Source organism: Synechococcus sp. RS9902, from assembly GCF_014279635.1.
Classification (GTDB): Bacteria; Cyanobacteriota; Cyanobacteriia; order PCC-6307; family Cyanobiaceae; genus Parasynechococcus.
On sequence record NZ_CP047949.1, the window covers coordinates 1263526 to 1319112 of the forward strand.

At 62.2% G+C, this 55587-nt stretch carries 56 protein-coding genes and 1 tRNA gene (2 of these 57 cut by a window edge); 30 read left to right on the forward strand and 27 right to left on the reverse strand.

Annotated elements, in window-relative coordinates; all coding sequences use genetic code 11:
- Positions 1-73, forward strand: partial view of a polysaccharide pyruvyl transferase CsaB gene (csaB, locus tag SynRS9902_RS06975; protein ID WP_186508466.1) — the 3' portion only. The gene continues 1010 nt to the left of window position 1, outside the view; 73 of the gene's 1083 nt are visible here — the last part of the coding sequence; its start codon lies off the left edge, out of view; the stop codon is at positions 71-73.
- On the opposite strand, the gene SynRS9902_RS06980 is transcribed toward csaB, so the two are convergent.
- The 12 genes from SynRS9902_RS06980 to SynRS9902_RS07035 form a co-directional block, all read right to left on the reverse strand.
- On the reverse strand, positions 30-1022 hold the full coding sequence (locus SynRS9902_RS06980) for an ABC transporter ATP-binding protein (RefSeq protein WP_186508468.1): 993 nt from the start codon (positions 1020-1022) through the stop codon (positions 30-32). The genes csaB and SynRS9902_RS06980 overlap by 44 nt on opposite strands.
- Positions 1019-1834 (reverse strand): carbohydrate ABC transporter permease, encoded by an 816-nt coding sequence (locus SynRS9902_RS06985; RefSeq protein ID WP_186508470.1) that lies wholly within the window; start codon positions 1832-1834, stop codon positions 1019-1021. Before SynRS9902_RS06985 ends, SynRS9902_RS06980 begins: the two co-directional genes overlap by 4 nt.
- 26 nt (positions 1835-1860) lie before the next feature.
- Positions 1861-2727, reverse strand: coding sequence for a carbohydrate ABC transporter permease (locus tag SynRS9902_RS06990; protein ID WP_186508472.1), 867 nt, complete (start codon positions 2725-2727; stop codon positions 1861-1863).
- Positions 2724-3989: an ABC transporter substrate-binding protein gene (locus SynRS9902_RS06995; RefSeq protein ID WP_186508474.1), complete on the reverse strand. Its 1266-nt coding sequence runs from the start codon at positions 3987-3989 to the stop codon at positions 2724-2726. The genes SynRS9902_RS06990 and SynRS9902_RS06995 overlap by 4 nt, the downstream gene beginning before the upstream one ends.
- The gene (gene ggpS, locus SynRS9902_RS07000; RefSeq protein WP_186508476.1) at positions 3986-5476 is read right to left on the reverse strand and encodes a glucosylglycerol-phosphate synthase; all 1491 of its coding nucleotides are present in this window, start codon (positions 5474-5476) and stop codon (positions 3986-3988) included. The genes SynRS9902_RS06995 and ggpS overlap by 4 nt, the downstream gene beginning before the upstream one ends.
- A gap of 52 nt (positions 5477-5528) precedes the next feature.
- Positions 5529-6089 carry a peroxiredoxin gene (locus tag SynRS9902_RS07005; protein WP_186508478.1) on the reverse strand — a complete coding sequence of 187 codons (561 nt, stop codon included), beginning with the start codon at positions 6087-6089 and terminating at the stop codon, positions 5529-5531.
- 12 nt (positions 6090-6101) lie between these two features.
- Positions 6102-6338: a 50S ribosomal protein L28 gene (gene rpmB, locus SynRS9902_RS07010; protein ID WP_186508480.1), complete on the reverse strand. Its 237-nt coding sequence runs from the start codon at positions 6336-6338 to the stop codon at positions 6102-6104.
- Positions 6339-6417: 79 nt separating this feature from the next.
- Positions 6418-8322 (reverse strand): molecular chaperone HtpG, encoded by a 1905-nt coding sequence (htpG, locus tag SynRS9902_RS07015; protein ID WP_186508482.1) that lies wholly within the window; start codon positions 8320-8322, stop codon positions 6418-6420.
- A 104-nt stretch (positions 8323-8426) separates the two neighbouring features.
- Positions 8427-8651, reverse strand: a complete 225-nt coding sequence (locus SynRS9902_RS07020; RefSeq protein ID WP_186508484.1) for a ferredoxin family protein — start codon at positions 8649-8651, stop codon at positions 8427-8429.
- Positions 8652-8676: 25 nt separating this feature from the next.
- Positions 8677-9855, reverse strand: a complete 1179-nt coding sequence (locus SynRS9902_RS07025) for an ATP phosphoribosyltransferase regulatory subunit (protein ID WP_186508486.1) — start codon at positions 9853-9855, stop codon at positions 8677-8679.
- Between the two features lie 22 nt (positions 9856-9877).
- Entirely contained in the window at positions 9878-10765 is an 888-nt protein-coding gene (locus SynRS9902_RS07030; RefSeq protein ID WP_186508488.1) for an inositol monophosphatase family protein, read from the reverse strand.
- 2 nt (positions 10766-10767) lie between these two features.
- The gene (locus SynRS9902_RS07035) at positions 10768-11136 is read right to left on the reverse strand and encodes a 2Fe-2S iron-sulfur cluster-binding protein (protein WP_114989241.1); all 369 of its coding nucleotides are present in this window, start codon (positions 11134-11136) and stop codon (positions 10768-10770) included.
- A gap of 53 nt (positions 11137-11189) precedes the next feature.
- Here SynRS9902_RS07035 and SynRS9902_RS07040 point away from each other — a divergent pair.
- Positions 11190-11276: transfer RNA gene (locus SynRS9902_RS07040), tRNA-Ser, on the forward strand.
- Positions 11277-11364: 88 nt separating this feature from the next.
- Here the strand turns inward: SynRS9902_RS07040 and pstB are convergent.
- Genes pstB through pstC form a run of 3 tightly spaced genes read right to left on the reverse strand, consistent with a single transcriptional unit; the run spans position 11365 to position 14073 of the window.
- Positions 11365-12186, reverse strand: a complete 822-nt coding sequence (gene pstB, locus SynRS9902_RS07045) for a phosphate ABC transporter ATP-binding protein PstB (protein ID WP_186508490.1) — start codon at positions 12184-12186, stop codon at positions 11365-11367.
- A gap of 20 nt (positions 12187-12206) precedes the next feature.
- On the reverse strand, positions 12207-13124 hold the full coding sequence (gene pstA, locus SynRS9902_RS07050) for a phosphate ABC transporter permease PstA (RefSeq protein ID WP_186508492.1): 918 nt from the start codon (positions 13122-13124) through the stop codon (positions 12207-12209).
- A gap of 1 nt (position 13125) precedes the next feature.
- Positions 13126-14073: a phosphate ABC transporter permease subunit PstC gene (pstC, locus tag SynRS9902_RS07055; RefSeq protein ID WP_115161993.1), complete on the reverse strand. Its 948-nt coding sequence runs from the start codon at positions 14071-14073 to the stop codon at positions 13126-13128.
- A 124-nt stretch (positions 14074-14197) separates the two neighbouring features.
- On the opposite strand from pstC, the gene dnaK reads away from it, so the two are divergent.
- Genes dnaK through murQ form a run of 4 tightly spaced genes read left to right on the forward strand, consistent with a single transcriptional unit; the run spans position 14198 to position 18591 of the window.
- Entirely contained in the window at positions 14198-16189 is a 1992-nt protein-coding gene (gene dnaK / locus SynRS9902_RS07060) for a molecular chaperone DnaK (protein WP_186508494.1), read from the forward strand.
- Positions 16173-17120: a DnaJ domain-containing protein gene (locus SynRS9902_RS07065; RefSeq protein ID WP_186508495.1), complete on the forward strand. Its 948-nt coding sequence runs from the start codon at positions 16173-16175 to the stop codon at positions 17118-17120. The genes dnaK and SynRS9902_RS07065 overlap by 17 nt, the downstream gene beginning before the upstream one ends.
- Positions 17121-17163: 43 nt before the next feature.
- Positions 17164-17637: a DUF3110 domain-containing protein gene (locus SynRS9902_RS07070; RefSeq protein WP_186508496.1), complete on the forward strand. Its 474-nt coding sequence runs from the start codon at positions 17164-17166 to the stop codon at positions 17635-17637.
- Between the two features lie 3 nt (positions 17638-17640).
- The gene (gene murQ, locus SynRS9902_RS07075; RefSeq protein ID WP_186508497.1) at positions 17641-18591 is read left to right on the forward strand and encodes an N-acetylmuramic acid 6-phosphate etherase; all 951 of its coding nucleotides are present in this window, start codon (positions 17641-17643) and stop codon (positions 18589-18591) included.
- On the opposite strand, the gene mtnP is transcribed toward murQ, so the two are convergent.
- Positions 18573-19523 carry an S-methyl-5'-thioadenosine phosphorylase gene (gene mtnP / locus SynRS9902_RS07080; RefSeq protein WP_370586341.1) on the reverse strand — a complete coding sequence of 317 codons (951 nt, stop codon included), beginning with the start codon at positions 19521-19523 and terminating at the stop codon, positions 18573-18575. The two genes, murQ and mtnP, sit on opposite strands and share 19 nt — an antisense overlap.
- On the opposite strand from mtnP, the gene SynRS9902_RS07085 reads away from it, so the two are divergent.
- Complete coding sequence (locus tag SynRS9902_RS07085; RefSeq protein WP_114989232.1) at positions 19522-19965, forward strand: peptidylprolyl isomerase; 444 nt, start codon at positions 19522-19524, stop codon at positions 19963-19965. The two genes, mtnP and SynRS9902_RS07085, sit on opposite strands and share 2 nt — an antisense overlap.
- Here the strand turns inward: SynRS9902_RS07085 and ribBA are convergent, their stop codons facing one another.
- Entirely contained in the window at positions 19966-21561 is a 1596-nt protein-coding gene (gene ribBA, locus SynRS9902_RS07090) for a bifunctional 3,4-dihydroxy-2-butanone-4-phosphate synthase/GTP cyclohydrolase II (protein WP_186510572.1), read from the reverse strand.
- Between the two features lie 137 nt (positions 21562-21698).
- Between ribBA and argC the strand changes: the two genes are divergently transcribed.
- Positions 21699-22772 (forward strand): N-acetyl-gamma-glutamyl-phosphate reductase, encoded by a 1074-nt coding sequence (gene argC / locus SynRS9902_RS07095; protein ID WP_186508499.1) that lies wholly within the window; start codon positions 21699-21701, stop codon positions 22770-22772.
- Here the strand turns inward: argC and purN are convergent.
- Positions 22763-23323: a phosphoribosylglycinamide formyltransferase gene (purN, locus tag SynRS9902_RS07100; RefSeq protein ID WP_222929446.1), complete on the reverse strand. Its 561-nt coding sequence runs from the start codon at positions 23321-23323 to the stop codon at positions 22763-22765. The genes argC and purN overlap by 10 nt on opposite strands.
- Positions 23324-23395: 72 nt before the next feature.
- Here purN and SynRS9902_RS07105 point away from each other — a divergent pair, with 72 nt between their 5' ends.
- From SynRS9902_RS07105 to SynRS9902_RS07120, 4 genes are read left to right on the forward strand one after another with little or no spacing between them, the layout of a single operon-like run.
- On the forward strand, positions 23396-23746 hold the full coding sequence (locus SynRS9902_RS07105) for a DUF1257 domain-containing protein (RefSeq protein ID WP_186508501.1): 351 nt from the start codon (positions 23396-23398) through the stop codon (positions 23744-23746).
- Between the two features lies 1 nt (position 23747).
- Positions 23748-25445, forward strand: coding sequence for a M61 family metallopeptidase (locus SynRS9902_RS07110; RefSeq protein ID WP_186508502.1), 1698 nt, complete (start codon positions 23748-23750; stop codon positions 25443-25445).
- Complete coding sequence (locus SynRS9902_RS07115) at positions 25427-26314, forward strand: N-acetylmuramoyl-L-alanine amidase (protein ID WP_186508504.1); 888 nt, start codon at positions 25427-25429, stop codon at positions 26312-26314. Before SynRS9902_RS07110 ends, SynRS9902_RS07115 begins: the two co-directional genes overlap by 19 nt.
- Before the next feature lie 37 nt (positions 26315-26351).
- Positions 26352-26591, forward strand: coding sequence for a TIGR03643 family protein (locus SynRS9902_RS07120; RefSeq protein WP_186508506.1), 240 nt, complete (start codon positions 26352-26354; stop codon positions 26589-26591).
- 16 nt (positions 26592-26607) lie between these two features.
- On the opposite strand, the gene SynRS9902_RS07125 is transcribed toward SynRS9902_RS07120, so the two are convergent.
- Positions 26608-26907: a hypothetical protein gene (locus tag SynRS9902_RS07125; protein WP_255446060.1), complete on the reverse strand. Its 300-nt coding sequence runs from the start codon at positions 26905-26907 to the stop codon at positions 26608-26610.
- A 157-nt stretch (positions 26908-27064) separates the two neighbouring features.
- Positions 27065-27835, reverse strand: coding sequence for a helicase DnaB (locus SynRS9902_RS07130; protein ID WP_186508508.1), 771 nt, complete (start codon positions 27833-27835; stop codon positions 27065-27067).
- Positions 27836-27950: 115 nt separating this feature from the next.
- Between SynRS9902_RS07130 and SynRS9902_RS07135 the strand changes: the two genes are divergently transcribed.
- Positions 27951-29549: a glucose-6-phosphate isomerase gene (locus tag SynRS9902_RS07135; RefSeq protein WP_186508510.1), complete on the forward strand. Its 1599-nt coding sequence runs from the start codon at positions 27951-27953 to the stop codon at positions 29547-29549.
- Positions 29550-29561: 12 nt separating this feature from the next.
- Here SynRS9902_RS07135 and leuS read toward each other — a convergent pair whose 3' ends face one another.
- Both leuS and SynRS9902_RS07145 read right to left on the reverse strand, forming a co-directional pair.
- Entirely contained in the window at positions 29562-32171 is a 2610-nt protein-coding gene (gene leuS, locus SynRS9902_RS07140; protein ID WP_186508512.1) for a leucine--tRNA ligase, read from the reverse strand.
- A 46-nt stretch (positions 32172-32217) separates the two neighbouring features.
- Positions 32218-32439 (reverse strand): hypothetical protein, encoded by a 222-nt coding sequence (locus SynRS9902_RS07145; protein WP_186508514.1) that lies wholly within the window; start codon positions 32437-32439, stop codon positions 32218-32220.
- Between the two features lie 27 nt (positions 32440-32466).
- Here SynRS9902_RS07145 and dapF point away from each other — a divergent pair, with 27 nt between their 5' ends.
- The 5 genes from dapF to dacB all read left to right on the forward strand — a co-directional run bounded on the left by dapF (position 32467) and on the right by dacB (position 37333).
- On the forward strand, positions 32467-33573 hold the full coding sequence (dapF, locus tag SynRS9902_RS07150; protein WP_186508516.1) for a diaminopimelate epimerase: 1107 nt from the start codon (positions 32467-32469) through the stop codon (positions 33571-33573).
- Positions 33560-34732, forward strand: a complete 1173-nt coding sequence (locus SynRS9902_RS07155; protein ID WP_186508518.1) for a cysteine desulfurase family protein — start codon at positions 33560-33562, stop codon at positions 34730-34732. Before dapF ends, SynRS9902_RS07155 begins: the two co-directional genes overlap by 14 nt.
- A gap of 12 nt (positions 34733-34744) precedes the next feature.
- Positions 34745-35461, forward strand: a complete 717-nt coding sequence (locus SynRS9902_RS07160; protein ID WP_186508519.1) for a DUF1995 family protein — start codon at positions 34745-34747, stop codon at positions 35459-35461.
- Positions 35462-35522: 61 nt separating this feature from the next.
- The gene (locus SynRS9902_RS07165; protein WP_186508521.1) at positions 35523-36029 is read left to right on the forward strand and encodes a DUF4330 domain-containing protein; all 507 of its coding nucleotides are present in this window, start codon (positions 35523-35525) and stop codon (positions 36027-36029) included.
- Positions 36026-37333, forward strand: coding sequence for a D-alanyl-D-alanine carboxypeptidase/D-alanyl-D-alanine-endopeptidase (dacB, locus tag SynRS9902_RS07170; protein WP_186508523.1), 1308 nt, complete (start codon positions 36026-36028; stop codon positions 37331-37333). The genes SynRS9902_RS07165 and dacB overlap by 4 nt, the downstream gene beginning before the upstream one ends.
- On the opposite strand, the gene SynRS9902_RS07175 is transcribed toward dacB, so the two are convergent.
- Positions 37278-38297, reverse strand: a complete 1020-nt coding sequence (locus tag SynRS9902_RS07175; protein WP_186508525.1) for a hypothetical protein — start codon at positions 38295-38297, stop codon at positions 37278-37280. The genes dacB and SynRS9902_RS07175 overlap by 56 nt on opposite strands.
- Before the next feature lies 1 nt (position 38298).
- Entirely contained in the window at positions 38299-38790 is a 492-nt protein-coding gene (coaD, locus tag SynRS9902_RS07180; RefSeq protein WP_114989170.1) for a pantetheine-phosphate adenylyltransferase, read from the reverse strand.
- A gap of 69 nt (positions 38791-38859) precedes the next feature.
- On the opposite strand from coaD, the gene SynRS9902_RS07185 reads away from it, so the two are divergent.
- From SynRS9902_RS07185 to SynRS9902_RS07215, 7 genes are read left to right on the forward strand one after another with little or no spacing between them, the layout of a single operon-like run.
- Positions 38860-39342, forward strand: coding sequence for a flavin reductase family protein (locus SynRS9902_RS07185; protein ID WP_115009275.1), 483 nt, complete (start codon positions 38860-38862; stop codon positions 39340-39342).
- A gap of 9 nt (positions 39343-39351) precedes the next feature.
- Positions 39352-41337, forward strand: a complete 1986-nt coding sequence (uvrC, locus tag SynRS9902_RS07190) for an excinuclease ABC subunit UvrC (RefSeq protein WP_186508527.1) — start codon at positions 39352-39354, stop codon at positions 41335-41337.
- A complete protein-coding gene (locus SynRS9902_RS07195) occupies positions 41334-41621 on the forward strand; it encodes a hypothetical protein (protein ID WP_186508529.1) in 288 nt (95 codons plus the stop codon). The genes uvrC and SynRS9902_RS07195 overlap by 4 nt, the downstream gene beginning before the upstream one ends.
- Positions 41622-41623: 2 nt before the next feature.
- On the forward strand, positions 41624-43120 hold the full coding sequence (locus SynRS9902_RS07200) for a cryptochrome/photolyase family protein (RefSeq protein WP_186508531.1): 1497 nt from the start codon (positions 41624-41626) through the stop codon (positions 43118-43120).
- Positions 43121-43155: 35 nt separating this feature from the next.
- Positions 43156-43728, forward strand: coding sequence for a protoporphyrinogen oxidase HemJ (gene hemJ / locus SynRS9902_RS07205; RefSeq protein WP_115023060.1), 573 nt, complete (start codon positions 43156-43158; stop codon positions 43726-43728).
- A 13-nt stretch (positions 43729-43741) separates the two neighbouring features.
- Complete coding sequence (locus SynRS9902_RS07210; protein WP_186508533.1) at positions 43742-44389, forward strand: PHP domain-containing protein; 648 nt, start codon at positions 43742-43744, stop codon at positions 44387-44389.
- 27 nt (positions 44390-44416) lie between these two features.
- The gene (locus SynRS9902_RS07215) at positions 44417-44971 is read left to right on the forward strand and encodes a hypothetical protein (RefSeq protein WP_186508535.1); all 555 of its coding nucleotides are present in this window, start codon (positions 44417-44419) and stop codon (positions 44969-44971) included.
- On the opposite strand, the gene cobN is transcribed toward SynRS9902_RS07215, so the two are convergent.
- Positions 44961-48689, reverse strand: coding sequence for a cobaltochelatase subunit CobN (gene cobN, locus SynRS9902_RS07220; RefSeq protein ID WP_186508537.1), 3729 nt, complete (start codon positions 48687-48689; stop codon positions 44961-44963). The genes SynRS9902_RS07215 and cobN overlap by 11 nt on opposite strands.
- A gap of 65 nt (positions 48690-48754) precedes the next feature.
- Here cobN and SynRS9902_RS07225 point away from each other — a divergent pair, with 65 nt between their 5' ends.
- The 3 genes from SynRS9902_RS07225 to SynRS9902_RS07235 all read left to right on the forward strand — a co-directional run bounded on the left by SynRS9902_RS07225 (position 48755) and on the right by SynRS9902_RS07235 (position 53679).
- Positions 48755-49669 carry a branched-chain amino acid transaminase gene (locus SynRS9902_RS07225; protein WP_114989162.1) on the forward strand — a complete coding sequence of 305 codons (915 nt, stop codon included), beginning with the start codon at positions 48755-48757 and terminating at the stop codon, positions 49667-49669.
- Between the two features lie 63 nt (positions 49670-49732).
- On the forward strand, positions 49733-53359 hold the full coding sequence (metH, locus tag SynRS9902_RS07230; RefSeq protein WP_186508538.1) for a methionine synthase: 3627 nt from the start codon (positions 49733-49735) through the stop codon (positions 53357-53359).
- 47 nt (positions 53360-53406) lie between these two features.
- A complete protein-coding gene (locus SynRS9902_RS07235; protein ID WP_186508540.1) occupies positions 53407-53679 on the forward strand; it encodes a DUF4090 family protein in 273 nt (90 codons plus the stop codon).
- A gap of 34 nt (positions 53680-53713) precedes the next feature.
- Here SynRS9902_RS07235 and SynRS9902_RS07240 read toward each other — a convergent pair whose 3' ends face one another.
- Complete coding sequence (locus SynRS9902_RS07240; RefSeq protein ID WP_006851429.1) at positions 53714-53944, reverse strand: hypothetical protein; 231 nt, start codon at positions 53942-53944, stop codon at positions 53714-53716.
- A 111-nt stretch (positions 53945-54055) separates the two neighbouring features.
- Here SynRS9902_RS07240 and SynRS9902_RS07245 point away from each other — a divergent pair, with 111 nt between their 5' ends.
- Positions 54056-54451 carry a DUF2237 family protein gene (locus SynRS9902_RS07245; RefSeq protein WP_115082290.1) on the forward strand — a complete coding sequence of 132 codons (396 nt, stop codon included), beginning with the start codon at positions 54056-54058 and terminating at the stop codon, positions 54449-54451.
- Here the strand turns inward: SynRS9902_RS07245 and SynRS9902_RS07250 are convergent.
- On the reverse strand, positions 54433-55161 hold the full coding sequence (locus SynRS9902_RS07250; RefSeq protein ID WP_186508542.1) for an SDR family NAD(P)-dependent oxidoreductase: 729 nt from the start codon (positions 55159-55161) through the stop codon (positions 54433-54435). The genes SynRS9902_RS07245 and SynRS9902_RS07250 overlap by 19 nt on opposite strands.
- A 54-nt stretch (positions 55162-55215) precedes the next feature.
- Here SynRS9902_RS07250 and SynRS9902_RS07255 point away from each other — a divergent pair, with 54 nt between their 5' ends.
- Positions 55216-55587, forward strand: the 5' end (the start) of a protein-coding gene (locus SynRS9902_RS07255) for a SpoIID/LytB domain-containing protein (RefSeq protein WP_255446061.1). The gene runs 528 nt beyond the window's last position; only the first 372 of its 900 coding nucleotides appear in the window; the start codon lies at positions 55216-55218; the stop codon falls past the right edge of the window.

The following is a 55587-nucleotide window of genomic DNA, read 5'->3' on the forward strand; positions in this document are numbered from 1 at the left end:
CCGCCAGGCGTTAGCGCACAGCGCGCTTCTCAATCGGATGGCAGCCGATCTGACGGCAGCCGACGGCCGCTGACGGCATCGAAGCGATGCTCACAAGCGCTGGGCCAACTGATATGTGGCTCAGCCTCGATCGCTGTCTCTCCGGGGCAGACCAGCCGCAGGTCGCCGCGATCGCAGCGCACCAGCAGCATCTGGTTGGCTCCGAACCATTCACGGCTGAGGATCGTGCAGGGTGAGCCCGCGGGATCGAGCCTTAGATCGTCCGGTCGGATGCCGGTGATCACTCCATCTCTGGCTGGCAGCAGATTCATCTGCGGGCGGCCGATGAACTGGGCGACGTAGGTGCTGGCCGGTTGCAAGTACAGCTCGCGGGGTGTTCCGATCTGCTCAATCCTTCCCTCGCGCATCACAGCAATGCGATCCGCCAGCGCCATCGCCTCCTGCTGGTCATGGGTGACGTAAACCACAGGCTGCTCTCCGCCGATCATCAGGCGGCGCAATTGAGGCCGCAGGTCCTCACGCAACTGGGCATCCAGATTGCTCATCGGCTCATCGAGCAGATAAACGAGGGGGTCCCGCAACAGGGCTCGGGCCAGGGCAACGCGCTGGCGCTGGCCGCCGGACAGTTGTGAGGGCCGTTGCCGGGATTCGCCGCTGAGTTGCAACACCTCCAGGACGCCTCGGATCCGCTCATCGCGGGCGGCGGCGCTGCCGCCCCGCATGCGCAGCCCCAGTTCGAGGTTGTCCCACACATTTAGATGCGGGAACAGGGCATAGCTTTGAAACACCATCCCCACTCGGCGACGCTCAGCGGGCACGTCGACCATCTCCGCACCATTGATGCGAATCGACCCTTGGTCGGGGTGATCGAGCCCGGCGATCAGACGCAGGGCCGTGCTTTTCCCACAGCCGCTGGCCCCAAGCAGAGCGACGCATTCGCCGTTGGCCACATCGAGGTCGAGCTGGTGGAGAACCTGTCGCTCGCCGAAACGCTTGTTGATGGCCCGAAGTTGCAGTGTCATCCCTTGATGGCTCCGTTGGTGAGTCCACTGACGATCTGGCGCTGAAACACCAGCACCAGCACCAGAAGAGGAATGGCACCGAGCACGGTGGCTGCCGCGTAGGTGCCGTAGGGGACGGAATAGGTGGATGATCCCGCAATTCGGGCCATCGCCACCGGCAATGTGAGCAGATCGCTGCGGCTCAGCCAGGTGAGCGCCACGGGATATTCGTTCCAGGCGAACAGGAACACCAGGATTGCCGTGCTGGCGGAGGCCGGTGCAATCAAGGGGAGCAGCACCCAGCGCAGCCGCTGCCACAACGACAGCCCCTCAAGCTTTGCTGCGTCTTCGAGGTCGTTGGGCAGGGCTTCGAAGGCCGCGGTGAGCAGCAGCAGGGCCAGAGGCATCGACAAAGCGCTGTAGGGAATGGCGATGGCGATCAGGTTGTTGCCGAGGGCAAAGGTGCGGGCCAGTTCGAGCAGTGCCAGAAACAGCAGCACATAAGGGAACAGAGCGGCGCCCACCACGGCAGTGCGGAGGATTCCTTTCAACCGCTGAGGCAGCTTTGCCAGTCCGTAGGCGGCGGGGATGGCCAGCATCAAGTTGAGCAGTGTGGTGAGGGAAGCCACCAGGCTGCTGTTGAGTAGGTAACGCCAGAAGGGTGGATCTGTGCTGAGCAGATCCCGGTAGTTGTTGAGCGTCCAACGGCTCCAGAAGCTCAATTGGTCATTGACCAGAGCATCTGCGGTGGTGAAGGAACTCAGCAGCTGCCACAGCATCGGAGCGAGGGACCAGACCAGCAGCAGAGCAATCCAGAGGGAACGTCGTGTCATCGGTCCACGTGTCATCGATCCATGTGTCATCGGTCCAGGGACCTCAACAGACCGAAGCTCCTCAGCAGCAACGTGCCCGCAAGAATCAGCGCGGTCAGCAACAGGAATCCCGCGAGCATCACCGTGGCGCTGTAGCCGAAATCGAGGAAGCGCATGCCGTTGAGGTAGGCATAGAGGGCGATGCTTTCGGTGCTGCCGGCGGGACCACCCCCAGTCAGCACCTGCACCAGATCAAACACCCCGAAAGCCTGGGCCAGGCGGAACAGGAGGCTCAGCAGGATGTAAGGGAGCAGCAGCGGCAGGGTGACCCTGCGAAGCGCCTGAAGCGACGTTCCCCCTTCCAGGCGAAAGGCGCTGTAGAGGTCGTCGGGAATGCTCTGGAGTCCCGCCAGAAGAATCAGCGTGATGAAGGGCGTTGTTTTCCAGACATCCGCAAACACGGTCACCAGCCAGGTGATCGATGGGGTGGACAGCAGATCCAGGGAATTGAGGCCAAGGCTTCGTGCCAGCACCTCGATCGGGCCGTAGGGGGTGTTGAAGATCCAGCGCCAGCCCAGGGCCATCATCGTTGTGGGCAGGGCCCAGGGCAGCAGGGTCAGGGCGCGAACGGCCCCCCTGCCGCGCCAGCGTTGATGCAGCAGCAGCGCAATGGCCAGGGCCAACAGCAACTCCAAACCCACTGAGATCAGGGCGAATCGCGCGGTTTGTCCGGCATCCAGCCAGAAGCGCTGATCGGCCGCAAGTCGCCACCAGTTGGCTCCGCCGTTGGCCACCGGTTCGAGGCCAGTGAGAACGGAATCAGCGTGGAAGCTCAGCCATGCGTAGCGAAGCATCGGCCAGCCGAACACCACCACGATCAACAGCAGAGCAGGTGCAGCCAGGAGCATCGTCATGGCGTGGCTCCCGCAGCCCGCAGCAGAGTCTGGCTCCGCTGCTGACTAGTGGTCATGGCCTCATCGGCGGACCCGGCCGCGGTGAACAAGCCGTTGAGTTCCCGCTGCACCACATCGCTCAGCTGGGCATACAGCGGGGTAGGCGGACGAACCACCGCATGGTTCAAGGCCACCAGCAGATCCGGCAGCACGGGAGAGGCCTTCAGCATCTCGGGGTCGTTGAACAGATCCGCCTGGATTGGGGTGTAGCCGTTGTTGAGAAAACGCTGCCGCTGGGCGTCTTCGCTGGTGAGGTAGCGAATCGCTTCCACCGCTGCTTCCTTGTGCTGCGATTGGCGCATCAGGCTCAGCCCCCAGCTGCCGAGGGTGGCTCCGGGGCGTTCACCCGGTTGGGCCACCATCAGGCTGATGCCGACGTTGCCCTTCACCGCGCTGTCGTCCTTTTGGAGTTCAGCCCAGGCGTAGGGCCAGTTGCGCATCAGAGCGGCATCACCGGCCTTGAAGGCCTGAAGCGACTCCGCCTCGGCGTAATTGGTCACGGCGTAGGGGCTGACGCCTTCGCTGATCAGACCGTTCAACCAGGCTGCTGCGGCCGTTGCCTCAGGCGAATCGAGCTCCATGGCGTTGGTGGTGGTGTCCATCCAGTCACCGCCGAAGCCCTCCAGCACTTCAAGGAAGTCGCAGCTCAATCCTTCGTACTGACGCCCCTGCCAGACAAAACCGTTGGTAACGGCCTGGCTTTCAACCAAGCGTGCGGCAACCTCCACCAGCGCATCGGGCGTTGCTGGTGGCTGCTCCATCAGATCCGTGCGCCAGTAGAGCAGTCCCACATCGGCCACCAGCGGCCAGCGGTAGAGATGGCCTTCGTAGTCATTGCCCAGCCGAGCACCTTGCACCAGCTGCTCCTGGTCGCCTTGACCAAACCAGGGATCCAGGGCTTCCAGCCAGCCGGCGGCGGCATATTTCGGCAACCAGGTGACATCCATCAACAGCGCGTCGAACGGCGCATCACCGAGCAGAAGACTGCTGATCGCCAGGTCTGAAATCGATTCCGTGTTCAACGGTCCGCGAATCAATTTGAGATGAATCCGGCCGCGATGCTCGCGGTTGAAGGCTTTCACCAGATCGGCACTGGCATCGGTGAAGGAGGAGGGCATGAGGATGCTCACCTCCTCCGCGCGCGAGGAGGCTGATCCCACCAGAACACCCAGGGCCATCACCAGCGCCAAGGCACCGCCTGCGAGCCAGCGGCGCAGTTTCATTGCGGGGTGGAGGGCGACAGGCCAGACATCTGTTCCTCTGCCCAGTCGCTCACCGTGTAGTTCTCCACGGCATCGGTCATGCGGCTCATGCGGTCGCGCTGCTCGTCTTCATCCATTTCCAGTGCCGATTCGATGGCCTCATCCATGCGGCGATTGGAATAGGGATTGGTGAGCACGGCGCCATCCAGCACAACCGAGGCTCCGGTGAATTCCGAGAGCACAAGAACGCCGCCACGGTTGCGTCGAGCAGCGGCGTACTCCTTGGCCACCAGATTCAGGCCATCCCGCAGCGGCGTGATCCAGCAGACATCGGCATGGCAGAACCAGGCGATCATTTCGTCGTAAGGGATCCGGCGGGTGGAAAAGCGGATGGGCACCCAATCGATCTGGCTGAAGCGGCCGTTGATGCGTCCGGCCATCTCCTCGATTGATCGTTGGGTGTCTTCGTAGATCTTCATTCCACTGGCAGCGGCCACACAGGCCAGCATCAGCACCACCTGGCCGTGCAGATCCTTGCGTCGTTCCAACAGCCGTTCAAACGCCAGCAGCAACTCTTCGTTGCCCTTGGTGTAATCCACCCGACTGGCAGAGAGGATCAGTTTTCGTCCTTTTTTGGTGTCTTGAACAATCAATTCGCCATGACTTTCAACCGACGGGCTCCAGCACAATTCCTGAATCAGATCCGGTGAGGTGCCCACCGGAGAGCTGAGCAGCTGAATGGTGCGACCGTTGTGCTCGAGGTGACTGGTGACCGTGCCTTCCGAAAGAGCGGTTCCCACCTCAATGAATTTCTTGTCCACCGGCACTTTGGCCCCACGTTTGGCCCCCACCAGGGTTGTGGCGGCACGGGCAAAGTTTTCGGTGTAGCGGGGAATATGGAAGCCAACGACATCACAACAGAGCAAACTTTCCAGGATCTGCTCACGCCAGGGAAGGATGGCGAAAACATCATTCCCCGGGAAAGGAGTGTGATGGAAAAAGGCAATCTTCAGGTCTGGACGTTCGGCTCGGATGTATCCGGGAGCCAGCCAAAGGTTGTAGTCATGCACCCACACCGTTGCACCCTCGGCGGCTTCAGCGCATGCCGCCATGGCGAAACGTTTGTTGACCTCTTCAAAGATCTTCCAGTTCGCGTTGTTGACATTGAAATAGGTTGGAAACGTATGAAGAATTGGCCAGAAGCATTCTTTGGATGTGATGTGATAAAAACTGGAGATCTGTTCATCTTCCAGGGGGATTCGGCACAGAGTGAACGGCGAAGGGTGTTCCATCTCAAACCGTTCTGTACCTTCATTCGACTGATCGTCGACCCGTCTCCAGGCAATCCAGGTGCCTTTTTCGCAGCTACGGAAGAGGTTGCGAAGGGTTGGAATAATTCCGTTAGGGCTTTTCTGATCGACCCATATTCTTTTCCCGTTCTTGTCTTTTGATTCGTCGAACGGCGTGCGGTGATAGAGGATTACAAATGAACTCTGACCCGCACCCATTTATTCGATCAACGCTTCGTTCGTTCCACCATTCAGCAAAAGCCCTCTTTTGTCAAACGTCGGCTTTGGTCTGAAAAGACACCAACGCATCCAGCACCTCGCGGGCGTGACCGTTGGGTCGAACCGCCACCCAGCGTTCACGTAGGACCCCGTCTGGATCGATCAGAAAGGTGTGGCGTAGCGAGTACGGCGCCATCCACGACCCGTAGGCCTTGCTCACGGTCCCGTCGGGATCGGACAGCAGGGGGAAGCTCAATCCCTCGCTCTCACAGAAGGATTCATGGTCGTCAACGCTGTCGGCGCTGATGCCGATCACTTCCGCACCGGCTTGAAGGAAGTCGTTGTGAAGGCTTTCGAAGCCCCGGGCTTCGATCGTGCATCCGCCGGTGAAATCCCTTGGATAGAAGTAAACCGCGAGCCAGCGGCCGCGCAGATCACGGCTGCTCCATTGCTTCCGATCGGGTTCGGACTGGCTGGATCCGGGCAGATCGAAATCAGGCACGGTTGTGCCCGTTTCCAAAACAACACCCCCGAGGGCCGAGCCCCGCGAGGGTGTGAGCGTAAGAGCTGCAAGGAAAAGGCCGGACTTGACTAGTAATTCCCGCCGATTCACCCGTTCAAGATCTCAGATCTTGGCCAGATTAATGCCCAGAGACTTGGCGTAGGCGCCCAGACCTTTCTTCTGGATGGTTTTGAGGGCGCGGGTGGTGATACGCAGCTTCACCCAGCGGTTGCCTTCCGCCCACCAGAGACGACGCTGCTGCAGGTTGGCCTGCTGCAGCTTCTTGGTGCGGATGTGGGAATGGCTCACGGCCATGCCGTTGTTGGCGCGAGTACCGGTGAGCTGACACACCCGTGACATGACGATGTCCTTCTACTGAGAGGTTGTTTGGAGCTGAAAAGTCAGTTCCAAACAACCAATTTAGCAAAAGGTCTTCGGCTCAGAGTCCTCTCTGCATCAAGGCACCCATCAATTCAGCGCTGCGGGTCTGGAAACCGGCCAGCTCATTGGGCTCCAGCCCCCCGACTCCCAGGCGCGCCATGTCATACAGATGGCGGGCCACATCCTCGGCCAGGCTTGCGGTCGGCGATGTTTCCGCCGCTCCCACCAGCACGCCACCGGCACGCAACTTCAGCATCCCCTCCATAAGGGGGTGGCGCCGGTTCACCAGCAGCACGTGATGCTCGGGAAGGCCCGGCAGGCGTTGTTCCATCAAGGCGCCCATGTCGTTCAGCCGGCGCATCTGTTCCGGCAGAAGAATCATGGCCGGCGGTGCCCCCTCGGCTTTCAGGGCCTGCACCTGAACGGTCACTTTGTCGTTGGCCAGGGCCGCTTTGATCAGATCACGCAGTCGGTCTGACTCCGTGGTGCCGTCCTGATCGGTGAGTTCGGCATCGTTGTCCTTCAGGCTTTCGTCCAGTTCCGAGTCGACGCGCTGGAAGGTGAGTTCCTCATGGCGATGTTCCAGCCAGGGGATGAACTGGGTGTCGATTACCGTCTCTAGCTTCAGCACTTCCGCGCCCTGGGAGGTCCAGAGGTTGAGCGCACCGGCCTGGGCAACGTCATCGGTGCTGTAGAGCACACGCTTGTTCTGATCCGCGTCCAGTCGGCTGCGGTACCCCTCCAGGGTGGTGAAGGCACGGCCATCGCAGGCGATCGGGTCAGCGTCGTCCCCTTCCCCTGCTGCAGCGGTGGTGGCGAACAGGATCAGTTCAGACACCTGTTCGGCGAACTTCTCGTCCTCCATGGCGCCGATCTTCACGAAGGGTGCCAGGGCATCCCAGGCCTCGGCATAACCCTTGGGATCCTCCTTTTTCAGGCTCCGCAGCCGGTCGGACACTTTCTTGGCGACGAAGTTGCCGATGGAGCGAACGCGCCGGTCGGTTTGCAGAGCACTGCGGCTCACGTTCAGGGGGATATCGGGTGAATCGATCACCCCCCGCAGGGGCAACAGGTAGCGCGGAACGACCTCCTTGATCGAATCGCTGACGAACACCTGGTTGCAGTACAGCTTGATTTCCCCCTTCTCCCAGTCGGCACGTCCGGTCTGCTTGGGGAAGAAAAGAATGCCCTGGAGGTTGTAGGGATAGTCGGTGTTGAGGTGAACCCAGAGCAGGGGATCGCCCTGGAAGGGATAGAGGTAGTGGTACAGGTCGATGTAGTCCTGATCACTCAGGTCTCTGGCACTTTTGCGCCAGGGGGCATCCATCTTGTTGATGGTTTCCCCTTCCAGCTGCACCGGTACTGCCATGAAGTCGCAGTAGGTGTTGATCAGGGTGCGGATCCGAGCCGGTTCGAGATATTCGAGCTCGTCCTCCATCAGATGAAGGATCACGTCTGTGCCGGGCTGGTCTTTCTCGGCGGCAGTGAGGCTGAAGTTCGGGGAGCCATCACAGCTCCAGCGCACGGCCTCAGCCTCGGGCCGGGCTGAACGGGTCAGCAGCTCAACCCGCTCGGCCACCATGAAGCTGGAATAGAAGCCCAGGCCGAAGTGGCCAATGATGGCGTCGTTTTCCTGCTTGTACTTCTCCAGGAAATCCTCGGCGCTGGAGAAGGCCACCTGGTTGATGTAGCGCTTCACCTCATCGGCGGTCATGCCGATGCCGTTGTCGCTGATGGTGAGCGTTTTGGCTTCGCGATCCACACTGATCCGAATGGCCCCGTCATCCCCTTCAGTGCAATCGCCGGCCATCGCCGCCATGCGGCGCTTGCTGATGGCGTCAACGCCATTGCTCACCAGCTCCCGCAGAAACACCTCATGGCCGGAATAAACGGCCTTCTTGATGATCGGGAAAATGTTTTCGGTGTGGATCTGAATCTGACCCTGTTCCTCCAGCACCGCCATTCCTTTGATGTGAAAAACCAGACATTAGAGACAGGTTTTACCCGGGCTCAACGGCTGTTTCAGGGGGTTCCCCGTACCTTCGTGCCTACGTCCCTTGGCCCAGATCAGGGCGTCTTCTGCAGGTCAGGGCGCTCTTCAGCAATGATGGCTCCCTCAACGGGACACACCTGCAGGCAGATACCGCAATCGATGCAGGTGTCGAAATTGATCCAGTAGAAGTCAGTGCCCTTCTTGTTCTTTCCTTTGCCTTGGTCGATACAGGCCACAGGGCAGGCATCAACACAATCAGCGATCCCCTCGCAAACGTCAGTGACGATGGAATGAGCCATGGAGGTCTTGTTGCACAGCGGGATCCTAAGGATCGACCCAATCCAGCTGCAGACCACCCTGGGCCTTCGCATGCTGCTCAGCCTCCTGCTTGGACGCCAGGGCTTCCAGGGCCATCACAGCGGTGCGTCCCTGCTCGTGCCAGCCGCGCTGACGCTCCATCGCGGATTCCAGATTCGAGGCCGTTGAAAAAGCAACGAGAACATCGGACTGCTGGTGCTCGGCAGCTTCCATGTCTGAAATCAGTTCGCGGATCGGATCGATCGCGAGGCTGAACCCAGCGCCAAAGGCCCGGTCATCCGTTGCGCCGCAACGGCGCACCAGATCGTCGTAGCGGCCGCCGCGGGCAATCACCACCGGTGAACTGCGGCCATCACAGACCAGCTGGAACACCAGGCCGGTGTAGAGCTCGAAATGGGGTTGGAAGGTTGGGTCGAGCTGGATCGTCACCGCCTGAGCCTGAGCTGCCGAGGCGAGATGGGCACAGAGGCGCCGCAGCTCATCGAAGACCGGCTGTTCCCCGCAGAGACTGCCGAGCTGCGTCAGCACCTGGTCGGGGGTGCCACGGCAGTCCAACAAGGAGAGCAGCCTGGTCTTCTCAGCGTCGGCCAGATCGAAGCCCTCGATGGCCAACCGGTCGAAATCGATCAATGCCGTGCGGATCTGATCACGCAAAGCACCGCTGAACGGACGGAGCACCAGATCCATCAGAGCGGTGTGACCCAGCAACAGCCTTGGTTTCTGGCTGGCCTGCAGCCCCAGGGTCTGAACGGAGGCCATCAGCAGGCTGAGCAGCTCCATCTCCGCCTCGCTGCCACTGACGCCGAACAGTTCAACGCCGCTCTGAAGGTTTTCCTCAATGCACTGACCACCCTCATCGGCGGAACGGGTGCGGAACACCGTGCCAGAGGCCCAGAGCCGCAGCGGTCTCTGGCGATCCGCAAATCGGGTGCAGGCGGCTCTGGCGATGGATGCCGTCATCTCCGGGCGCAGCCCGAGGGGGTCATCAGCCACCAGACGAACAATGTCTGAGCTGTCGATGGCACCGCCGGCCATCAGGGTGGCCAGGCGTTCCACCCGGGGTGGCGAGACCTCGTCGTAGCCCCAGAGGCGGTAGACCGACGCCAGACGTTCCGTCAGCTGTCGGTTGGTCTCCACCTGACGTGGATTCAGATCCTTTGCGCCAGCTGCAGGTTGCAGCGCCATCTCACGTCCTCTCGGCCACGCCTCAGGATCCCATGGCCGTGACCTCGGGCGCTCCGAAGGCGGCTCCAGGCAGTGGTTGCACCTGAGACAGCCCCTCGGTGATCGCCGCATGCAGGCTGGGGCCAGCGGCAACGACCCGGCCACTGGAGAGGTCGAAGGGTCGATTGCCATAGCCGGTGACGGTTCCACCGGCCAGATCCACCAACGCCACGCCAGCGGCCAGATCCCAGGGAGACAGGCCCCGTTCCCAATAGCCGTCCTGGCGGCCAGCGGCCACAAAGGCCAGGTCCACCGCAGCAGCACCGCCCCGGCGCACGCCGTGGGTGCGATGGGTGAACCAGCAGAACTCGGCGTAGTTGTTGTCGAGTCGGGTGTGCCGGTCGTAGGCGAACCCGGTGACCAGTAGGGAGTCTTCGAGCCGATCACAACTGCTCACCTGCAGTGGTCTGTCGTTGCAGAACGCTCCGACCCCCGGTGCCCCCCAGTACATCTCCTTGAGAAAGGGCACAGCGATGGCCCCGAGAATGGGCTGCTGGCCCAGGGTGAGTCCGATCGAGGTGGCAAAAAAGGGGTAGCCGTGGGCGAAGTTTGTGGTCCCATCGAGGGGGTCAACACACCACCTCAGGCCGTCCTGCTGACCGGCTGCCCCGCTTTCCTCCGCCAGCACGGCAATCTCAGGGGTTTGCTCCGCCAGCAGATCCAAGACGATGCGTTCGGCAGCAAGGTCGGCATTGGTGACCAGGTCGCCGATGCGGCCTTTGCTTTCGATGGACGCCAGGCGCCCGTAGTGGTGCATCAGTTCCTGGCCACCGGTATCGGCCGCTGATCGGGCCACGCCGACAAGACGCTCCAGATCGCTTGGGCTGAGACCGGCTTCGTGGGCGGCACGGGTGCAGATCGATTTCGGCATGTTCACTCCTCCTCGAGGGGAATGCGAGCAGTGACGCGCCCTTTGCCGAAGTGGCGACCGAACTGGAGCTCGTACACCTCATCCTCATCCTGGGTTTCAGCCTCCAGGGGCCCGATGGCGCGGGCCACGCAGAGCAGGCCGTAGCCCTTGTCCCTCAGCTCCCGCGACAGACCCATGGCTTCGCGCTGGTCGAGGTTGCCGCTCTGCACGCGAACGGCGCACTCCGTGCAGCATCCGTTTCTGCAGGAGAAAGGAAGTGGGTCACCCTGCTCTTCGAAGCTGTGAAGGATGTAGTCCCCCTCAGGGACGTCATGGGTGATGGTGCGACCCTCCTGGCGCCAGTGAATCGTGATCCTGTGGCTGGGACGCATGAAGGTCTGCTGGCAGTGCCCTGCTACATTCTCACCTGCCCCATTTAGCCGGTGGAGAGCTGGCCGAGTGGTCGAAGGCGCAGCACTGGAAATGCTGTATAGGGGCAACTCTATCGAGGGTTCGAATCCCTCGCTCTCCGCTTCTCCGGTCCTGAAGGACCGGATTTTTTTTGCCCTTCTCTAGGCCTGAAGGCCCAATTACGGCCTTGCCTGGGGCCGGCTCGGCGATCAGCCGAAACGACCGGAGACGTAGTCCTGGGTGGCCTGCTGTTGGGGGGCGTTGAAGATCTTGTCGGTCTCGTTGAATTCCACGAGGTAACCCACCTTTCCGGTTCCGCCTTCAACGGCCTCTGCGTTGTAAAAGGCGGTCATGTCGCTGACGCGAACGGCCTGCTGCATGTTGTGGGTGACGATCACGATGGTGAAGCTCTTCTTGAGCTCATGCATCGTCTCCTCGATCTTCAACGTTGAGATGGGATCAAGGGCTGAGCAGGGCTCATCCATGAGGATGACCTCTGGCTGAATCGCGATCGTGCGCGCGATGCAGAGGCGCTGCTGCTGTCCGCCGGAGAGCGAATACCCGCTTTCATTCAGCTTGTCTTTGCACTCATCCCAAACCGCCGCCTGGCGGAGGGAACGCTCAACAAGCTCATCCATGTCTCCGGTGTAGCCGTTGATGCGAGCGCCGAAGGCAATGTTTTCGTAGATGCTTTTCGGGAATGGGTTGGGTTGTTGGAACACCATTCCGATCCGGCGGCGCACTTCCACCGGATCAATCCTGGGCCCGTAGAGGTCTACACCTCCAAACAGGATGCTTCCCTTCAGTGAGCAGCCTTCGATCAGATCGTTCATCCGATTCAATGAACGAAGCACCGTGGACTTTCCACATCCGGATGGGCCAATGAAGGCTGTCACCTTGCCGCGGGGAATCTCGCAGTAGACGTTTTTGACGGCTTCGAAATTGCCGTAGCTGATCGTGACGTTCTGTAGGGAAAGGGCGACGTCTGCGTTGTGGGACTCGGTGGCTTTGGGCTGTTGAAGAGTCGTCATTGTTTTATGTAGAAGAAGGTTTATTTGGCAGCAAATCGCGCCAGCCAGCGAGAGAAGAGGTTCAGGGCCAGGATCATCACCACGAGCACAAACGATGCGGCCCACGCCAGCTCGTTATGAAATTCGTAGGGCATGATCGCGAAGTTGTAGATCATCACCGAGAGGGTCGCGATTGGAGCGAAGATCCCTTCGGGTGTGAGCAGATCCGACCAGAACGGTGAGAACAGAGCGGTGAAGATCAAGGGAGCTGTTTCCCCTGCTGCTCGGGCGATGCCCAGCACAACCCCTGTGGCTATCGGGGTTAATGCGGCAGGAAGGGTGATGCGAACAACGGTGACGAACCGGGATGCCCCCACGCCGAGGGCGCCACGCCGGAGATCGTCGGGCACCAGCTTCAGACCTTCATCGGTGGTTTTGATCACTGTGGGAAGCATCAGCACCGCCAGTGCCATGCCACCGGCCACGGCGCTGTAGGCGTTTCCGAACAGGACTCGACTGGTAACGATCGTGCCGTAGATGAAAACGCCGGCGATGATCGATGGCACCCCGGCCAGCACATTTGTGCCGAAGCGGATGAACTGAGCGAACCATCCCGAACGGGAGTATTCAGCCAGAAACACGCCGCCGCCGACGCCCACCGGAACGGCGATCAGTGCAGCGATGGCCGTCACCACCAGCGTTCCAACGATTGCATTGGCGATGCCGCCGTCTTCGAGGCCTGGCGGTGGTGGGAGTTGCGTCAGCAGGGCCAGGCTGATCTTGCTGCCCCCCTGCACGAGCACGTAGCCCAGCACCAGGATCAGGGGCAGGACAGCAATCGCGGCAAATAGGGCTGCCAGAAACGAGAGCGCCCTGCTGCTGATGTTTCTGCGTTGAAAGGGTTTGTAGCTGAGGTCAGAAGCTGACTCGGCCTTGTTGTGGGTGAGCGTCTGTGTCATGTCAGTACTTCAGGCTCAAACGCTTCACGATCCACTGGGCAAAAATATTCACGCACAGGGTGAGAACAATCAGCACGAACGCTGCGTACATCAGTGATGACACCTGGGAGCCATCCGCCTCACCAAATTGATTGGCCAGCATCGCTGCGATGGTGTTGCCAGGGGCCAGCAGCGAAACGCTGAAGTTGTTGGAATTTCCGATGATCATGGTCACGGCCATGGTTTCGCCCATGGCTCGGCCCAAGGCCAACATCACACCACCAATGATTCCGGAAATCGCTGCCGGGAGAATCACATTGATGATGGCTCCCCAGCGGGTTGTGCCCACCCCATAGGCCGCCTGGCGCAGTTGCGGCGGAACCTGGTTCAGGCAATCACGGGAGATCGCCGTGATGATCGGCAGGATCATCACCACCAGGATCAACACTGCGGGAATGGTGCCAGGACCCATCGGTGGGGTGCTGAACAGGGGGAACCAATTGAACAGCTGATAAAGAAGTTCCAGCCCAGGCCTGATGAACGGTTCCATCACAAAAATGGCCCAGAGGCCAAGCACCACCGATGGAATCGCCGCGAGCAGTTCCACCATCAGGCCGATCACGTCCCTGATCCGCTTGGGAATGATGTTTTCGGTGATGAAAATGGCTGTGCCAACACCGAGGGGCACCGCGATCATCAACGCGAGTAGTGACGTGATCAAGGTGCCGTAGATCGCGGCTCCGGCCCCGTACTGATCGTCCACGGGATTCCAGTCTGAGGTGACCAGAAATTGCCATCCGTAGCGGGCCATGGAATCCAGGCTCCCCTGGAAAACCACCACAAGGATTGAGAACAGAACGATCGCCACAACGGAGGCCATGGCGATGGCGAGATTTCTGAAACTGATGTCCACCAGCTTTTCCGCTGGTGGACGGCTTCGGAGCAAGTAACGACTGTCCGGGTCGGACATGCATCCAATGGCGCGCCCTTACAACGTATGACCCGAACCGTTTGGGGGCATTAACAACCGCTTAAGGGAGGGACTGGAGCCGGTTTGAACCTGCCGTTAGCGTGGGGATCAAGTTTTCAGGGATATGGGGCGGATCGTCGGAATCGATCTGGGGACCACCAATTCGGTTGTCGCTGTGCTGGAGGCAGGTCGTCCCCACGTGATCGCCAATGCCGAGGGCGGCCGAACCACCCCATCCGTTGTCGGATACACCAAGGATCAGGAACTGTTGGTGGGTCAGCTGGCCCGGCGCCAGCTGGTGCTCAGCCCCCGCAACACCTTCTCGAACCTGAAGCGGTTCGTCGGCCGGGACTGGGACGAACTGGAGGACAGCAGCCTCTCGGTTCCCTACACGGTGCGTGCCAACGACCAAGGGCAGGTTCGGGTTCCTTGCCCGGTCACCGAGCGGGAATACGCGCCCGAAGAACTGGTGGCCAGCATCATTCGCAAGCTTGTCGATGACGCGTCCACCTATTTGGGTGAACCAGTGGAAGCGGCGGTGGTGACCGTGCCCGCTTACTTCAACGACGCACAGCGCCAGGCCACCCGTGACGCCGGACGGCTGGCGGGAATCTCGGTGGAGCGCATTCTCAATGAGCCCACCGCAGCAGCTCTGGCATATGGCTTTGACCGCAGCGCCGTTAAACGGGTCCTGGTCTTCGACCTTGGTGGCGGCACCTTTGACGTGTCGCTGCTGCGCATCGCCAACGGCGTTTTTGACGTCAAGGCGACGAACGGCGACACGCAACTCGGCGGCAACGATTTCGATCAACGCATCGTCAACTGGCTTGCCGATGCCTTTGAAGAGGAGCACAAGATTGATCTGCGGCGCGATCGCCAGGCCCTGCAGCGGTTGACGGAAGCGGCTGAGAAGGCGAAGCAGGAACTCTCCGGTGTGCTCAGCACCCCGATTTCGCTTCCCTTCATTGCCACCGGCAGCGATGGTCCGCTGCACATCGAAACCCGCCTGGACCGCGCCACCTTCGAAGGGCTATGCCCCGATCTGCTGGATCGTCTGCTGAGTCCAGTCCAGGCGGCGCTGCGCGACTCCGGCTGGTCGGCTGACGACATCGATGACGTCGTGCTGGTGGGTGGTGCTACGCGGATGCCGATGGTTCAGCAACTGGTGCGCACCCTCGTACCGATCGATCCCTGCCAATCGGTGAATCCCGATGAGGTGGTGGCCATCGGCGCTGCGGTGCAGGCCGGAATTCTCACCGGTGAACTCAGGGATCTGCTGCTCAACGACGTCACCCCCCTGTCGCTGGGACTGGAGACCATCGGCGGATTGATGAAGGTGCTGATTCCCCGCAACACGCCAATCCCCGTGCGTCAGTCCGATGTGTTCAGCACCTCGGAAGCCAATCAGTCGTCCGTGGAAATCCATGTTTGGCAAGGGGAGCGCCAGATGGCGACGGACAACAAGTCTCTCGGTCGTTTCCGGCTCTCCGGGATTCCACCCGCCCCGCGGGGGGTGCCCCAGGTGCAGGTGGCCTTCGACATCGATGCCAATGGCCTGCTGCAGGTCAGTGCCACCGACCGCACCACCGGCCGCAAGCAGTCGGTGTCGATTCAGGGCGGCTCGAACCTCAATGAGGAAGATGTGACCGCTCTGCTGGCGGAAGCGGAGGCGAGGGCTGATGAGGACAGGCGCAAACGCAACCAGATCGAGCGCCGCAACCGGGCTCAGACATTGCTTGCCCAGGCGGAACGGCGGCTGCGGGATGCCTCGCTCGAGCTGGGGCCTTATGGCGCTGAACGGCAGCAACGGGCCGTTGAAATGGCCATGCGTGACGTGCAGGACTGCCTCGCCAATGACGACCTCCAGGAGCTTGATCTCTGCGTGAGTGGTCTCGAGGAGGCGTTGTTCGGGCTGAACCGCCGGCTGTCGGCGGAGCGTCAGGCCGATGGCAGCCCGCTTCAGGGGATCCGCAACACCCTGGGCTCCCTCAAGGATGAGCTGTTTGCCGATGACTGGGACGACGATCCCTGGGGTCCCCCCAGCCGTCCGGGTGACCGTGGCCGTGGTCTGAGCCGGCGTGACCTTGCACCTTGGGACGATGACATCTACCGCTGAGCCTGATTACTGGTCTCTGCTGGGGGTTGATTCCGACTGCACGGATCAGCAACTGAAACGGGCCTTTCGCCGGGAGGCGCGACGCTGGCACCCCGATCTCAACAGCAACGATCCCATTGCTGAAGAGCGCTTTAAGTTGGTCAATGAGGCCTATGCGGTGCTCAGCGATCCCCGCCGGCGTGAGGCCTGGCAGAGAGGGGGTGGTTCCCGTGCGGATGTTGCCGATCCCTTTGCCCAGGGCTTCCCTGATTTTGAGGATTACCTCGATGTGATCTTCGGCGGTGGAACAGGTCGTTCCTCAGTTGAGGTTGATAACGAGCCCGAATCCCCATTCCGCGGTGATGACGCCAGTGGTGATGACGCCCGCCGGGAAACCAGAGGCCATGAACCTCCGGTGTCGTCACCGCCGCCGCCGCCGCCGGTGCGTGCCGTGGAAGATCTCGAGTCGGTGGTTCATCTCACTCCCGATCAGGCTCTCCAGGGAACCGTTGTGGAGCTGACGCTCGATGACGGCACCGTGATCGAGCTGAACACGCCCCCCTTTGCTGGTGATGGCTGGCGTCTGCGGCTTGAGGGCGTTGCCCCTGGCGGCCGTGATCATTTCCTGCAGCTCCGGGTTGTGACCGACGACGGCCTGCGGATTGATGGTCTGCGGGTGCTCTACAAGCTGATGCTGTTTCCACCGGATGCAGCCCTCGGTTGCGCTGTGGATGTGCCGACCCTGGATGGCCCTGTGACGCTGCAGGTTCCTCCAGGCTCATCCAGTGGACGTTTGCTGCGGTTGCGGGGGCGCGGGCTGCAGCTGGATGACGAGCTGGGTGACCAATTGGTGGAGATCGTTGTGGTGATTCCGTCCGATCTGGGTGATGCGGAACGGGCACTCTACCGACGTCTTCAGGAACTGGCGAGCGAATCCGAGCAGGGTGGTTGACGATGGGTGAGACTCCGGTCCGGTTGATCTGACGGTTTTCCCGATGCGCGTCCACGTCCTGCTCTTTGATGCCGGTACGGATAGCGAAGGCATCCACTCGCTTGAAATCGCCGGACGAACCGTGGTTCTGCTGTTTGAGAACCCCGACGATGCTGAGCGTTATGCCGGTCTTCTGGAGGCCCAGGACTTTCCGGTTCCGACGGTGGAGGCCCTCGATCAGGAAGACGTGGATCTGTTCTGCCGTGAGGCCGGCTATGAGGCTCGGCTGATCGAGTCGGGCTTTGTGCCCAGCAATGACGAGGAGCGTCTGTTCATGGCGCCGCCCCAGAGCAACCGCGATGTGAGCAACTGGAAGGACCACGCGGCTTCGAACGACGCGGTTTCGAATGAGGCTGTTTCTGACGGCGGAGTGGCAGAGCAGCAGGGCGTTGAGCCGGCGCGCCAGGGACTGGAGACCGAACCGGCATCGAATCCTGAACTGGATGAGCTGCGTCGGCGCCTGGAGGGTCTGCTCTGAGCCATGGCCGTGTTCGACCCCGATCTGCAGCCCTCCAGCGACCGCGGCCACCTGCTCACCGAGCAGAGCAACCGGCGCAGTTCACGCCTGGATCAGCTCGACACCCTGGCGCTGGTGGAGTTGTTTGCAGACGAGGATCGTCGCCCCCAGGAAGCTGTCGCCGCGGTGGCCCCGGCGCTAGCCCAGGCGGTTGATGCCGTTGCCGAGCGCCTCCGTGCCGGAGGCCGGCTTTTCTATTTGGGTGCTGGCACCTCCGGACGGCTGGGGGTGTTGGATGCCGCGGAATGTCCGCCCACCTTCTGCAGTGATCCCCAGCAGGTGCAAGGTGTTCTCGCCGGTGGCACCGCCGCGTTGCTGCGCAGCTCGGAAGGGCTTGAGGACATTGAGGCCGCCGGACGTGCCGATCTCGAGGAGAGGGGCTTCTGCGCCAAGGATTGCCTGGTGGGCATCGCCGCAGGCGGCACTACCCCCTACGTACGCGGTGGGCTGGCGTTCGCCAAAAGCATCGGAGCCCTCGCCATCGCCATGGCCTGCGTTCCAACGGAGCAGGCGCCCCTGCCCTGCGACATCGACATCCGCCTGCTCACGGGCCCTGAGCTGCTGACGGGATCCACCCGAATGAAGGCTGGAACCGCCACAAAATTGGCCTTGAACACCCTCTCCACCGCCGTGATGGTCAAGCTGGGCAAGGTCTACGGCAACCGCATGGTGGATGTGGCTGCCAGCAACAGCAAGCTGGTGGACCGGTCCCTGCGGATCCTGCGGGATCTTGCCGGTGTGGAGCGGGAGCGGGGGCTGACGCTGCTGGAGGAGGCCGGCGGATCGGTGAAACTCGCCCTGTTGATGGCCGCTGCAGCCTTGTCGGTGGACCAGGCCAAGGCTCTTCTGCAGCAGCACAACCAACAGTTGCGGCCGGCCTTGGCCGCCTGCAGCGCTCAGCTGGCGGAAGCCTGATCGAACGGTCCCCAGTAGGGGGCGGTGAACAGATCAAGGTTGGACCGGGTCTGTTCCGGGACTTGATCTTTGGGGGTGATCAGGGCGTTGGCGAGGGCTGTGTGGGCCGGCGAGGCGGGAGGGTCCTGTTTGAGCCGCTGCATCAATCCACTCAGGATCGGTTCGGTGGCTGAGGCATTGGCCTGAAGGTTGCCGATCACCATCTCCACTGAGACAGCGTCGTGATCCTCATGCCAGCAGTCGAAGTCGGTGACCATGCTCAGGGAGGCATAGGCCAGTTCGGCTTCCCGGGCCAGACGGGCTTCGGTGTGATTGGTCATCCCGATCACTGAACAGTCCCAGGAGCGGTAGAGCTTGCTTTCGGCCCGGGTGGAGAAGGCGGGGCCCTCCATGCAGAGATAGGTGCCACCGCGGTGCAGCCGTCGACCCTCCGGCAACCCCTGTTCAGCGGCATCGGCCAACAGGGCACTCAAATGGGGGCAGAAGGGGTCCGCAAGGCTGACGTGGGCCACGCAGCCGTTGCCGAAGAAACTGGCGGGCCGGTCACGGGTGCGGTCGATGAACTGATCGGGCACGACCATGTCGCGCGGCTGCAGATCCTCCTGCAGTGACCCCACCGCCGAGAGCGAGATCAGCCAGCGCACCCCCAGGGAACGCATGGCCCAGATGTTGGCCCGGTAGGGCACTTCACTGGGAAGCAGATGGTGATGGCGGCCATGGCGGGCCAGGAAGACGGTTTCGACGCCCTCGAGCTCTCCCAGGCGCAGTTGATCGGATGGTGCCCCGAAGGGTGTGTCGACCGTGCGTTCCTCCACCTGGCGCAAGCCGGGGATCGAATAGAGGCCGCTGCCGCCGATCACACCGACGCGGGCTTGGGAGAGGTCGGGCATGGTCGGCGTCTCTTTACACTCCAATTTTGCTCGCGCCACCATGACCAAGGCCTTGATGGACACTGAAGCAGGCCTGATCGAGCTCGAGCTGTTCGAAGCCGATGCCCCGAACACCGTGGCCAACTTCGTAAAGCTGGCCAAGGATGGCTTCTACGACGGTCTGGCCTTTCACCGCGTCATCCCCGGCTTCATGGCCCAGGGGGGATGCCCCAACAGCCGTGAAGGCGCCCGCGGTATGGCCGGTACCGGCGGCCCCGGCTACCAGATCGATTGCGAGATCAACCAGCAGAAGCACCAGGCCGGCACCCTGGCCATGGCCCATGCCGGTCGCAACACCGGCGGCTCGCAGTTCTACATCTGCCATGAGGCCCAGCCTCACCTCGATGGCGTGCACACCGTGTTCGGCCACACCGGCAACATGGATGTGGTGCTGAAGCTGGCCAACGGCTCCAAGATCAACAAAGTGACGATCCAGGAAGGCTGATCAGCTCCGGGTCCAATGCAGCAGTGACGGGCCGTTTTCCAGCAGTTCGTCACTGCCCAGGTTGATCAACTCATTGAGTTGATGTTCCACCCGTTCCAGGGTCTGGGGCGGGTGCAATGCCATCCGCTCCGTGGGAACGCGCATCAGACCCACCCGCTCGGTGGCCGCCAGGGCCGCCAGGCTCTTGAGCAGGGGGGCTGCATCGGCGCCGTCGGGAATCAGTTTCCAGACGAATTGCGGTCGATCCCACAGCGCTAACAAGCGGGGTTCATGCAGGGCCTCAAGGCTGAAGCCATGGCGCTGGGCGATGGCTTCCACTTCCTGGCGAATGGTGGGCCAGCTTTCGGGGCCCACGTTCACCGCCAGGGCCAGCACCACACAGGGACTCTCGGATTCGAACAGATGCCCGAGCTTCTCCCGCTTGGCCGCCAGGTAGTCGGCGTTGTGGGCACCGGGGTCCATCACCAGCGGCACCCGCTCCTCCACCTGCAGGCCATAGCCGCCAAGGCCGGCAATCTTGCGGGGGTTGTTGGTGAGCAACCGCAGTCGATGGATGCCGAGGTCGGAGAGGATCTGTGCGCCAACTCCGTAGTTGCGCAGATCCGCCGGGAAACCAAGCCGCTCGTTGGCTTCAACGGTGTCGAGCCCGGCTTCCTGAAGGCTGTAGGCCTTCAATTTGTTGATCAGGCCGATGCCCCGCCCTTCCTGGCGCAGATAAACAACCACTCCCTCGCCTTCCGCTTCGATCTGGCGCAGGGCCGCCTCCAGCTGAGGCCGGCAGTCGCAGCGCAGTGAGCCGAAGGCATCGCCGGTGAGGCATTCGGAATGCATGCGCACTAGCACGGGTTCGCTCAGGGCATTGGGCTCACCCTTGATCAGGGCAACGTGTTCGGAGCCATCCAGTTCGTTGCGGTAGCCCACCGCCTGAAAGCTGCCGAAGCGGCTGGGCATCTGGGCCTGGGCCATGCGGCGAACGAAGCGCTCGTTCTCCAGCCGGTAGCGGATCAGGTCAGCAATGCTGATCAGCTTCAGCCCCCAGCGATCGGCGTAACTGCGCAGCTCGGGCAAGCGGGCCATGGAGCCATCGCTGTTCTGGATTTCACAGATCACTCCGGAGGGGCTGAGGCCCGCCAGCTGAGCCAGATCCACGGCGGCTTCGGTGTGACCGGCTCGTTTGAGCACGCCGCCGGGCCGGGCGCGCAGGGGAAAGATGTGCCCAGGACGGCGCAGTTCCGCTGGCCGTGTGGCTGGGTTGAGGGCCACCTGAATCGTGGCGGCGCGGTCTTCGGCGGAGATGCCGGTGGTCACCCCATGCTCGATGCCGGCATCGATGCTCACGGTGAAGGCCGTTTCGTTGGCATCGGTGTTGCGGTCCACCATCAGCGGCAGATCCAGTTCGTCCAGCCGCTGCCCCTCCATGGCCAGACAGATCAGGCCCCGTGCCTCGGTGGCCATGAAGTTGATCGCTTCCGGGGTGGCGAACTGGGCCGCGCAGATCAGATCGCCTTCGTTCTCCCGTTGTTCGTCGTCCACCACGACAACGCATTCCCCATTGCGGATCGCCGCCAGGGCGTCGCTGATGGCATCAAACGCGATCGGTTCGTTCGCGGGGTCAAGGGAACTGGGGTTCAGGAGCCTGGTCGCCGGGAGATAACTTCATTATTGATCTCTGTACGATCGACCGTTGGCTGGTTGGTTCAATGGCAGGCAGGACAACGTCGGCGGTTGAAGCGATGGCAACGGTGAAGGGCGGACGGGTTGCTGTGATCGGAGCCTCCGGCTACGGCGGCCTGCAAACCATCCGTCTGCTCCAGGGCCACCCCGGCCTGTCTGTGAGTTTTCTTGGCGGTGAACGCAGTGCTGGCCAACGCTGGAGCTCCGTCTGCTCCTTCCTGCCCCTGCCGGATGACCCAACGGTGGAATCCGCGGATCCGGATCGGATTGCGGCCTGTTCCGATTTTGCTGTTCTGAGCCTCCCCAACGGCCTGGCCTGTCAGTTGGCACCGCAACTGCTGGAGCGGGGTGTGCGAGTGGTGGACCTCTCCGCCGACTTCCGCTACCGCTCCCTAGAGCAGTGGCTGCAGGTGTACGCCAAGGAGGCCGGCTCCCTCAACCGTCAGGACGCTGAGCTCTGCAGCAGTGCCGTCTACGGCCTGCCGGAATGGAACGGCCCTGCCATCGCTGACGCGAAGCTTGTTGCCGCTCCGGGTTGCTTCCCCACCGCCAGCCTGCTGCCCCTGCTGCCGTTCCTCAAGCAGGGCCTGATCGAGACCAGCGGAATCATCATTGATGCCAAGACAGGCACCTCCGGCGGAGGGCGCGTGCCGAAGGAGGCGATGCTGCTGGCGGAGGCCTCGGAATCCATCGCGCCCTATGGCGTGATCGGCCATCGCCACACGTCTGAGATCGAGCAGATGGCGATTGAGGTGGCTGGCCAGGAGGTGCGGCTTCAGTTCACGCCGCATCTGGTTCCGATGGTGCGTGGTCTGCTGTCCATGGTGTATGCCCGCCTGCGCGACCCCGGTCTCACCGCCGAGGATTGCACCACGGTTCTGGGGGCGATCTACCGCCACCACCCCTGCGTTCAGGTTCTGCCGGTGGGCACTTATCCCGCCACCAAGTGGGCGCGCCACACCAACCGTGCCCTGCTGTCGGTTCAGGTGGACACCCGCACCGGCCAGCTGGTGCTGATGAGTGCCATCGACAACCTGATCAAGGGTCAGGCCGGGCAGGGCGTGCAGTGCCTCAACCTGATGGCGGGCCTCGCTCCGGAGACGGGGCTTCCCCTGCAGTCGTTCTATCCCTGACGCCAGGTGGGCTTCAGCTCAGCCAGTGCCCTGGGCAGGAGCAGGTGTTCCTGCTCCTGAATTCGTTGGGCGAGCCTGGCGTGGTCATCCCCATCGAGAACAGGAACAGCCGCCTGGGCCAGGATCGGACCGGCATCCAGTTCCTCGGTGACGATGTGCACCGTGCAGCCGGTGACCTTCACCCCGGCCTCTAGGGCCTGCCCGATGGCATCCAGGCCACGGAAGCTGGGCAGCAGTGAGGGGTGGATGTTGATCAGGCGATCGGAATAGCCGCTGATCAGCACTTCGGTGACGATCCGCATCCACCCCGCCATCACCACCAGTTCCACCTGGTCGGCGCGAAACAGGCGCACCAGTTCGCCGTCCAGCTCGCGCCGGTTCTTGATCAGGCGATGGTCGAGCACCGACACCGGGATGCCCAGACGCTCCGCCCGCTGCTGGGCACCACAGCCCGGATTGTTCACCACCAGCCGCTGGATCCGCGCGTTGAGATTCCCCGTCTGAATGGCCTGGGCCAGGGCCTCGAAGTTGCTGCCGCTTCCGGATGCCATCACCCCCAGCTGTAGCGGGGCCTGGTCAGCTCGATTGTTATGGCTAGGGTCTGTCAAAGCGGGGTTCGGTCCATGTCCCATCTCTCCATCCTGCCGACTGTCTTCACCGACCTCGAGCGTCTGGTTCAGGCACTTTGTGATGAGGGCTTCACGGTGGAGCGATCGACAAAATTGCAGGGATTCGCGGACGACTCCCATGCCGTGGATGTGCTCGCGTTTCAGGGCTCAGCCATGCCCCTGGGCTGGACCCAGCGGGAGGACGGAACAATCGTGATGCATGGCGACATCCAACGGAGCAGCCGCCAGCCCGGGCTTGAACAGCGCTTGCAACGGGTGACGCGCCGCTACGCCCTGCTTCACGCCATGGACGAAGTACGCCTTGGTGGCATGGGTTCCGCTGAGCTGATCCTGCAGACCAACTGACGTGTTCGAACCGGTTCAGATCCGGCTCGATCTGAGCCATCCCGAAACACAGACCATCGCGGTGTCCATCGAGTGGACACCGCAGACCCTACGCCAGACCTTCCAACTGCCGGTGTGGACACCGGGGTCGTACACGGTTCGTGATCATGCCCAGCACCTCTACAGCCTGCAGCTGTTGGCCAATGGTGAGGAGCTTCCGGTGCGTCGCATGGCGCCGCACCAGTGGCTCTGTGATCTGCCGGACCTGAGCCCGCTCACGCTCAACTATCAGCTTGAAGCCCGGGATCTCACCGTCCGCACCGGGTTGCTGGATCCTGATTTCGCATCGCTCTGTCTCGCTGCTGTGGCGATGGACATCGACGGCTGCCGCTGGTCACCACACCACGTTGCCGTCACGGCTCCGGAGCACTGGAGTGTGCATCTGCCGCTGGAGCCCAGCGCTGAGGGCTGGGTTGCTGTCGATTTCGATGCCCTCGTGGACAGCCCGCTGCATGCGGGGCCGTTTCAGGCAGAACCCTTCATGGTGGAGGGCAAGACCCATGAGCTGTTGCTGATCGGAACGCCACCGATGGGTTGGCCGCCGAACTTCATCAGCGACATCGAAAAGGTGTGCAGTGCCACCTGTCGCTTGCTGGGAACCCCTCCCCCGGCGGGGGACCGCTACCAGCTTGTGTTGCAACTGCTTGATCAGGGTTACGGCGGCCTCGAACACGACCACAGTGCTGTGCTGCAGTTCAGCTGGTCGGCTCTGGCCAAGCCCAAGGGGTACCGGCAGCTGTTGCAGCTGATCGGCCATGAATACCTGCACCAGTGGAATGTGCGGCGGCTGCGGCCCGTTGAGCTTCGCCCGTACGACTACGGGCAGGCGGTGATCACCGAAGGCCTCTGGTTTGCCGAGGGAATCACCAGTTACTTCGACCTCAGCCTGCCCCTGCTGGCGGGGTGTTCGGATCGACCGACCCTGCTCAAGGATCTTGGGGAGGAGCTGTCCAGCGTGCTGATGTCACCCGGTTGCGCGATCCAGTCGCTGGCGGCCAGTGCCCGTGAGGCGTGGATCAAGCTCTACAAAGCGACGCCAGCCTCACGGGACAGCCAGATCAGCTACTACCGCCTCGGTGCAGCGGTGGCCTTCTGCCTCGACGTGCGCCTGCGGCAGCGCGGCCACTCCATGGCCGCGATCCTGCGGGAGTTGTGGCATGGCCCCGGCTGTCAGGCCCGTGGCTACAGCCGTGATCACATCAAGGCGGCAGTGGCTCGATGGGATCGTGATCTTGCCTCGGATCTGGATCAATGGCTTGACCAGCCCGAGGCCGTTCCCCTGCTTGATTGCGTGAAGGCTCTGGGGCTGCGCATGGACCCTGTGCCGCTCAAGCATCCCGATCATGGACTCACCCTCAAGGATGCTGAGGGCGCCGCATTGATTCAGCGGGTGCGGCGTGACAGTCCCGGACAACAGGCAGGGCTTGTGGTGGGTGATGAGCTGTTGGCGATCAATGGCTACCGGGTGCGTCGCAGCAGTGACCTCGCAGTTCTGCTTGAGAAGCAGGAGTGTGTGCGCGTCACTTATTCCCGACGCAGCCTGATGAAGGAAACCCGTCTGTTTCCTGATGCGGGTGTGGACCATTGGACGTTGGATTGGGATCCTGGGTGCACAACGGAACAACGGCAGTTGCGGGATCGATGGTTCGAGATCGTTTAAGCCGTTTCTGCACCGGTGTGTGGAACTGCGTTGAGCAGCACCGGTCGCTCGTCATCAGCGGGGCTGCAGCGGGAGCGTTAGCTCTTGGACTGACCGGTTGGGTGTTGATGGATCAAGGGGAGGTCTCCCCTGTGGTGATCGAGCGTGGTCGCCAACGGGAGGACAACCCCTCCTCCTCGGTGCCGTTACCGCCGAAATCGCGCTCTTGGCGGTCGCCCCTGGCTCGTCAGTGTTCGGGTGTGGATCGTGCGTTGCGGTCGCGTTTGAACAAGCTCGATGCCAGCTCGAGCTCCTGGCGGGCCTTCGTGAAGATCGATCCCACCAATTTTGGCGAGCGTTACGACAAAGACGCCTACGGCCGTGTGATCGACGCCACGCCGAGGGTGGTGGTGCTTCATGAAACCGTTTATTCGATGAGCTCCGCTCTGAATACCTTCATGACGCCCCACCCCCGCGATGAAGATCAGGTGAGCTATCACACCTTGGTGGGCCAGGACGGACGCGTTCTGGATCTGGTGGATCCCTTGAGCCGGGCCTATGGCGCGGGTTTTTCGGCCTTTCTGGGGGAGTGGGCGATCACCAACAAGAAGCTCAAGGGTTCCGTCAACAATTTCGCTCTGCATCTGAGCTTGGAGACACCACCATCAGGCGCGAATGCCAACAGTTCCCACGTTGGCTACACCTCCAAGCAATACGACGCGCTGGCCCTGGTGTTGTCGGGTTGGATCCGTTCCTTCAATCTGCCACCAGCTGCGATCACCACCCATCGCCATGTGGATCTGGGTGGAGAACGGGGCGATCCCCGAAGTTTCGACTGGTCGAAACTTCAGACGCGGCTGGCGGCCCTCGGTGACCTCTGCGTGAGCTGATGCGTCGTTAGCGTTCACTTCCCTGTGCACAGCTTCGGTGACAAGGCTCCCCAGCGAGGATCTCGATCGGATCATTGAAATGGCCTGGGAAGACCGCACCCCTTTCGAGGCGATTGAGTTTCAATTCGGACTCTCCGAGCCGCAAGTGATCGCAGTGATGCGGCAACAGATGAAAGCGTCATCGTTCAAGCTTTGGCGCAAGCGGGTAAGCGGCCGCAAAACCAAACACGCCGCCACCAGCCGCTCCGATCGTTTCCGGGCAAGCTGCCACAAGTGAGTGGGGCTCGATCGTTTCAGCGCAGGACGCCCTGCAGGATCCCTTCAACCAAACCAGCCGGATTCATGCCCCGGGGGAAAGTCTGGGGTGCGTTGCGGTAGCTCGGGCCTGAGATCAGGCCTGCAGCCACCTGCCCCATCACGCCGTCAAAAGGGGCAGTGTCATCGGAACGCCGGACCGTAGTGGTGAAGGCCCTGACGCAGCCATAGAAATCCCTGGCGTCTTTGCACTGTGCTGCCACTTCGGCGTCCACCTGAGCGAGTGCGGTTGATGGGACAAGCAGGCCAAATGCCAGCAGGTGAAGGAGTTGTTTCATCGATCTGCCGTGCTGGATCGATGCTTCAACAGATATGGGGGTTTCCACATCCCCCAAATGGGGGAGAAGCTGAGTGGCTTATCTCCCTCAACTGAGGGATGTGGCGATGAGGAACTGGGTTACCCCGCTCACGTAGCCAAGCCCTAACCGTGGAGCCTTAAACCGTGATGTCGGGATTTGGCTGGCGACACCCGTAAATCAACCCGTGCAATTCAGGGTCCTGCATGTATCCCAACACCCGAGCTGGGTAATCCAATTTTCCGTTGTGTAAGTAGGTGAGGGTGGCGATCGCCTTGGCATCCAGGTAGGAACGGCTCGCCTGCAGCATCAAGCTCTCCGGCAGACCAAGGGCCAGCTTCAGCCGCTGAAACTTGGCCGCCAGCAAGGTGATATTCATCTCGGGGTCCAGCAATTGATTGCGGGCCCAGGTGATTTCGTCCTGCGTTGGGTTCGCCGGCAGCCGGTTCTGATGGATCAGTTCCGAGACGCTGATCTGGGCCGGTCCATGGGTCTTCACCAGACCGGAATGGGCGATGAAGGGGAGGCTCTCCCCCGGCTTGGAGTGCTGAATTTCGTCGAAAAGAACGGCGGTGATCAGCATCGGATTCACCTGATGCGCCGCTGCTTGGCGCAGGATCACCGGCTTCAGCTCGCGCAGACGATCCAGGGTTGATGCGCGCAGCGGTTTGAGCTGATCCACCCCGCTGGTGAACAGCTGGGCCAGCTGCGTCTGGGGGCCGTGCACCCCGAAGCGCCGTTGCAGCAGCTTCAGTTCTTCGGGTGAGAAATCTGTGGGCTCGAGCCTGTCTTGCACCACAACAGGCATCTGATCCCCTGGTTCAGCAACCGGGTGTGACCACTGACCAACCAGGCACAGGCTCGCTGCCGTCGCCAAGAGTGCTGTTGTCCATCGCAATGGCTCAGCCATGGGGGATGGAAATGGGGTCAGCGGAAGATGACATGAAACTAGCTGTGGTGTCCTTTCCCGTGGGCATCCCGTCAGATTCTGGATACGTTCGGCAGGACTGCACCGTCCGCCCGGCATGAGCTTTCCGGATTTCAACGCTTCCGACGCTCATATTCAGTGGCAGAGGTTCTGCGATCTCAGCTGGTATCACGATGATCTGGGCGTCTGGCTCGACATCAGCCGGATGCATGTGAACGCGACCGATCTGCAGCAGCTGCAGCCGCGAATGGACAAGGCGTTCGCAGCGATGAAGGAGTTGGAAGCCGGCGCCATCGCCAATCCCGATGAGCAGCGCCAGGTGGGGCATTACTGGCTTCGCACCCCTGAACTCGCTCCCTCATCAGAGCTTCAACAGCACATCTCCAGGGAAATCGATCTGATTGCGGCCTTTGGGCGCGATGTGATCAACGGAACGATCAAGGCCCCCAACGGCGAAGCCTTCACCGATGTGCTCTGGATCGGCATCGGCGGCAGTGGCCTGGGACCCGCCTTGATGATCAAGGCGCTCCAGAACCCGGGCGAGGGGCTTCCCTTTCATTTCTTCGACAACGTCGATCCCAATGGGATGAGCAACGTCCTGGCGGGGTTGGAGGGTCGTCTCGACCGCACCCTGGTGGTGACGGTGAGCAAGTCGGGGGGGACGCCCGAACCCCATCTCGGCTTGGAGCAGGCTCGCCATCGCCTAGAGGCCGCTGGGGGCCAGTGGGCCGGCCAGGCCGTTGCCGTGACGATGCTCGACAGCAAGCTGGATCAGCAGGCCCAGAAGGAAGCTTGGCTCAAGCGCTTCGACATGTTCGATTGGGTGGGGGGGCGCACCAGCATCACCAGTGCCGTTGGTCTGCTGCCCGGTGCCTTGATTGGCTGTGACATCCGCGATTTCCTCAGCGGCGCCTCTCAGATGGATGCCGCCACCCGCGCCGCGGATCTGCGCCGCAACCCAGCCGCCCTGATGGCCGCTTCCTGGTACGTGGCCGGTGGTGGTCGCGGTCAGCGCGACATGGTTGTTCTGCCCTACCGCGATCGTCTGGAGGTGTTCAGCCGTTACCTCCAGCAGCTGGTGATGGAATCCCTGGGCAAGCGCCTGGATCGCAACGGTGACGTGGTGCATCAGGGCATCGCTGTTTACGGCAACAAAGGCTCCACCGACCAACACGCCTACGTGCAGCAGCTGCGCGACGGTGTCGACAATTTCTTCGCCACCTTCATCGAGGTGCTCGAAGACGTGAGCGATATCCCCACGCTTGACGGGGAATGCCCCGGCGACTTCCTCGATGGTTTCCTGCAGGGCACCCGCTCAGCCCTTACCGAGGGTGGCCGCCAGAGCATGACCATCAGCATGCGCCGCTTTGATGCACGCCGTCTCGGCGCCTTGATCGCATTGTTCGAGCGTGCCGTCGGTCTCTACGGCGAATTGGTGAACATCAACGCCTACCACCAGCCCGGCGTGGAAGCCGGCAAGAAGGCAGCGGCAGCGATTCTTGACCTTCAAGGCCGTGTGGAGGCGATCCTGGCCGACGGTGTGGCCCGCTCCGCCGATGAAATTCACCTGGCCCTCGGGGATGGCACCGATGAATCGATCTTTTGGATTCTGCGTCACCTCACCGGCAACCAGCGCGGCTTCAGTGCCCAGGGCGACTGGAGCCAGCCCGCCTCGATGCGCTTCAGCAAAGGCTGATCCCGCCTGGGATCAGGGCACCAGGTTCACCAGTTTTCCGGGGACCACGATCACCCGACGGGGGGCTGCGCCCTCCAACCATTTTTCGGCCACATCACTGGCCAGGGCGAGCCGTTCCAGCTCCTCCTTGCCGGCAGAGGCCGGAACCTGCAGCTTGCCCCGCACCTTGCCCTTCACCTGGATCACCACTTCAACGCTGTCCTGCACCAGTGCTGTTGGATCCAGAACCGGCCAGCTTTGACGGTGCACGCTGCCGCTTCCCCCCAGACGGCTCCAGAACTCCTCCGCCAGATGAGGCGCGAACGGAGCCAGCAGGCGAACCAGTCCGGAAAGAGCTTCCTGCAACACAGGTGCACTCAGGGTCTCGATGCCCGTGGAGCTGATGGCATTGGAGAGCTTCATCAGCTCGGAGATGGCCGTGTTCAGTTGGACCTCGTCGCTGAGGTCCTCGCTGACGGCTTCGATGGCCAGGTGCAGCGCCCGACGTACGTCGCTGTCGGCATCGCTTAGATCGGCTGGCCGTTGCATCGGCTCGAGTGAGTCGATGCGGGCAGCACCGGCATCAACAAGGCGCCAAAGCCGTTGCAGGAAGCGGAACTGGCCCTCCACATCGGCGTCATCCCACTCCAGATCCTTCTCCGGCGGTGCTTTGAACAGGATGAACATGCGGGCTGTGTCTGCGCCGTAGCGGTCGATCACCGCCGCGGGGTCAACGCCGTTGTACTTCGACTTCGACATCTTCTCGAACAACACCTCAAGCTTGTCGCCGGTGTTGGGGTCCCGGGGGTCTTCGGGATCTGCCACGTCCGCTGGAGCGATGTACTTGCCGGTTGTCGCATTGCGGTAGGTGATTCCCTGCACCATGCCCTGGGTGAGGAGCCGTTCAAACGGTTCGTTGATGTCGACCAGGCCGCGATCCTTCAGCGCCTTGGTGAAGAAGCGGGCATAGAGCAGATGCAGGATGGCGTGTTCGATGCCGCCCACGTATTGCTTCACCGGCAACCAGCGGTTCACCGCCTCCTTGCTGAAGGGTTTTTCGGTGTTGTGGGGATCGGCGAAGCGGAGGAAATACCAGGAGGAACACATGAAGGTGTCCATGGTGTCGGTTTCCCGCTTGGCCGGCTTGCCGCAGCAGGGGCAGGCCACATTCACCCAGTCGCTTTGCTGGCTCAGGGGCGATCCGCCCTTGCCCGAGAGATCAATGCCCCGGGGAAGCTCCACCGGAAGGTCCTCGCGGGGCACCGGAACAGCACCGCAGTCATCGCAATGGATGACGGGAATCGGGCAGCCCCAGTAGCGCTGGCGTGAGATCAGCCAGTCACGCAGGCGATAGGTGACCTTGCTGCGGGCCCAACCCTGCTCATCGCCGTGGCCGGTAATTGCGCCCTTGGCTTCGCTGGAGGCGCTGCCATCGAAGCTGCCGGAGTTGATCAGTGTTCCGGCATCGGTCCAGGCCTGACCGGCCGCGATGGCTTCAGCAGCTCCTTCGGCATCGATTACCTGCTGGATTGGCAGATCATTCGACTGGGCGAAGGCGATGTCGCGCTGATCGTGGGCTGGCACGCCCATCACGGCGCCTGTGCCGTACTCAGCCAGCACGTAGTCGGCGATCCACACCGGCAGCACCGCCCCCGTCAGGGGGTTGATCACGTGACTGCCGATGGGCACCCCCCGCTTGGGCCTGTCATCACTGGTGCGTTCGATCGTGCTGAGACGAGCCACCTCCTTGCGGAAAGCTTCGACCGTGCCCTTCTGTTCTGCGCTGGTGAGGCTGTCCACCAGCTCGTTTTCCGGGGCCAGCACCACATAGCTCGCGCCAGCGAGGGTTTCGGGGCGGGTGGTGAACACGGTGATCGTTTGATCCTGTGCCCCTTCAACGCTAAAGCTGATCTCCGCCCCTTCCGAGCGGCCGATCCAGTTGGCCTGCATGGTGCGCACCCGTTCCGGCCAGCCCTTGAGGGCATCCAGGTCGTTGAGTAGCGGCTCGGCGTAGTCGGTGATGCGCAGGAACCATTGGTTCAACTGGCGTTGTTCCACCAGGGCTCCGGAGCGCCAGGAGCGGCCGTCACCATCCACCTGCTCATTGGCCAGCACGGTTTGGTCGACGGGATCCCAGTTGACGGTGGCGTTCTTGCGGTAGGCCAGCCCCCCTTCGAGCAGTTCAAGGAACAGCCATTGGGTCCAGCGGTAGTAGTCGCTGTGGCAGGTCGCCTGTTCGCGGCTCCAATCGATCGAAAGGCCAAGGCGATCCAGCTGCGCCCGCATCTGATCGATGTTGCGATCGGTCCACTCCCCGGGATCCACATTGCGCTCGATCGCCGCGTTTTCCGCGGGGAGTCCGAAGGCATCCCAGCCCATCGGATGCAGCACGGCATGGCCCCGCATGCGTTGCACCCGGGCGATCACATCGGTGATCACGTAGTTGCGCACATGGCCCATGTGCAGGCTTCCCGAGGGGTACGGGAACATCGACAGGGCAAAGAATCCGGGTTTCTCAGCACCTTCTTCTGTGGTGTCCACCCCATCGGCCTTCCAGCTCTCCTGCCAGCGCTGCTCCAGCGCGGTGGGGTCATAACGACCGGTCTGGGCACTGGCGTCGACGGCAGGGTTGGCAGCGTTCACGGAACCAGCGCTCGGCAAGGTTGCGATCGTGCCACATGCCTGGTGTTCAGCCGAGGGAGCGGATCACGCTGATCTGCCGACGGTTGATCAGCACGGGCCGGCTCGCCCCCGCTCGTTCGATGGCCAGAAATTCTGGGTCCTGCCAGATCAGACGCCCTTCGATGGGCTCCTGTCCCACCACACCAATGCTGAGGGGAAGCTGATCACGGATCCAGCTCTGCAGCAACCGAACCCCCGGAAGGCTTGGATCGAGTGGAGATGTCTCCATAGGATTCGGGGGCAATACCGGCCACGCATGCTGCAGTTCAGCAAATATCAGGGACTTGGCAACGACTTCCTGATCGTTGAAGGCCGGCAGGGACAACTGCCCGATGCCATCAGCAATCCCGATCCCGCCTGGGTGCGGCAGATCTGTGATCGGCGCTTCGGCGTTGGCGGCGATGGCCTGATCCTGGCGCTGCCTCCTCAGGCAGAGGGAGAACTGCGGATGCGGATTCTCAATGCCGATGGCAGTGAGGCCGAAATGTGTGGCAACGGCATTCGCTGTCTGGCCCGCTATCTGGCCGACACCGACGGTGACGCCCCCGGCCGCCGCTGGGACATTGAAACCCTGGCGGGAATGATTCGCCCTGAACTGATGGCCGATGGCCAGTTGCGGGTGGACATGGGCCCCCCTTTCCTCACCTCCGAAGGCATCCCCACAACCCTGATGCCTGAAGACGGCCTGCCCCAGGGGGTGCTGCTGCTGGAGGGAGAACAGCTGAAGGTGGCGGCCGTTGGCATGGGCAATCCCCATGTGGTGGTGCCCGTCGACGACCTCGCCAGCATTCCCTTTGATGCCTGGGGGGCCGCCCTGGAGGTGCATCCGGCCTTCCCGGCCAAGACCAACGTTCATTTCCTCCAGGTGCACAGCCGTGAGCGGCTGGAGATCCGGGTCTGGGAACGGGGTGCAGGCCCGACATTGGCCTGCGGCACCGGTGCCTGCGCCACCCTGGTGGCGGCGGTGTTGCTGGGCCTCGCCGACGACTGCGCCGAGGTGGTGCTTCCCGGTGGTCCGCTGATGATTGAGTGGCGCGATCGCACCGGTTCCGTGCTGATGACGGGACCCGCCGAAGCGGTGTTTGACGGGGTGCTGACGCCCGACCTGGTACCGGCAGGCTCCCCACTGGCGTCGACCAGCGAAGCCCCTGCCGCTGCATCTGCGCCGATGGCCGCAACAGACTTCGATTGCTCCAAGGATTGCGCTGAGCAGTGTCAACGCCCCGACCGCTGCCTTCGCGATGAGGCCCAGCAGAAGGTGCAGGCCTTCCTCAGCAGCACGTCCCTGGACTCGATGCTCAATCTCGCCAGTGAATCCCTGGAGCAGCGCACCAAGGCGCGGTTCGAGCGTGGAACGCCCTGAGCTCTACCTGGACGCAGCTGCCACGACACCGCCCCTGCCGGCGGTGATCGAGGTGATGCAGCAGGTGCAGCAAACGGCCTGGGCGAACCCCAGCAGTCTCCATGGGGCAGGGTTGGCAGCAGCGGAGGCCCTCGAGCGGGCCCGCTGGTGCATCGCCGAGCGCTTTGCTGTCAGTCCTGATCAGTTGATCGTCACCTCAGGGGCGACGGAATCCGTTCACCTCGCTCTGCTCGGCAGTGCCGCCGGTCTTGTCCCGGGCCGGTTGGTGATCTCCGCGGTGGAGCATCCGGCGGTGGTCGCTGCGGCTCAGCAACTGGAAGCCCTGGGCTGGAGCATTGCTGAATGGCCCGTTGATGGCCAGGGCGTACTGCGGCTCGACCAGCTCGATCGGTTGTTGTCCACTCCAACCCGATTGGTTTCTCTGATCGCAGCCCAGGGCGAGGTGGGTGCAGTGCAACCGATCAGCACGATCGCTCGGGCCTGCCGTGAGCGCGGCATCGTCATCCACAGCGATGCCACCCAGCTGGTGCCCCAGGGTTGCTTCGCCTTCGAGCGGCTTGGGGTTGATCTGCTGACCATCTCGGCTCACAAGTTCCGCGGCCCCCGGGGCGTGGGGCTGTTGATGCGTGCCCCAGGTGTGGACCTTTCACCGCTTCAGGGCGGTGGTGGCCAGGAGCACGGCCTGCGCTCCGGCACCGAACCTGTTGCGTTGGTGAGCGGCATGGCCGAGGCCCTGATGGCCCTCCCCAGCTTTGATCCCGTCAGCCAGCCCGTTCCACCAGGCAGCTCAACCCAGATCCGTTGTCAACGGGATCAACTGCTCGAACGCCTGCTTGAGCTACCCCAGCTTCAGCTCTGCGGTCCGTCACCCGATCAGCGTCTGCCCCATCACATCGCGCTGTTGGCCAAAACCGTGGATGGCCGCCCTCTTTCGGGACGCGATCTGGTGCGTCGGCTGGCGGCGGCGGGGGTGGCCTGCAGCAGTGGCAGTGCCTGCAGCAGTGGCAGCAGTGCCGACAGTGCTGTGCTCACGGCCATGGGCATTCCCGGGCCTGAACGTCAGTCGGGCCTGCGGTTGACCCTTGGTCCCTGGCTGTCGGATCAGGATCTCGACGCCGTTCCCGGCCGCTTTGCATCCGTGCTCGAGGCATTTTCCTGACATGCTTTGGCGATGACTCAATCCGACGCTTCCTGTCTCGCCCTCCCCGCGGATCTGCTCGCCGCCGAGGAGGCCATGCTGCAAGCCGCTCTGGCGGCCGTTGGATCCGGCGATGGTCAACGTTGGTCCGCAAGCCTCCGCTTTGAGGGCCTGCGCCTGCTCCCGGTGGCGGTGCGGCTGGCCCGTGCACTCATCGCTGCTGGTCAGGATCTGTTGATGGTTTGGCCCGATGCCGGTGCTGCCGCCCTGGCCCGTCGTGATGCGAAAGACCTCAAGGAGGTGATCCTTGATTTCAATCAACTCAAACGTGCGGAGAGCGACGCCCCCGACACTCGCCTGCTGCTTGCGGTGAACCCCTCCCCAGCGGATTACGAGGAGTTCCAGGCCTTGTGTGAGAACCATGCAGGAGTGGTTCTGATGCTGAACGGGCGTCTCGAAGACGCCGCCGTCGGCATCGGCAGCGTGGCCCGGGAGCGCCGAAAGGGTTTCGTGGCCAGCTGGCAGCAGGCCTACTGGCTTCAGCCCCTGGAAGGAGGAGCGTTGATGCGTTGTTTCCCCGATGACTGGCGTCTCTATCGCCAGGATCCCGATGGTTACCGACAACTGGAGGTGCTGCCTGAACGTCCGGATCCCGACACCACAGCAGCGCTTCTGGCCGGTGAAGATCCCGACAGCATCAAGCAACAGCTCTCCGGGGTCGACCGCTTCCTTGATGGTCTGCGCAATTAGCCGCCTCTGGCTTGATCCAGGCTCAGACTCTCTTTAAGGTTCGGATCCAGGCTCCCACTCGATGGTGCTCAACAGGCTTCGATCCCTTTCACCCATCGATGCTGTAGCTGGAGTCGTCGCCCTGGCAGCTCTGGCAGGCGTGGTCTGGTCCCCCAAGCTCTCGAATGCGGTCGCCAGGGCCACGGGTGCCGTGAAGCCTGTGCAAGTCAGCGTTGATGTGGTGCGGCTGTACAGCGCTGATCCCGAGCAGCTGCTGAATTCAGTGCGGGAGGAAGCAGCCCTCAACATCGTGATTCGCAACCAACCGGCCGGACGGGTGAGCCTGGTGTCGGTGGATGACGTCACCACTTCCCTGACGGCGGTGCAGCCCGATGGTTCGGTGGTGCTCGCCGATACTCCCACCACGGCTCTACCCCGCCATGCCCGGTTTGTGATGGAGGCCCAGGCTGAGATCAAACCCTCCGGTGTAGTGATCGGTGGCACCAAGCTCAAGGTTGGTGTGCCCGTTGAGCTGGAGGGTCGCCTCTACCGCTTGAACGGTGTTGTGAGCGGGGTGATGCCTCTGTGATTCGCTCTGCCCTGATCTCCCTGCTGGTGCTGGTGCCCCAGTTGCCCGTCAGGGCAGCGCCTCCACTGTTGGCACCACCTCCGGTGGTGCAGCGTCAGGGCCAGGCCATGCTCAGCGGCGGTGCACTGTGCCCGGCCCTGCAGACGGCCCTGGAATCAGCGGTGGGCACGGAAGAGCGGCTTTGGAGCGTCAGCGTTGTCGATCAACGGGGTCAGCTGCTGGCTGATCTCAACGGGGGGATCCCCCGGATTCCTGCATCGAATCAGAAACTGGTCAGCACGGCCTTTGCTCTGGATCGCCTCGGCCCCGACTTCCGTCTGAAGACGCAGCTGTTGCGTCATCCCGATGGATCACTGGAGATCGTGGGGGAGGGCGATCCCGACCTCAGCATTGCCGAGATCCAGAAATTCGCCATGGTGGCCCTCGGCCAGGGCGGCTCCAGCAGCACCTCCAGCTCCGCCTCTGCGCCGGTTCAGCTGATGGTGCGGGAGGAACCGCGTCAACTCTGGTGGCCTGCCGATTGGGATCCTGCGGATCGCTCCTACGCCTACGGCGCACCGATCACCCGCCTTGCTCTCACCAGCAACGCCCTGCACATGGCGGTGATGGATCCAGCGGCACGGCTGCAGCGGATCCTCAACTCCACCGTGCAGCAGCAGGGGGGACAAATCCGCCTGCAGATGGTTGATCAGCGGACCCGAGAGGCGGCCCTTGCGCGGAACTGGCGAGAGAGTGTTGTCCTGCACAGCGAGGATTCCGCGCCGATGCACGCCCTGCTCAGCCTGGCCAACACGGAGAGCCACAATTTCACCGCCGAGGTGCTGATGCGTGAGGCGGCGGACGTTTGGGATGTGAACCGTGCGTCCATCGCCACCACCCGCTGGTTGCAAGCCCAGGGCATCCCGATGACGGGACTTCGGCTGCGGGATGGCAGCGGACTCTCACGGGGTAACCGTCTCACCAGCCGTTCCTTGTCTGTGCTGCTGTGGCGCATGGCGCAACACCCCCTGGCGGCCTACTACCAGGCTTCGATGGCGATTGCAGGCCAGAGGGGAACGCTGCGCAACTACTTCTGGGGCACACCACTTGTGGGTCGCTTCTGGGGAAAGACCGGCACCCTCAGCGGAGTCCGATCGATCTCCGGCATTCTTGAAACCACCGATGGACCGCGTTACGTGAGCATGATTGCCAACGGGTCTTATGCACCCAACTCCGTGATGGGCCAGATCCTGCTGGCCAGCCAGCGGATCAGCCGTTGCCCCGCATGGACCGCAGCCGTGACGCTGCCCGCTGAGCCCGACTGAACGGAACGGTTTTGCTGTCGTCGCCAGCGTTGGGGCCAGGGGCCGCGGAGCGGATCGTCTGAATCTTGGAGAGCTCCTGACGGCCGGCCATGACCACCTGGGCCATTTCCTTGAGGCGAACCTCCAGCTCCCCCAGGGTCTGCTCGGCGTAACGGTTGGCCCCGTCCTGAACGCCGGCTGCTTCCTGGCGGCTGCGTTGAATTAGCGACTCACACTGCTGTTGGGTCTGCTGGCGGAACTGAAGCGCGTCGTTGTGGATTCGCTCGGCCTCATCGCGGCCTTCCTTCTGCAGACGCAGGGCTTCACGGCGAATCGTCTCCAGATCCTGCAGCGCCTGCTGTCGGTTGGCTTCGTGCTGCTCAGCGTGATGGCGCTTGAGTTCCGCTGCGTTGGCCTCGATCTGTTGGATTTGCTGCTGGGCCTGTTGGCGGCTGGCGTCGAGTCGCTCAGCGTGTTGACGCTTCAGCTCAATCGCTTCTTGATCCAGCTGCTGACGACGCTCCAGACCTTCCTGCTCCAGCTGCTGGCGGCGTGAGGCGAACTGCTGCTCCAACTGGGCGAGCTTGCTTTGCATCTCCTGTTCCAGCTTGGCCCCCTGCTCGCGCGTTTTCTGAAGCAACTGCTCACACTGCTGGCGGGCTTGCTCACGCATCTCATTCACCTGCCGTTCCGCTTCCTGGCGGATGGCAGCGTTGTTCACCAGCTGCTCGCGCTGACGCTGGGCCTGTTCAACGATCTCCTCGGCGTTCCTGCGGGCGGTGTTGATGAACTCGTCCCGGCGATCCAGAAGTTTGGCGGCCCGCTCCAGCTCCTTCGGCAATTCATCGCGGACGGCATCCAGCAGCTCGACGGCATCCGTTTCGTTGACCAGACGTCCGCCGGTGAAGGGCAGCCGGCTGCCCTCCAGCACAACTTCCTCCAGCTGGTCGAGTTGATCGAGAACGGAGAACCGGACGTCGTTCATCTCAGCTGGCATGGAAAGTTGAATTAAAGAGCCTGTTGAGGTCCTTCGCCACCTCTGGCGGAACCATGTGGTCGATCGATCCACCGAAGCGGGCCACTTCCTTCACCACCGAGCTGCTGAGGAAGCTGTGGCGGGCCGTCGTGGCCATGAACACAGTTTCCAGATCGTCTGCCAAGGAGCGGTTGGTGTGGGCGATCTGCAGTTCGTATTCGAAGTCACTCATCGCTCGCAGGCCCCTCAGGATCAGGTCGGCGCGATGGGTGACGGCACAGTTCACGGTGAGGCCATCGAAACTGATCACCTCAACGCCGGAGAGGTGGCGTGTGGCCGTGCGGATCTGTTCGATCCGCTCTTCGACACTGAACGCGGGTCGTTTGCTCGGATTGCTGAGCACCGCGACAACCACCTCTCCAAACAGGCTCACCGCCCGCTCGATCAGGTCCATATGACCATTGGTGAGAGGGTCGAAACTGCCGGGGTAGAGCGCCCGCATCGGGAATCAGCGATGGGCGGATCCTATGCAGTGGATCGCTGTTTAGATTTCAACCAACGCATCCGTGCCATGAGCCTCGACGCCGACGCCAAGAAGGTCCTGCTTCGCAAGATCCCCCACGGGCTCTTCATCTGCGGCGTACGCAACGGCGATGAGGTCAACGGTTTCACGGCCAGTTGGGTGACCCAGGGATCGTTCGAACCGCCATTGGTGGTGATGGGTGTTCGGGCTGACAGCAGCAGTCACGCCATCATCGAGGCCACCGGCAAGTTCTCGCTGAACGTGCTGCGGGCCGATCAGAAAGATCTGGCAGCCGTGTTTTTCAAGCCCCAGAAGGCGCTTGGTGGTCGCTTTGAAGCGGCCCCCTTCGAGGAAGGCGAACTTGGTCTTCCCCTGCTCACCGATGCCGTCGGTGGTGTGGAGTGCGAACTCGTGGGCTCGATCAAGCACGGTGACCACACAGTTTTTGTGGGTGAAGTGAAAACGGCGCGTCTGATCGCCGATGGCGAGGCCCTGAACCTGGCCAGCACCGGCTGGAATTACGGCGGCTGAGCTGGCTTGGTGGATGCCGCCTCCGGTGCACCGCTGCTGACGCAGCCCGAGCGTCTTGAACGCCGCCTGAAGGAGATCCCCGCTGAGCCGGGTTGCTATCTGATGCGGGACGGCGACGACCGCATTCTTTACGTCGGTAAGTCGAAGGCGTTGCGCAGCCGCGTGCGCAGCTATTTCCGCAGCCGCCATGATCTGTCGCCACGGATCCGGCTGATGACACGCCAGGTCTGTGAGATTGAGTTCATCGTCACCGACAGCGAGGCGGAGGCCCTCGTACTCGAGTCGAACCTGATCAAGAACCATCAGCCGCACTTCAACGTGCTGCTGAAGGACGACAAGAAATACCCCTACCTCTGCATCACCTGGAGTGAGGCCTACCCACGGATTTTCATCACCCGTCGCCGTCGCTTCCGCAGCCCATTGGATCGTTTTTACGGGCCCTACGTCGATGTAGGCCTGCTGCGCCGCACCCTGTTTCTGGTGAAGCGTGTGTTCCCGCTGCGGCAACGACCCCGGCCGATGTACCCCGACCGCACCTGCCTCAACTACAGCATCGGGCGCTGTCCGGGGGTCTGCCAGGAAAAAATCAGCTCGGAGGACTATCACCGCACCCTGCGCAAGGTGGCGATGGTGTTCCAGGGCCGCAGTGATGAACTGCAGCAGTTGCTTCAGGAGCAGATGGAGCGGTATGCCGAGCGGATGGACTACGAGTCGGCGGCCCGGGTCCGGGATCAACTTCAGGGGCTGGATCAGCTCACCGCCGACCAGAAGATGAGCCTGCCGGATTCCTCCGTGAGTCGGGACGTGCTGGCCCTTGCCTTCGATGAACGTTTGGCGGCCGTGCAGCTGTTTCAGATGCGCGCCGGGAAGTTGGTGGGACGTCTTGGCTACACCGCTGACGCCTCAGGTCTGGAACCAGGCCTAATCCTGCAACGGGTGATTGAAGAGCACTACAGCCAGGTGGATTCCGTTGAGGTGCCCCCCGAGCTGTTGGTGCAGCACGCACTGCCCCAGCAGACATTGATGGAGGACTGGCTCTCGGAACAGCGCGAGCGTCGGGTGCAGATTCACTGCCCGCAGCGCCAGCAGAAAGCCGACCTGATCGAACTGGTGCAGCGCAACGCGGAATTTGAGTTGCTCCGCGCCAAGCAAGGTCAGGAGAAGCAGTCGTTGGCCACGGAGGATCTGGCGCAACTGCTGGAGCTGCCCACCCCGCCGCGGCGGATCGAGGGCTACGACATCAGTCACATCCAGGGCAGTGATGCCGTGGCTTCCCAAGTTGTGTTCATCGACGGACTGCCCGCCAAACAGCATTACCGCAAGTACAAGATCCGCAGCAGCAGCATCCGCGCTGGCCACAGCGACGACTTCATGGCGATGGCGGAAATCATGCGCCGTCGTTTTCGGCGCTGGGCCCGGGCGAAGGCGGAAGGGGTGGATGTGGTTGCCTTGCGTCACAAATGTGGCAGTGCTCTGCAGACCGACGGCCTCAACGACTGGCCCGATGTGGTGATGATTGACGGTGGCAAGGGCCAGCTCTCTGCCGTGATGGAGGCCCTGCGCGAGCTTGATCTACACGAGGATCTCAACGTCTGCTCCCTCGCCAAGCAGCGCGAGGAGGTGTTTCTCCCCGGTGAAAGCCAGCCGCTGGAGAGTGAACCGGATCAGCTCGGAGTTGTGCTCCTTCGCCGCCTGCGAGACGAAGCCCATCGTTTCGCTGTCAGCTTTCATCGCCAGCAGCGTGGTGAGCGGATGAAGCGTTCACGCCTCTCGGACATCCCCGGGGTTGGGCCCAAGCGGGTCAAGGATCTTTTGGCTCACTTCCATTCGATTGATGCCATCCAGCTGGCATCGGTTGAGACCCTGTCCAAGGCCCCTGGCGTCGGCCCGGCTCTGGCCCGCGACATCCACGATTTCTTCCATCCTTCCGACGACGGAACCGACGGTGATGCCAGGGCTGCTTTAGAAGAGCAGCCTCAGGAACTCTCCGCATGATCCGTCATCTCTGCATGGCTCTGGCAGGAGTGCTTCTTCTCGCCACTCCGGTCTGGGCGTCTCCCGGGCTGTGCACCGGGCCTGTGTGTGCCGACGGCATCACCCGCAGCGCCAAGAACCACTGGCAATTGGTGTTGCGGCTCAATGATCAGCAGGGCCATCGCGAAAAAGTGGTGATGAATTGCCGTGCCGGCCAGCTGAGCCCCATGGATGGCCCCGTGGATCGCGCCTATGCCACCGCTCTGGGTCGGCGCGCCTGCCGTCTTGCTGGGGAGGACAGCTGACGGTGGATCTCAGCCTCGTTTTTCCCCATCAGCTGTTTGAGCACCATCCCGCGCTTCGGGCGGGACGGGCCGTGGCACTGGTCGAAGATCCGCTGCTGTTCGGCACTGATCCACGCTGGCCGATCAAGGTGCATCGGCAGCGCCTGCTTCTGCATCGGGCCTCGATGAATGCCTATGCCGAGATGCTTCAGGCCAAGGGCTTCACCGTGTTGCGGGTGCTGCAGGGGCAGGCGGCCAGCACCGCTGAGATCCTCGGAGATCTGCTCGATCAGGGCTACCGGTCTTTTCATCTGGCGGATCCGGTGGACGATGTTCAGAGCCAACGGATCTCCGCCTTCGCCTCCCGCCACGGCTGCGGTCTGGAGATCGTCGCCACCCCGATGCTGCTGACCCCAGAGGCCGTCATCAAGGACCATTTCGCCTCAGGCAAGAAGCCCCTCATGGGTCGCTTCTACGAGATGCAGCGCAAGCGGCTGGATCTGCTGATCGATCCTGATGGTGGTCCTGTCGGTGGCCGCTGGAGCTTCGATGCTGACAACCGCAAGAAGCTCCCGAAGGGAATCCTGGTTCCAGAGCCCCCGGCCGAACGCTCCAGCGCAGCGAACGCCATCGTTGAATCCGCCCGGACGCAACTCATTCGGGAGGGGGTGACCGGCATCGGCAGCTGGGACGGGTTCCACTACCCCGTCACCCATGGCGATGCAGCCCGTTGGCTGGATCAATTCCTCGAACAACGCTTACGCCAGTTCGGCGCTTACGAAGATGCGATCAGCACGCAGCACCAGGTGATGTGGCACAGCGTGCTCACGCCGATGCTCAACATCGGTCTGCTCACGCCACAGCAGGTGCTGGATCGAACGCTGGAGCGGGCTGAAGCCGGTGACATCCCCCTCAATTCTTTGGAGGGATTTCTGCGTCAGATCGTCGGCTGGCGGGAGTTCATGGCGGCGATGTACCGGCGCCATGGGGTGGAGATGCGCAACGGCAATTTCTGGGGCTTCGACGACCGACCGATCCCTTCCGCTTTCTACACCGCATCCACGGGTCTGGCCCCGATCGATGACGCCATCCGCCATGCCCTTGAGACCGGCTATTGCCATCACATCGAACGCCTGATGCTCCTGGGCAATGTGATGCTCCTCTGCGGATTCCATCCGACCCGGATCTACACCTGGTTCATGGAGCTGTTCGTGGATGCCTACGACTGGGTGATGGTTCCCAACGTCTATGGCATGAGTCAGTTCGCTGATGGCGGCATCTTCACCACCAAGCCCTATCTCTCCGGCTCGAACTACGTGCGCAAGATGTCGGATTACCGCAAAGGTGAGTGGTGTGACACCTGGGATGGCTTGTTCTGGTCGTTCATCCATCGCCATCAGGACTTCTTCCGGCGCCAATACCGGCTGGCGATGATGGCCCGCAACCTGGATCGCATGGCTCCCGAGGTTCTGTTGGCCCATCAGCGTCAAGCCAGCGATTTTCTTGACGCGCTCACCTGAACCCTGCGTAAGGTCGCCCCAGATCAGTTGTGTTGATGACGTTCTCGCCCGAGGCCTACCTCTGGTTCAAGACCCTGCACATCGTTGGGGTCGTGGTGTGGTTTGCGGGCCTCTTCTATCTGGTGCGCTTGTTCATCTATCACGTTGAAACGGAGGAACTGGCGCCGGAACTGCAGCAGCCGTTCCGCGATCAGTACACCTTGATGGAGAAACGGCTCGCAAACATCATCACCACGCCCGGGATGGCTGTGGCGGTGTCGATGGCCATCGGGTTGCTGCTGGCGCAGCCCTCCTGGCTTCAGCAGGGCTGGATGCACGCCAAGCTCGCTTTTGTGGCGGCCCTGCTGGCTTACCACGTGTTTTGTTATCGGCTGATGGGCCAACTCCACGCCGGAACCTGTGCCTGGTCAGGCAAGCAGCTGCGCGCCCTGAATGAGCTGCCCACGCTGCTGCTGGTGATCGTTGTGATGCTGGTGGTGTTCAAAACGCAGTTCCCCACCAGCGCAGCGACCTGGTTCATCGTCGCCCTTGTGGTGTTCATGGCAGCGTCGATTCAGTTCTATGCCCGTTGGCGCCGCCTGCGGGCCGAAGCCTCCGCCAAAGCCTGAGATGAGGGTTGAGATGACCCACCCCCTCCAAGCCGTGCTCAAACAGGTGGGACCGTCGAGCTGTCCCACCACGCACAACTTCCACTGCCACACCATCTGCAGTGACGGCAGCCTCGACCCGCTCGAGCTCATCCAGCAGGCCACCGAGCGGGGGCTCAAGCACCTGGCGGTGACGGATCACCACAGCAGCCATGCCCACCGGGAGATCCAGGTCTGGCTGGATCAACAGCGAGCCAGTGGTGTTGAGGTCCCCACGGTGTGGAGCGGCATGGAAATCAGTGCACTGCTGAAGGGGTGCCTCGTTCATGTGCTCGCCCTTGGCTTCGAGCTCAACCACCCTGCGCTCCAGCCCTACAACCGTGGTGATGCCGTCGTCGGTGAACCGCTAAGGGCTGAGGCTGTGGTGAAAGCCATCCATGAAGCCGGTGGATTGGCAGTGTTGGCCCATCCCGCCCGTTACCGCCTGGGCCATGACGTGCTGATCGATGAGGCGGCCCGGCTTGGTTTTGATGGTGGTGAGGCCTGGTACGACTACGAGATGCAACCAACCTGGTCCGCCAGCCCGTTGATCTGCGAGGCCATCGATCGTCAGCTGAGCAACCTTGGCCTTTTGCGTACGTGTGGCACCGATACCCATGGAATTGACCTTTGCGGCCGCTAAGTTCATTCCATCTCAGTTCCAGTCGACATGGGCTTCTTGGATCGTCTGCTGAAAAAGGATTCCGCAGATTCCGACTCCACGATTCAGCCGCGCAAGCCGGCAAAGGAGAAGCCGGCCGAGTTTTTCCTTGATGCCGACGCTTCCTCCTCCCTCGGGGATGTGAACTACATGCGCGAGTCGAAGACGATTCGCCGAACCTTCCCCGGCACGGCTGCAAGCCCCGGAACGAAGGAACAGATCATGGAGGTGGCTGCCGAAACCGAGAAGCTTGAAAAGCGCAGCGAAGGCCTCGGCGGCGTCGTCAAGAAGGAAAAATCAATCAGCCTTAACGCGGGCATTCCCACACCGGTGAAGAAAACCTTCGCTACGCAGGTGAGCACCGAGGAGATGAGCAAGCGCCTCAAGGGCACGGCCATCACGGGTGTGAACACCCCTGCTCCCGCAGATGCTGCTCCCGTCGGCCGTAAAGAAGAGTTGAAGCCGAAGAAGGAACCGGTGGCCAAGGAGGGTTCCGCTGCGCCGTCCTCCAAGCCTGGATCGATCGATCCGTTCCGTCAGATGGTTCGCGACCTCAACAAATAGGGCCTCCCCGTTCAATCTGGGCTTCGCTGCTGATCACCAGCTGTTGCAGGTGAAGCAGCTGGTCTTTCGTTGCTGACGTCCATAGGCCTCGATTCGAGGCCTCCAGCAGCCGTTCAGCCATGTCCCTCAGCACCCAGGGGTTGCTCCCCTTGAGGAAGTCGAGGATTTTCGTCTGGCTGAGCCACTGCTCACACAGCGCGCCGTAACACCAATCGGGAACGCGATCGGTGGAAGCGTCGTAGGCAAAGAGGTAGTCAAGGCTGGCCCCCATCTCGAAGGCACCCTTGTAGCCGTGCTGCATCATTCCCTCGATCCAGCGGGGGTTGAGCATCCGGCTGCGCATCACTTTGTCGAGTTCCTTTTCGAGCCGGTGCAGGCGAGGCCGTTCGGGGCGGGAATGGTCTCCGAACCACAGCTGCGGCCGTGCTCCTGACACCTCTTCCACCGCTGCACTAAGGCCACCCTGGAACTGGTAGTAGTCGTCGGAATCGAGCAGATCGTGTTCGCGGTTGTCCTGGTTGTGGAGCACCACCTGCACCCTGCCCAGGGCCTGCTCGAGACCGGATCGATCAAGGCTGGGGGCAGCGGCACCGTCGTACGACCATTGGCTCCAACTGAGAAAGGCCTGGCCCAGGTCTGCTCGGGAAGCCCAGGCGCCACTGTCGATCAGGGCTTGCAGACCGGCTCCGTAGGCACCGGGGGCGGACCCATAAATGCGGCCCTGGGGCCCGCCTTGACGGGTGAGTTCAGCCAGGGGATTCAGTTCATCCGGTTCATCGAGGGCCGCCACCATCGACTGGGCCTGATGCACCCAGCCCACCAACTGGGGGAAGGCGTCGCGAAACAGTCCGGAGATGCGAAGCACCACATCCACCCGCGGACGACCCAGCAAACGGGCTGGGATCACCTCCAGGTCCACCATCCTTCGGGTGGGGCCGTCCCAGACCGGTCGAACACCAATGAGGGCCAGCAGCTGAGCGATGTCTTCTCCGCCATTGCGCATCGTTGCTGTTCCCCATACCGATAACGCCAAATGGCGCAGCGGTTCCCCCTGCTCAAGCAGATGGAGATCCAGCAACTGCTCCGCCGAGCGTCGCCCCAGATCCCAGGCGGCTTCCGTGGGCAAGCCCCGCAGATCGACGGAATAAAAATTGCGGCCGGTGGGCAACACATCGGGGCGACCACGACTCGGTGCTCCTGAGGGTCCCGCAGCGATGCGCTGCCCCTGAATACCCCGCAGGAAGGCCTCTTTTTCAGCTGAGGCACAACCGTTCAAGCGGGGCCAGAGGTCGTCGTGCAGGTTCTGCAGGCAGGGATCCTTTCGGCTCCAGGTCTGGAACGGTTCAGCCAGTCCGTCGCCCTGTTCCCCATGGATGATCCATCGGATCAACAACTGGGCCTGCTGTTCCAGCCAGGCGCAACCATCCCCCACCCGTCGGCAGTTCGCGCAACCCAGCAAGCTCAGTCGGGCCTGATCCGCCTCCGAGAGCTTGTCGCCTTCGTCCTGCTGCCAGGGATCAAAGCCCAGTTCTGCCTGCAGGGCCATGGCCTGCAGCAAGCCGGGCTGCCCCTGCCGGGGGGGACGAGCCAGGGCGACCAGCAGTTCATCGGCGGCTTCTGTCGATGGCGCCACACCAAACCGATGCAAGCCGGTGCGGATCTGCGATTCCTTCAGCTCGCAGAGATAGGTCTCGGCCTGATCCAGACAGGTCTCCAGCAGCTCCGGTTGGCGGCGAATCTCCGCTTGGCTGGGGATTCCAGGCCAGTTGAGGGACAGCAGGCTGGAATGCACTGCCTGTTCCAGCACCCGGGCCCGCTGGCCGCCCAGCTGCCTCACCTCCACCAGTTCATCCAGCAGGCCCTCCAACCGTTGCAGTGGTCCGTGCAATCCAGCACGCCCCAAGGGCGGTGTGAGGTGGTCCAGCACCACGGCATGACCCCGTCGCTTGGCCTGAGATCCTTCGCCGGGGTCGTTGACGATGAAGGGGTAGAGGTGAGGGATCGGTCCCAGGGCCAGCTCGGGGCCGCAGGCATCGCTCAACCCCACCGACTTGCCCGGCAGCCATTCCGCACTGCCGTGCTTGCCCACATGCAGCATCACCTGGGTCTGATGCACGCAGCGCAGCCAGAGGTACTGAGCCAGATACCGGTGCGGTGGCGGCAGATCCGGTGAGTGGAGATCGGCGATCTGATCGGCGTCGTAGCCGCGATCCGGCTGGATCAGCACCACCACATGCCCGAAGCGAAGGCCATGAATGGCAAACCCCCTGTTTGGATCCAGGTCGCAGGCGGCTTCTGGAGGTCCCCAACGGGATTCGATCAAGCGACGAGCCGTTTCCGGAACGCCGGCCCACCACTTCTGATAGGTGGTGAGGGGCAGATGATCCAGCGCTGGGCGGTGCTGTCCGTCCGGTGCATTGGTGCGGCCGGACAACAGCTGTTGCATCAAGCCATCGCCTGAATCCGGCAAGGCTCCCGAACCGAGGTCATGGCCGGCGTCAGCCAGCCAGTGGAGCATCCGCGCGGTGCTGTCTGGCGTATCAAGGCCCACGCCATTGGCCACACGACCGTCACGCACGGGATAGTTGGCCAGCACCATGGCGATGCGCCTCTTTGCACAGGGGGTCTGTCGCAGCTCCACCCAGCGACGGCTGTGCTCTGCCAGCCACGCGAGTCCAGATGGATCCGGCTGCAGGCAGGGAATGGCCGTGGCCAGGGGGCCGGTGGTCTGCAGGTGGTCACGAAAACCGCAGGGCCGCGTGGTGATCCGAGCATCCAGCTCCGGCATCACCACCTGCAACGACAGATCCATCGGATTCAGCCCCTGGTTGCTCTCAAGCCACTGGGCCCGGCTGCGGCTGCTGCTGAGCAGCTGCAACACCGGTCGATCGAGCCGATCCCAGAGAGGGCTGCCCAGGCCGGCCTGTTCGGTCTGCACCGAGGCAAAGGACGTGCCCGCAATCACCAGCTCAGCATTTTGCTGATTCAACAGGTCGTGGACGCCGGCCTGCACCGCCGGGTTTCTCAGGCTGCTGACCCAGAGCAGACAGGGCCGCAGTCCCTCTCGCCGCAGGGCGGACGTGAGTGCATCCGCCAGGCCAAGGTCTCCGGCCTGAAACAGGGCCCGATAGAGCACCACGCCCACCGCGGCACCTGGTTCATCACGCCAATCCCAGGGCATCGGATCGGGGCAAGGCACCACCGCAACGTTGTCGGGTGATGGGGGGGTGCCCTCCAGCAGAGCCTCGAGAGCTCCAAGGAACCGCCCCATGTTGTCGATGCCCCCTTCCCGCAACAGTGCCGACAGCTGATCGGCCAGTTCAGCGCTGCAGGAGCCCAACCCATGCAGCTCGTTGCTCTGATCAGCCGTTCCGGCAAGGACGATCAGTTGTCGCTGCTTCGCTTCGCTGCACCAGCGCTGCAGTTGCTCCAGGCCGTAACTCCAGTGCCCGCGGCTGCCGAGCAGACGCACCACGATCAAGTGCGCCGCCTGGGCGGTGGTGTTGAGGTAGTGGTCCAGTTGCGCTGGGTGCTCCAGGCAGCTCAGGGGCAACGCCCGGATCCGCTCGTTCCAGACCGGGTTGCTCGGCAGACTGGCGTCCAGGCAGCTGATGTCAGTGCCTGCGCTAGTGAGGAACAGCACATCCGCGCCCGGCTGCTCCACGAGCACCACATCTTCCGGTGGGTCCAGACCCGGACAGGTGGCAAGGCGATGCATGACCCCATTCTCCGTGTTGCGGTGCGCGGTGGTGAGAAGATTCAGCGATCGGATCCATCACGGTGATGCATCAGTTCCTGCCCTATGCCTGGTTCCAGGGCCAGTGCGTCCCCTTCGAGGAGGCCAGGATCTCCATTGCCACCCATGCCCTGCACTACGGCACCGGTGCCTTCGGCGGCATGCGCGCCATTCCCGATCCCCAGAACAGCAACACCATGCTGTTGTTCCGTGCTGATCGGCACGCCCGGCGTCTCAGCCAAAGCGCCCGGTTGCTGCTCACGGATCTGAGTGAGGACACGATCCTCTCGGCTCTCACGGCAATGCTCCAGGCCAACAAGCCTGATCAGCCGATCTATCTGCGGCCCTTTGTTTACACCAGCGATCTGGGCATCGCCCCGCGCCTGCACAACATCGAGACCGACTTCCTGATTTACGGACTCCCCCTGGGGGATTACCTGTCTCCGGAGGGGGTGAGCTGCAGGATCAGCAGCTGGACCCGCCAGGAGGACCGCTCCCTGCCGCTGCGCGGCAAGATCTCTGGTGCTTACATCACCAGTTCCCTGGCCAAGACGGAAGCCGTACAAAGCGGTTTCGACGAAGCCTTGCTGTTGAACAGTCGCGGCAAGATCAGTGAAGCCAGCGGCATGAACCTGTTCCTGGTGCGTGATGGCCAGCTGATCACGCCTGGAGTTGATCAGGACATCCTTGAGGGCATCACCCGCGCCAGCGTGATTGAGCTGGCCAAAGCGATGGACATCCCTGTGATTGAACGTCCGGTGGACAAAACCGAGTTGTTCATCGCCGATGAAGTGTTCCTGTCCGGCACGGCCGCCAAGGTGACGCCGATCCGTCAGATCGAATCAACTGTGCTGAACGCCAAGCGTCCTGTGATGGATGCCCTGAAGGCCAAGCTCGTGGCGATCACCGAAGGACGGGATCCCGCCTATGAGCACTGGGTGACCCGCATTCCGATCTCCTAAATCAACCGCCTGAAGTTCGCCCTGAGCTTTTCTTAAGATCGGTGCTTCCACGAGGGTGCATGGATGGTGGTGACGCAGGCAGATCGGAAAGCCACCACCTCTGCATTCCTCGAGTATCTGCATGGGCCACAGCGTCCTGTGCTCGTGTTCGACGGTGCTACGGGCACCAGCCTTCAGGGGCTTGGGCTCACGGCGGATGATTTCGGTGGTCCTGACCTGGAGGGTTGCAACGAGAATCTGGCGGTCACCAAGCCGGATGCAGTCAAAGCAGTGCATCGCCAGTTCCTCGAGGTGGGCTGCGATGTCATCGAAACCGATACCTTCGGCGCTGCATCAATTGTGTTGGCGGAATATGGCCTGGAAGACAAGGCCTTTGAGCTGAACAAGCGGGCAGCCGAGCTGGCCCGGGAAATGGCTGATGAATTCAGCACCCCTGAGAAGCCACGTTTCGTGGCGGGCTCCATGGGGCCCACCACCAAGCTGCCCACCCTTGGCCACATCGATTTCGACACGATGCGGGATTCGTTCCGCGAGCAGGCTGAGGGACTGATCGCCGGCAACGTCGACCTGTTCATCGTCGAAACCTGTCAGGACGTGCTGCAGATCAAGGCAGCACTCCAGGGCATTGAAGAGGCCTTTGCCGCCACCGGTGAGCGGCGGGCCCTGATGGTCTCCGTCACGATGGAAACCACGGGCACCATGCTCGTCGGCACGGACATCGCCGCTGTGGTGTCGATCCTTGAGCCATTCCCGATCGACATCCTCGGCCTGAACTGCGCCACAGGTCCGGAGCAGATGAAGGAGCACATTCGCTACCTCTCTGAGCATTCCCCCTTCACCGTCAGCTGCATTCCCAACGCCGGACTGCCGGAAAACGTTGGCGGGGTGGCCCATTACCGCCTCACCCCGGTGGAGCTGAAGATGCAGCTGATGCACTTCGTTGAAGACCTCGGCGTTCAGGTGATCGGTGGATGCTGCGGCACCACTCCCGCCCACATCGGTAGCCTTGCGGAACTGGCGCAGGAGCTCAAGCCGGCTGAACGCCCCTCCCGCTGGGATCGTGCCAGCGCGGAGGATGTGCGCCCCAGCCTCAATTACGAGCCCGCAGCCTCATCGATCTATGGCGTTACGCCCTACCACCAGGACAATTCTTTCCTGATCATTGGTGAGCGGCTCAATGCCAGTGGCAGTCGCAAGGTGCGCGAACTGCTGGCGGAGGAAGACTGGGACGGGCTGGTGTCGGTGGCCCGCGGCCAGGTGAAGGAAAACGCTCACGTGCTCGACGTGAACGTCGACTACGTCGGTCGCGATGGCGAACGGGACATGCACGAGCTGGTGAGCCGACTGGTCACCAACGTCAACCTGCCCCTGATGCTCGATTCCACCGAGTGGCAGAAGATGGAGGCGGGCCTGAAGGTGGCTGGGGGGAAATGCATTCTCAACTCCACCAACTACGAAGACGGTGACGAGCGCTTCTTCAAGGTTCTGGAGCTGGCCCGCCGCTACGGCGCCGCTGTGGTGGTCGGCACGATCGATGAGGACGGGATGGCCAGAACGGCCGAGAAGAAGTTCGCCATCGCCCAGCGGGCCTATCGCGATGCCCTCGAGTTCGGCATCCCTGCCCACGAGATCTTCTACGACCCCCTGGCCCTTCCCATCTCCACTGGCATTGAGGAAGACCGGCTGAATGGTCGCGCCACCGTGGATGCCATTCGGATGATCCGGGAGAACCTCCCCGGCGTGCACGTGGTGCTCGGGGTCAGCAATGTGAGTTTCGGCCTGTCACCGGCGGCCCGGATCACCCTCAATTCGGTTTTCCTTCACGACTGCTGTGAAGCCGGCATGGATTCGGCCATCGTCAGCCCCGCCAAGATCCTCCCGCTGATCAAGATCAGCGACGACCACCAGAAGGTGTGTCGTGATCTGATCAATGACAACCGCCGTTTCGAGGACGGCATCTGCGTTTACGACCCGCTCACCGAACTCACCAAGCTTTTTGAGGGAGTGAGCACCAAGGAAGCCCGTGCTTCAGGCCCCTCGCTGGCGGATCTGCCGATTGAGGAACGGCTCAAGCAGCACATCATTGATGGTGAGCGCATCGGCCTGGAGCCCTCCCTGGATGAGGCGTTGCAGACCTACCACCCTCTGCAGATCATCAACACCTTCCTTCTGGATGGCATGAAGGTGGTGGGTGAATTGTTCGGCAGTGGCCAGATGCAGCTCCCCTTCGTGCTGCAAAGCGCCGAGACGATGAAATCCGCCGTGGCTCACCTCGAGCCGCATATGGAGAAAAGCGAGGGCGAGAGCACAAGCAAGGGCAAGTTCCTGATCGCCACGGTGAAGGGCGATGTCCACGACATCGGCAAGAACCTGGTGGACATCATCCTCACCAACAACGGTTATGAGGTGATCAATCTGGGCATCAAGCAGAGCTGTGAAGCCATCGTTGAGGCCCAACGTGAACATCAGGCCGATTGCATCGCCATGAGCGGTCTGCTGGTGAAGTCCACGGCCTTCATGAAAGACAACCTCCAGGCCTTCAACGATGCGGGCATTGATGTTCCTGTGATCCTCGGCGGTGCGGCACTGACCCCACGCTTCGTTCAGAAGGACTGTCGTGAGGTTTACGACGGCAAGGTGATCTACGGCCGTGATGCCTTCGCTGATCTGCGCTTCATGGATGCGTTGATGGATGCGAAGCGCAGCGACAACTGGACCAACACCAAGGGCTTCCTGGCTGATGCTCCCCAGGGGGTTGGCCTGGATGAAGAGTCGACAACCTCCGAGAGCGCTGAGGAGACATCCACCTCCGCATCGGATGCTCCGGCTGCGGATCTGCCGCCGGTGAGCTCAAATCGATCCGACGCCGTCCCCGCTGAAACCGCACCGGTGCCGCCCTTCCTCGGCTCTGCGGTGATCACTGAGGCCGACATCGACATTGCCGAGGTCTTCCACTACCTCGATCGCAATGCCCTCTTCGCTGGCCAGTGGATGCTCCGCAAAACCAAGGAGCAGAGTCGGGACGACTACGAGGCGATGCTTCAGGAGAAGGCAGAGCCGGTGTTGCAGGAGTGGATGCAGCGCTGCATCAACGAGTCACTGTTGACCCCCCGGGCGGTGTATGGCTACTTCCCTGCGGGACGCGATGGCAACACCCTTCGGGTGTTTGATGCCGATAGCACGCTGGAACTCGGCTCTTTTGAGCTTCCCCGTCAACGGTCTGGCAACCGCTACTGCATTGCCGATTTCTTCAACGATCTGGACGCTGAGGGACGCCCAACCGACGTGCTGCCGATGCAGGCCGTGACCATGGGCCAGAAGGCCTCTGTGGTGGCGCAGGAGCTGTTCAAGGGCGATCGCTACAGCGATTACCTGTACTTCCATGGCCTGGCGGTTCAGATGGCCGAAGCGATGGCCGAATGGGTGCACGCACGGATTCGCTCGGAACTCGGTTTCGCAGATCCAGCTGGGATGCCCCTGCGGGATGTGCTGGCGCAGCGGTACCGCGGCAGCCGTTACTCCTTCGGCTACCCCGCCTGCCCGAATGTGGCCGACTCCAGGCAGCAGCTGGACTGGCTCGGAGCTGAGCGGATCGGCTTGAGCATGGACGCCAGCGACCAGCTCGAACCGGAGCAGAGCACCACAGCATTGGTGGCGCTGCACTCGCAGGCCCGTTACTTCAGCGCCTGAGCCCTGAGGGGCGTCCCATAGCCTGAGGCGCCCTGTTTGTGTTCACCATGGCCATTGCCGGACCGGATGGTGTTGATGCCGCCATCAAAGCTGGTGTGGATCTTGATGGAAGTCCAATCCCTGAAGCGATGCTCGCCCTTTACAACCAGGTGATGGATCTGGAAAGTCAGCGCGCCCGCAGTGGTGTTCTGAAATCGATGCGCAACCGGGTGGTCAAGACCGGAGCCAAGCATTTCGACCAGGAAACGCTCAATAAAAGGCTCCTTGAGGCCGGATGGGACGGTCTGAAGGACAAGGAGATCGCTTTCTTCTACGGATGATCTTCTGCTGACGGAGAAGCACCCTCTGCCGGGCTCAGTCCTGGCAGAGCTTCTCCATCGTGTCGATCACCTCTTGCTGGAACGATTCCAGGGCACTTGACTCGCTCAGATCAAGGCCTTCGCCAGCGGCGTTCTGGGCCAGGTCCTGGAAATGAAAGGCTCCCTCTCCATTGGCAAGGAACTCGATCGCCGAGCTTTCACCGCTCTCGCGAAACGCATCGCAGAGCGCCAGAAAAGCAGCGTCTTCAGTGAACTCCCAATCCATCGAGTGGACATGACTGAATGACCTTTAACCCGCTCCCCCAGGGGTTCGTCAACCGTCTGAAGTCAAAATGTGCCAGTCCTTGGGCAGACTCCCCCTCAAACGAGCGCTCAGATGTCCAGCAGCAGCCCCGAATTTCCGCCGGCCAGGAACGTTCTTGGCGACCCACTGGAGAGTTGCAGTTGTGAACCGATGACGGGTTGGTATCGCAATGGTCTCTGCCAAACCGATCCATCGGATCTCGGCCAGCACAGCATCTGCTGCGTGATGACCGAGCAATTTCTCAGTTACAGCAAGGCCCAGGGCAATGACCTGAGCACACCGATGCCCGCGTTTCAGTTCCCGGGCTTGAAACCAGGGGATCACTGGTGCGTCTGTGCACCGCGCTGGAAACAGGCCTACGACGATGGCGTCGCACCGCTGGTGCGCTTGGAGGCCACGGAAGACACAGCCCTGACGGTTGTCAGCCTTGACCAGCTGAAGCAGCATGCTCACCAATCGATCGACTGACCGTCCCAGGCGAGAAAAGCTCCTGATTGTTCCGGGGTCTGTTGCACCAACACTTCAACCAACTGACGCGCAGCCCGTTCTGGAGTGAAAAGTTTGTCCGGAGCCACGAAGCTCTGGAACGGACGAGACAGGGCTGTGTCGGTCGTACCCGGATGCAACAGGCTCACGGTGGCCAATGGCCAGCGGCGGGCCCATTCAATGCTCAGGCAGCGCAGCAGCTGGTTCTGAGCCGCCTTGGCCGCCCTGTAGCCATACCAGCCCCCAGTGCGGTTGTCGCCGATGCTTCCCACGCGAGCACTGAGGCTGGCGAAATGAAAGGGTTGATCCCGCTGCAGCAAGGGCTCGATCGCCTTGGCCAGCAGGATCGGTGCCATGGCGTTGATGCCGAATTGCTCCTCCAACTGAGAACGATCGATCTGTTGAAGACGTTTTTCCGGTTGAAGCCCAGGACCATGCAGACGGCCGCTGCAGTTGAACACCAAACGCAGGGGTAGCCCCTGGGCTCGCAGGCTTGAGCTCAGACCATCCAGATCACTGTCGTTTTGGAGGTCCAGTTGCAGTGAGGAGGCCGGAGGTCCATGACGTCCAGCGGTCAGCACTTTCAGATCAGGGCAGGTGCGCTTCAGTTCTGATGCCACCGCCGCTCCGATGCCGCCGGGGCCAACCACCAGAGCCAAGCCAGCCCAAGTGGTCGGAGCTTCTTCGACCATGTGAACTTGCTGCGAAGAGGAGACCGTCTAGCGGAAATCAGGCATCATCGGCTGGTGGCTCTGACAGCAGTTCTGGTGCCGATGCGCTGTCATTTCTGGCTCCCGGCCGCGATCGGAAGTCTTTTCATGGCGGCTTTGATCGGCTGGTTGGCTCGGCCGCTCTCACAGCGGCCTGATCAGCTCAGATCAAGCTTGGCTGATCTGCTCGATCACGATTCAACCGTTGGTTCGAGCGTGGTTCCAAAGGTGCCGCCTGGTGCTGACCATGTGCCCCTGGAGATCCGCGTCGGTTTGGTCAGCCAGAGCCCTATCACCGCCTTCCGACCCGGACCCAAGGTGCGCTGTCGCCACCAGCACGGCGATGTGATCCCTGCCCAAGAGCTGATGAAGAGGATCGCTTCCTCACCTCAGCGTGAGATTCATTGC

What these genes read in the sequence shown, in the direction of transcription:
- SynRS9902_RS07085 (WP_114989232.1), top strand. Translation starts at nt 19,522, where the DNA reads ATGACCAAGGCCTTGATGGACACTGAAGCAGGCCTGATCGAGCTCGAG.
- mtnP (WP_370586341.1), bottom strand. Translation starts at nt 19,523, where the DNA reads ATGGTGGCGCGAGCAAAATTGGAGTGTAAAGAGACGCCGACCATGCCC.
- pstB (WP_186508490.1), bottom strand. Translation starts at nt 12,186, where the DNA reads ATGACGACTCTTCAACAGCCCAAAGCCACCGAGTCCCACAACGCAGAC.
- SynRS9902_RS06990 (WP_186508472.1), bottom strand. Translation starts at nt 2,727, where the DNA reads ATGACGATGCTCCTGGCTGCACCTGCTCTGCTGTTGATCGTGGTGGTG.
- SynRS9902_RS07175 (WP_186508525.1), bottom strand. Translation starts at nt 38,297, where the DNA reads ATGAACGACGTCCGGTTCTCCGTTCTCGATCAACTCGACCAGCTGGAG.
- pstA (WP_186508492.1), bottom strand. Translation starts at nt 13,124, where the DNA reads ATGACACAGACGCTCACCCACAACAAGGCCGAGTCAGCTTCTGACCTC.
- SynRS9902_RS07115 (WP_186508504.1), top strand. Translation starts at nt 25,427, where the DNA reads ATGGTTCGAGATCGTTTAAGCCGTTTCTGCACCGGTGTGTGGAACTGC.
- metH (WP_186508538.1), top strand. Translation starts at nt 49,733, where the DNA reads ATGGTGGTGACGCAGGCAGATCGGAAAGCCACCACCTCTGCATTCCTC.
- SynRS9902_RS07025 (WP_186508486.1), bottom strand. Translation starts at nt 9,855, where the DNA reads ATGGCGCTGCAACCTGCAGCTGGCGCAAAGGATCTGAATCCACGTCAG.
- SynRS9902_RS06980 (WP_186508468.1), bottom strand. Translation starts at nt 1,022, where the DNA reads ATGACACTGCAACTTCGGGCCATCAACAAGCGTTTCGGCGAGCGACAG.
- dnaK (WP_186508494.1), top strand. Translation starts at nt 14,198, where the DNA reads ATGGGGCGGATCGTCGGAATCGATCTGGGGACCACCAATTCGGTTGTC.
- SynRS9902_RS07035 (WP_114989241.1), bottom strand. Translation starts at nt 11,136, where the DNA reads ATGCGTCCCAGCCACAGGATCACGATTCACTGGCGCCAGGAGGGTCGC.
- SynRS9902_RS06995 (WP_186508474.1), bottom strand. Translation starts at nt 3,989, where the DNA reads ATGAAACTGCGCCGCTGGCTCGCAGGCGGTGCCTTGGCGCTGGTGATG.
- SynRS9902_RS07215 (WP_186508535.1), top strand. Translation starts at nt 44,417, where the DNA reads ATGGGCTTCTTGGATCGTCTGCTGAAAAAGGATTCCGCAGATTCCGAC.
- SynRS9902_RS07135 (WP_186508510.1), top strand. Translation starts at nt 27,951, where the DNA reads ATGAGCTTTCCGGATTTCAACGCTTCCGACGCTCATATTCAGTGGCAG.
- purN (WP_222929446.1), bottom strand. Translation starts at nt 23,323, where the DNA reads ATGGCATCCGGAAGCGGCAGCAACTTCGAGGCCCTGGCCCAGGCCATT.
- SynRS9902_RS07065 (WP_186508495.1), top strand. Translation starts at nt 16,173, where the DNA reads ATGACATCTACCGCTGAGCCTGATTACTGGTCTCTGCTGGGGGTTGAT.
- SynRS9902_RS07210 (WP_186508533.1), top strand. Translation starts at nt 43,742, where the DNA reads ATGACCCACCCCCTCCAAGCCGTGCTCAAACAGGTGGGACCGTCGAGC.
- SynRS9902_RS07245 (WP_115082290.1), top strand. Translation starts at nt 54,056, where the DNA reads ATGTCCAGCAGCAGCCCCGAATTTCCGCCGGCCAGGAACGTTCTTGGC.
- SynRS9902_RS06985 (WP_186508470.1), bottom strand. Translation starts at nt 1,834, where the DNA reads ATGACACGACGTTCCCTCTGGATTGCTCTGCTGCTGGTCTGGTCCCTC.
- SynRS9902_RS07130 (WP_186508508.1), bottom strand. Translation starts at nt 27,835, where the DNA reads ATGGCTGAGCCATTGCGATGGACAACAGCACTCTTGGCGACGGCAGCG.
- SynRS9902_RS07185 (WP_115009275.1), top strand. Translation starts at nt 38,860, where the DNA reads ATGAGCCTCGACGCCGACGCCAAGAAGGTCCTGCTTCGCAAGATCCCC.
- SynRS9902_RS07070 (WP_186508496.1), top strand. Translation starts at nt 17,164, where the DNA reads ATGCGCGTCCACGTCCTGCTCTTTGATGCCGGTACGGATAGCGAAGGC.
- SynRS9902_RS07145 (WP_186508514.1), bottom strand. Translation starts at nt 32,439, where the DNA reads ATGGAGACATCTCCACTCGATCCAAGCCTTCCGGGGGTTCGGTTGCTG.
- cobN (WP_186508537.1), bottom strand. Translation starts at nt 48,689, where the DNA reads ATGCATCGCCTTGCCACCTGTCCGGGTCTGGACCCACCGGAAGATGTG.
- SynRS9902_RS07240 (WP_006851429.1), bottom strand. Translation starts at nt 53,944, where the DNA reads ATGGATTGGGAGTTCACTGAAGACGCTGCTTTTCTGGCGCTCTGCGAT.
- SynRS9902_RS07165 (WP_186508521.1), top strand. Translation starts at nt 35,523, where the DNA reads ATGGTGCTCAACAGGCTTCGATCCCTTTCACCCATCGATGCTGTAGCT.
- SynRS9902_RS07020 (WP_186508484.1), bottom strand. Translation starts at nt 8,651, where the DNA reads ATGGCTCATTCCATCGTCACTGACGTTTGCGAGGGGATCGCTGATTGT.
- SynRS9902_RS07225 (WP_114989162.1), top strand. Translation starts at nt 48,755, where the DNA reads ATGCATCAGTTCCTGCCCTATGCCTGGTTCCAGGGCCAGTGCGTCCCC.
- pstC (WP_115161993.1), bottom strand. Translation starts at nt 14,073, where the DNA reads ATGTCCGACCCGGACAGTCGTTACTTGCTCCGAAGCCGTCCACCAGCG.
- SynRS9902_RS07195 (WP_186508529.1), top strand. Translation starts at nt 41,334, where the DNA reads ATGATCCGTCATCTCTGCATGGCTCTGGCAGGAGTGCTTCTTCTCGCC.
- rpmB (WP_186508480.1), bottom strand. Translation starts at nt 6,338, where the DNA reads ATGTCACGGGTGTGTCAGCTCACCGGTACTCGCGCCAACAACGGCATG.
- SynRS9902_RS07030 (WP_186508488.1), bottom strand. Translation starts at nt 10,765, where the DNA reads ATGCCGAAATCGATCTGCACCCGTGCCGCCCACGAAGCCGGTCTCAGC.
- htpG (WP_186508482.1), bottom strand. Translation starts at nt 8,322, where the DNA reads ATGGCGGTGCTGGAGGAACAGGGTCAGATTCAGATCCACACCGAAAAC.
- ggpS (WP_186508476.1), bottom strand. Translation starts at nt 5,476, where the DNA reads ATGGGTGCGGGTCAGAGTTCATTTGTAATCCTCTATCACCGCACGCCG.
- murQ (WP_186508497.1), top strand. Translation starts at nt 17,641, where the DNA reads ATGGCCGTGTTCGACCCCGATCTGCAGCCCTCCAGCGACCGCGGCCAC.
- coaD (WP_114989170.1), bottom strand. Translation starts at nt 38,790, where the DNA reads ATGCGGGCGCTCTACCCCGGCAGTTTCGACCCTCTCACCAATGGTCAT.
- SynRS9902_RS07235 (WP_186508540.1), top strand. Translation starts at nt 53,407, where the DNA reads ATGGCCATTGCCGGACCGGATGGTGTTGATGCCGCCATCAAAGCTGGT.
- SynRS9902_RS07125 (WP_255446060.1), bottom strand. Translation starts at nt 26,907, where the DNA reads ATGAAACAACTCCTTCACCTGCTGGCATTTGGCCTGCTTGTCCCATCA.
- hemJ (WP_115023060.1), top strand. Translation starts at nt 43,156, where the DNA reads ATGACGTTCTCGCCCGAGGCCTACCTCTGGTTCAAGACCCTGCACATC.
- SynRS9902_RS07160 (WP_186508519.1), top strand. Translation starts at nt 34,745, where the DNA reads ATGACTCAATCCGACGCTTCCTGTCTCGCCCTCCCCGCGGATCTGCTC.
- dapF (WP_186508516.1), top strand. Translation starts at nt 32,467, where the DNA reads ATGCTGCAGTTCAGCAAATATCAGGGACTTGGCAACGACTTCCTGATC.
- SynRS9902_RS07105 (WP_186508501.1), top strand. Translation starts at nt 23,396, where the DNA reads ATGTCCCATCTCTCCATCCTGCCGACTGTCTTCACCGACCTCGAGCGT.
- argC (WP_186508499.1), top strand. Translation starts at nt 21,699, where the DNA reads ATGGCAACGGTGAAGGGCGGACGGGTTGCTGTGATCGGAGCCTCCGGC.
- SynRS9902_RS07250 (WP_186508542.1), bottom strand. Translation starts at nt 55,161, where the DNA reads ATGGTCGAAGAAGCTCCGACCACTTGGGCTGGCTTGGCTCTGGTGGTT.